General features: G+C 62.4%; 47 protein-coding genes and 4 pseudogenes (2 of these 51 only partly in view). 19 read left to right on the top strand and 32 right to left on the bottom strand.

What is annotated here, in order from left to right:
- The 3 genes in view from HYG81_RS41385 to HYG81_RS41395 are tightly spaced (at most 33 nt apart) and all read right to left on the bottom strand, a layout consistent with a single transcriptional unit that may run on beyond the window.
- Positions 1-101 carry the 5' portion of a branched-chain amino acid ABC transporter permease gene (locus HYG81_RS41385; protein WP_226778377.1) on the bottom strand. Its footprint begins 943 nt before the window's first position, so only the first 101 of its 1,044 coding nucleotides appear in the window; the start codon lies at positions 99-101; the stop codon falls past the left edge of the window.
- Positions 101-982, bottom strand: a complete 882-nt coding sequence (locus tag HYG81_RS41390) for a branched-chain amino acid ABC transporter permease (protein WP_226778378.1) — start codon at positions 980-982, stop codon at positions 101-103. Before HYG81_RS41390 ends, HYG81_RS41385 begins: the two co-directional genes overlap by 1 nt.
- A 33-nt stretch (positions 983-1,015) precedes the next feature.
- The gene (locus HYG81_RS41395) at positions 1,016-2,161 is read right to left on the bottom strand and encodes an ABC transporter substrate-binding protein (protein WP_226778389.1); all 1,146 of its coding nucleotides are present in this window, start codon (positions 2,159-2,161) and stop codon (positions 1,016-1,018) included.
- Between the two features lie 362 nt (positions 2,162-2,523).
- Between HYG81_RS41395 and HYG81_RS41405 the strand changes: the two genes are divergently transcribed.
- Entirely contained in the window at positions 2,524-4,008 is a 1,485-nt protein-coding gene (locus tag HYG81_RS41405; RefSeq protein ID WP_226778379.1) for an aldehyde dehydrogenase family protein, read from the top strand.
- A 194-nt stretch (positions 4,009-4,202) separates the two neighbouring features.
- Here HYG81_RS41405 and HYG81_RS41410 read toward each other — a convergent pair whose 3' ends face one another.
- Both HYG81_RS41410 and HYG81_RS41415 read right to left on the bottom strand, forming a co-directional pair.
- Positions 4,203-4,388, bottom strand: coding sequence for a hypothetical protein (locus HYG81_RS41410; RefSeq protein WP_226778380.1), 186 nt, complete (start codon positions 4,386-4,388; stop codon positions 4,203-4,205).
- Positions 4,389-4,506: 118 nt separating this feature from the next.
- Positions 4,507-5,586: a cupin domain-containing protein gene (locus tag HYG81_RS41415; protein WP_226778381.1), complete on the bottom strand. Its 1,080-nt coding sequence runs from the start codon at positions 5,584-5,586 to the stop codon at positions 4,507-4,509.
- Between the two features lie 144 nt (positions 5,587-5,730).
- Here HYG81_RS41415 and HYG81_RS41420 point away from each other — a divergent pair, with 144 nt between their 5' ends.
- Positions 5,731-6,609: a fumarylacetoacetate hydrolase family protein gene (locus HYG81_RS41420; protein WP_226777986.1), complete on the top strand. Its 879-nt coding sequence runs from the start codon at positions 5,731-5,733 to the stop codon at positions 6,607-6,609.
- Between the two features lie 81 nt (positions 6,610-6,690).
- Here HYG81_RS41420 and HYG81_RS41425 read toward each other — a convergent pair whose 3' ends face one another.
- The 3 genes from HYG81_RS41425 to HYG81_RS41435 all read right to left on the bottom strand — a co-directional run bounded on the left by HYG81_RS41425 (position 6,691) and on the right by HYG81_RS41435 (position 10,521).
- Positions 6,691-7,431: an acetate--CoA ligase family protein gene (locus HYG81_RS41425; RefSeq protein ID WP_226777987.1), complete on the bottom strand. Its 741-nt coding sequence runs from the start codon at positions 7,429-7,431 to the stop codon at positions 6,691-6,693.
- Positions 7,428-8,810: a CoA-binding protein gene (locus HYG81_RS41430; RefSeq protein WP_226777988.1), complete on the bottom strand. Its 1,383-nt coding sequence runs from the start codon at positions 8,808-8,810 to the stop codon at positions 7,428-7,430. Before HYG81_RS41430 ends, HYG81_RS41425 begins: the two co-directional genes overlap by 4 nt.
- A 163-nt stretch (positions 8,811-8,973) precedes the next feature.
- On the bottom strand, positions 8,974-10,521 hold the full coding sequence (locus tag HYG81_RS41435) for a class I adenylate-forming enzyme family protein (protein WP_226777989.1): 1,548 nt from the start codon (positions 10,519-10,521) through the stop codon (positions 8,974-8,976).
- A 162-nt stretch (positions 10,522-10,683) separates the two neighbouring features.
- Between HYG81_RS41435 and HYG81_RS41440 the strand changes: the two genes are divergently transcribed.
- On the top strand, positions 10,684-11,541 hold the full coding sequence (locus tag HYG81_RS41440) for a UbiA family prenyltransferase (RefSeq protein ID WP_226777990.1): 858 nt from the start codon (positions 10,684-10,686) through the stop codon (positions 11,539-11,541).
- Positions 11,542-11,571: 30 nt separating this feature from the next.
- On the opposite strand, the gene HYG81_RS41445 is transcribed toward HYG81_RS41440, so the two are convergent.
- Together HYG81_RS41445 and HYG81_RS41450 are read right to left on the bottom strand one after the other, a co-directional pair.
- Positions 11,572-12,339, bottom strand: coding sequence for an IclR family transcriptional regulator (locus HYG81_RS41445; RefSeq protein WP_226777991.1), 768 nt, complete (start codon positions 12,337-12,339; stop codon positions 11,572-11,574).
- Between the two features lie 878 nt (positions 12,340-13,217).
- Positions 13,218-13,435, bottom strand: a pseudogene (locus HYG81_RS41450) (type B DNA-directed DNA polymerase); the annotation flags it as partial.
- Positions 13,436-13,471: 36 nt separating this feature from the next.
- On the opposite strand from HYG81_RS41450, the pseudogene HYG81_RS41455 reads away from it, so the two are divergent.
- Positions 13,472-13,753, top strand: a pseudogene (locus HYG81_RS41455) (tyrosine-type recombinase/integrase); the annotation flags it as partial.
- A gap of 323 nt (positions 13,754-14,076) precedes the next feature.
- Here HYG81_RS41455 and HYG81_RS41460 read toward each other — a convergent pair.
- On the bottom strand, positions 14,077-14,841 hold the full coding sequence (locus tag HYG81_RS41460) for an IclR family transcriptional regulator (RefSeq protein WP_226777992.1): 765 nt from the start codon (positions 14,839-14,841) through the stop codon (positions 14,077-14,079).
- 258 nt (positions 14,842-15,099) lie between these two features.
- Here HYG81_RS41460 and HYG81_RS41465 point away from each other — a divergent pair, with 258 nt between their 5' ends.
- Positions 15,100-16,251 carry an XdhC family protein gene (locus HYG81_RS41465; RefSeq protein WP_226777993.1) on the top strand — a complete coding sequence of 384 codons (1,152 nt, stop codon included), beginning with the start codon at positions 15,100-15,102 and terminating at the stop codon, positions 16,249-16,251.
- Here the strand turns inward: HYG81_RS41465 and HYG81_RS41470 are convergent.
- Positions 16,233-16,829 (bottom strand): nucleotidyltransferase family protein, encoded by a 597-nt coding sequence (locus HYG81_RS41470; protein ID WP_226777995.1) that lies wholly within the window; start codon positions 16,827-16,829, stop codon positions 16,233-16,235. The two genes, HYG81_RS41465 and HYG81_RS41470, sit on opposite strands and share 19 nt — an antisense overlap.
- A gap of 3 nt (positions 16,830-16,832) precedes the next feature.
- Positions 16,833-18,263 carry a dihydroorotase gene (locus HYG81_RS41475; protein WP_226777996.1) on the bottom strand — a complete coding sequence of 477 codons (1,431 nt, stop codon included), beginning with the start codon at positions 18,261-18,263 and terminating at the stop codon, positions 16,833-16,835.
- A gap of 109 nt (positions 18,264-18,372) precedes the next feature.
- Here HYG81_RS41475 and HYG81_RS41480 point away from each other — a divergent pair, with 109 nt between their 5' ends.
- The gene (locus HYG81_RS41480) at positions 18,373-18,885 is read left to right on the top strand and encodes a (2Fe-2S)-binding protein (protein WP_226777998.1); all 513 of its coding nucleotides are present in this window, start codon (positions 18,373-18,375) and stop codon (positions 18,883-18,885) included.
- 2 nt (positions 18,886-18,887) lie between these two features.
- Positions 18,888-21,389, top strand: coding sequence for a xanthine dehydrogenase family protein molybdopterin-binding subunit (locus HYG81_RS41485; protein WP_226777999.1), 2,502 nt, complete (start codon positions 18,888-18,890; stop codon positions 21,387-21,389).
- A gap of 243 nt (positions 21,390-21,632) precedes the next feature.
- Here HYG81_RS41485 and HYG81_RS41490 read toward each other — a convergent pair whose 3' ends face one another.
- Both HYG81_RS41490 and HYG81_RS41495 read right to left on the bottom strand, forming a co-directional pair.
- Complete coding sequence (locus HYG81_RS41490) at positions 21,633-22,142, bottom strand: SRPBCC family protein (RefSeq protein WP_226778000.1); 510 nt, start codon at positions 22,140-22,142, stop codon at positions 21,633-21,635.
- A complete protein-coding gene (locus tag HYG81_RS41495) occupies positions 22,136-23,038 on the bottom strand; it encodes an FAD binding domain-containing protein (protein ID WP_226778001.1) in 903 nt (300 codons plus the stop codon). The genes HYG81_RS41490 and HYG81_RS41495 overlap by 7 nt, the downstream gene beginning before the upstream one ends.
- 260 nt (positions 23,039-23,298) lie before the next feature.
- On the opposite strand from HYG81_RS41495, the gene HYG81_RS41500 reads away from it, so the two are divergent.
- Complete coding sequence (locus tag HYG81_RS41500; protein ID WP_226778003.1) at positions 23,299-24,057, top strand: cyclase family protein; 759 nt, start codon at positions 23,299-23,301, stop codon at positions 24,055-24,057.
- Between the two features lie 302 nt (positions 24,058-24,359).
- Here the strand turns inward: HYG81_RS41500 and HYG81_RS41505 are convergent, their stop codons facing one another.
- The gene (locus tag HYG81_RS41505) at positions 24,360-24,785 is read right to left on the bottom strand and encodes a universal stress protein (protein WP_226778005.1); all 426 of its coding nucleotides are present in this window, start codon (positions 24,783-24,785) and stop codon (positions 24,360-24,362) included.
- A gap of 109 nt (positions 24,786-24,894) precedes the next feature.
- Between HYG81_RS41505 and HYG81_RS41510 the strand changes: the two genes are divergently transcribed.
- Positions 24,895-25,932: an alcohol dehydrogenase catalytic domain-containing protein gene (locus tag HYG81_RS41510; RefSeq protein ID WP_226778006.1), complete on the top strand. Its 1,038-nt coding sequence runs from the start codon at positions 24,895-24,897 to the stop codon at positions 25,930-25,932.
- A gap of 64 nt (positions 25,933-25,996) precedes the next feature.
- Here the strand turns inward: HYG81_RS41510 and HYG81_RS41515 are convergent, their stop codons facing one another.
- On the bottom strand, positions 25,997-27,364 hold the full coding sequence (locus HYG81_RS41515; RefSeq protein WP_226778007.1) for a uracil-xanthine permease family protein: 1,368 nt from the start codon (positions 27,362-27,364) through the stop codon (positions 25,997-25,999).
- Between the two features lie 169 nt (positions 27,365-27,533).
- Between HYG81_RS41515 and HYG81_RS41520 the strand changes: the two genes are divergently transcribed.
- On the top strand, positions 27,534-28,697 hold the full coding sequence (locus tag HYG81_RS41520; protein WP_226778009.1) for an MFS transporter: 1,164 nt from the start codon (positions 27,534-27,536) through the stop codon (positions 28,695-28,697).
- 129 nt (positions 28,698-28,826) lie between these two features.
- Here the strand turns inward: HYG81_RS41520 and HYG81_RS41525 are convergent, their stop codons facing one another.
- Entirely contained in the window at positions 28,827-30,716 is a 1,890-nt protein-coding gene (locus HYG81_RS41525; RefSeq protein WP_226778010.1) for a CocE/NonD family hydrolase, read from the bottom strand.
- A 346-nt stretch (positions 30,717-31,062) separates the two neighbouring features.
- Here HYG81_RS41525 and HYG81_RS41530 point away from each other — a divergent pair, with 346 nt between their 5' ends.
- From HYG81_RS41530 to HYG81_RS41555, 6 genes are all read left to right on the top strand, one after another.
- Positions 31,063-32,628: a uracil-xanthine permease family protein gene (locus HYG81_RS41530; RefSeq protein WP_226778012.1), complete on the top strand. Its 1,566-nt coding sequence runs from the start codon at positions 31,063-31,065 to the stop codon at positions 32,626-32,628.
- A gap of 85 nt (positions 32,629-32,713) precedes the next feature.
- Entirely contained in the window at positions 32,714-33,184 is a 471-nt protein-coding gene (locus HYG81_RS41535; protein ID WP_226778013.1) for a hypothetical protein, read from the top strand.
- A gap of 81 nt (positions 33,185-33,265) precedes the next feature.
- Positions 33,266-34,477, top strand: a complete 1,212-nt coding sequence (locus HYG81_RS41540; protein ID WP_226778014.1) for a molybdopterin molybdotransferase MoeA — start codon at positions 33,266-33,268, stop codon at positions 34,475-34,477.
- Positions 34,478-34,541: 64 nt separating this feature from the next.
- Positions 34,542-35,747, top strand: coding sequence for a CaiB/BaiF CoA transferase family protein (locus tag HYG81_RS41545; RefSeq protein ID WP_226778017.1), 1,206 nt, complete (start codon positions 34,542-34,544; stop codon positions 35,745-35,747).
- A gap of 16 nt (positions 35,748-35,763) precedes the next feature.
- On the top strand, positions 35,764-36,909 hold the full coding sequence (locus tag HYG81_RS41550) for a thiolase C-terminal domain-containing protein (protein ID WP_340674447.1): 1,146 nt from the start codon (positions 35,764-35,766) through the stop codon (positions 36,907-36,909).
- Entirely contained in the window at positions 36,906-37,247 is a 342-nt protein-coding gene (locus HYG81_RS41555) for a Zn-ribbon domain-containing OB-fold protein (protein WP_226778018.1), read from the top strand. Before HYG81_RS41550 ends, HYG81_RS41555 begins: the two co-directional genes overlap by 4 nt.
- Positions 37,248-37,272: 25 nt before the next feature.
- Here HYG81_RS41555 and HYG81_RS41560 read toward each other — a convergent pair whose 3' ends face one another.
- The 8 genes from HYG81_RS41560 to HYG81_RS41595 all read right to left on the bottom strand — a co-directional run bounded on the left by HYG81_RS41560 (position 37,273) and on the right by HYG81_RS41595 (position 44,124).
- Entirely contained in the window at positions 37,273-38,043 is a 771-nt protein-coding gene (locus HYG81_RS41560; protein WP_226778020.1) for an urease accessory protein UreF, read from the bottom strand.
- Positions 38,033-38,698: an urease accessory protein UreE gene (gene ureE / locus HYG81_RS41565; protein WP_226778021.1), complete on the bottom strand. Its 666-nt coding sequence runs from the start codon at positions 38,696-38,698 to the stop codon at positions 38,033-38,035. The genes HYG81_RS41560 and ureE overlap by 11 nt, the downstream gene beginning before the upstream one ends.
- Positions 38,698-39,669 (bottom strand): urease accessory protein UreD, encoded by a 972-nt coding sequence (locus tag HYG81_RS41570; RefSeq protein ID WP_226778022.1) that lies wholly within the window; start codon positions 39,667-39,669, stop codon positions 38,698-38,700. The genes ureE and HYG81_RS41570 overlap by 1 nt, the downstream gene beginning before the upstream one ends.
- Positions 39,666-40,286: an urease accessory protein UreG gene (gene ureG / locus HYG81_RS41575; RefSeq protein ID WP_226778023.1), complete on the bottom strand. Its 621-nt coding sequence runs from the start codon at positions 40,284-40,286 to the stop codon at positions 39,666-39,668. The genes HYG81_RS41570 and ureG overlap by 4 nt, the downstream gene beginning before the upstream one ends.
- Positions 40,286-40,726, bottom strand: a complete 441-nt coding sequence (locus tag HYG81_RS41580; protein ID WP_226778391.1) for an urease subunit gamma — start codon at positions 40,724-40,726, stop codon at positions 40,286-40,288. The genes ureG and HYG81_RS41580 overlap by 1 nt, the downstream gene beginning before the upstream one ends.
- Before the next feature lie 140 nt (positions 40,727-40,866).
- Complete coding sequence (gene ureC, locus HYG81_RS41585) at positions 40,867-42,573, bottom strand: urease subunit alpha (RefSeq protein ID WP_226778024.1); 1,707 nt, start codon at positions 42,571-42,573, stop codon at positions 40,867-40,869.
- Complete coding sequence (locus HYG81_RS41590; RefSeq protein ID WP_226778026.1) at positions 42,570-42,956, bottom strand: urease subunit beta; 387 nt, start codon at positions 42,954-42,956, stop codon at positions 42,570-42,572. The genes ureC and HYG81_RS41590 overlap by 4 nt, the downstream gene beginning before the upstream one ends.
- Positions 42,957-43,500: 544 nt before the next feature.
- Positions 43,501-44,124 (bottom strand): O-methyltransferase, encoded by a 624-nt coding sequence (locus HYG81_RS41595; protein ID WP_226778027.1) that lies wholly within the window; start codon positions 44,122-44,124, stop codon positions 43,501-43,503.
- A gap of 331 nt (positions 44,125-44,455) precedes the next feature.
- Here HYG81_RS41595 and HYG81_RS41600 point away from each other — a divergent pair.
- Positions 44,456-44,650: pseudogene (locus HYG81_RS41600) on the top strand (DUF6788 family protein); the annotation flags it as partial.
- A gap of 57 nt (positions 44,651-44,707) precedes the next feature.
- On the opposite strand, the gene HYG81_RS41605 reads toward HYG81_RS41600, so the two are convergent.
- Positions 44,708-45,958 (bottom strand): RNA-guided endonuclease InsQ/TnpB family protein, encoded by a 1,251-nt coding sequence (locus HYG81_RS41605; protein ID WP_226778028.1) that lies wholly within the window; start codon positions 45,956-45,958, stop codon positions 44,708-44,710.
- A 1,005-nt stretch (positions 45,959-46,963) separates the two neighbouring features.
- On the opposite strand from HYG81_RS41605, the gene HYG81_RS41610 reads away from it, so the two are divergent.
- Positions 46,964-48,391 carry an orc1/cdc6 family replication initiation protein gene (locus tag HYG81_RS41610; protein WP_226778030.1) on the top strand — a complete coding sequence of 476 codons (1,428 nt, stop codon included), beginning with the start codon at positions 46,964-46,966 and terminating at the stop codon, positions 48,389-48,391.
- 450 nt (positions 48,392-48,841) lie between these two features.
- On the opposite strand, the gene HYG81_RS41615 is transcribed toward HYG81_RS41610, so the two are convergent.
- Complete coding sequence (locus HYG81_RS41615; RefSeq protein WP_226778032.1) at positions 48,842-50,101, bottom strand: orc1/cdc6 family replication initiation protein; 1,260 nt, start codon at positions 50,099-50,101, stop codon at positions 48,842-48,844.
- Positions 50,102-51,115: 1,014 nt separating this feature from the next.
- On the opposite strand from HYG81_RS41615, the pseudogene HYG81_RS41620 reads away from it, so the two are divergent.
- Positions 51,116-51,712 (top strand): annotated as a pseudogene (locus HYG81_RS41620) (carbohydrate-binding family 9-like protein); the annotation flags it as partial.
- Positions 51,713-51,766: 54 nt separating this feature from the next.
- On the opposite strand, the gene HYG81_RS41625 reads toward HYG81_RS41620, so the two are convergent.
- From HYG81_RS41625 to rdfA, 4 genes are all read right to left on the bottom strand, one after another.
- The gene (locus HYG81_RS41625) at positions 51,767-52,795 is read right to left on the bottom strand and encodes a GDSL-type esterase/lipase family protein (protein ID WP_226778034.1); all 1,029 of its coding nucleotides are present in this window, start codon (positions 52,793-52,795) and stop codon (positions 51,767-51,769) included.
- Positions 52,796-53,200: 405 nt separating this feature from the next.
- Positions 53,201-54,895, bottom strand: a complete 1,695-nt coding sequence (locus HYG81_RS41630; RefSeq protein WP_226778036.1) for a thiamine pyrophosphate-binding protein — start codon at positions 54,893-54,895, stop codon at positions 53,201-53,203.
- Between the two features lie 264 nt (positions 54,896-55,159).
- Entirely contained in the window at positions 55,160-57,124 is a 1,965-nt protein-coding gene (locus tag HYG81_RS41635; RefSeq protein ID WP_226778038.1) for an archaea-specific SMC-related protein, read from the bottom strand.
- A gap of 86 nt (positions 57,125-57,210) precedes the next feature.
- Positions 57,211-57,671, bottom strand: the 3' portion of a protein-coding gene (gene rdfA, locus HYG81_RS41640) for a rod-determining factor RdfA (RefSeq protein WP_226778039.1). The gene runs 187 nt beyond the window's last position; only the last 461 of its 648 coding nucleotides appear in the window; the start codon falls outside the window, past its right edge; it ends in the stop codon at positions 57,211-57,213.

The following is a 57,671-nucleotide window of genomic DNA, read 5'->3' on the forward strand; positions in this document are numbered from 1 at the left end:
GTCGCGAACGCCAGCACGATGCCGACCGCGATCACTACTCGACGGCGGTTACCGAGCATCGCCCGGATGAAGCTCCCGCGGTCGCGTTCGGAGCCCACCATCACTCCCCACCTCCCGAGCTGCCGAACAGTCCCTGGGGTCGCACCAGGAGGACGAGGAGGAAGATGCTGTAGCTGATCAGGTCACGGTAGCCGCCGCCGACGAAGAGCACGCCGACGTTCTCCGAGACGCCGAGGAGTAACCCGCCGACGAGCGTCCCGATGACGCTCCCCACGCCTCCGAGGACGACCACTGCGAACGCTTTCAGCAGGTACGACCAGCCCGCGTACGGTGTGAAGGGGAAGAGGATCGACAGCAGCGCGCCGGCCGCGCCCGCCAGCGCCGTCCCGAGGCCGAGCGTGATGATGTAGATCTTCCCGGTATCGATGCCCATGTACTGGGCCGCGTCGGTGTTCTGGGCGGTCGCCCGGATCGCAAGGCCCGTCGTCGTGTACTTGAGGAACGCCCAGACCGCGACGATCAGGGCGACCGAGACGACGAACGTGACGACCCGCGGAAACGACAGGACGGCGGGTCCGACGGGAATACTCGAGCCCGGAATGCCGATGCTGGCTCGCTGTGGCTCGCTACCGAGGACGATCCGGCCGACGCTCTCGAGGACGAGCGCGAGCCCGAAGAGGACGATGATCGGCTGTTCCATCCCCTTGTCGACAACGCGCTCTAACAGTACCCGCTGGAGGAACACTCCGAATCCGAACAGCAGGGCGGCCGCGAGCAGCATGCCCAGGAGCGGGGTGATCCCGGTGGCGGCGAACAGGAGGATGCCGACGTACGCGCCGACCATGAGCATGTGCCCGTGGGCGAGGTTGACGACGTCCATGATGCCGAACACGAGCGAGAGGCCGAGCGCGGCGACGGCGTAGATCCCTCCGATGAGGAGTCCGTTTAACAGCGATTCGAACGCGAGTTCTGGTGAAACCATATATAGTGGTGAGCGTGAGTTGGAGACCGAGCGTTATCGCTCGCTCCAGGACGGAATCGGATATTGGAGGTTGGTGGCTCGATCGTCGTCGGTCTCCGGGTAGACGGTGTGCTGGTTGCCGTCCACCCACTGGCCGGTCGGGGCCGTCAACTCGCCTTCGGCGGGCAGGCCGTTCTCCTCGAAGCTGAACGAGCCGATGACCGTCTCGAAGGTCTCCGACTGGAGCGCCCCCTGGACGTCCGACGGATCGGGCGAGTCCGCGGCGTCGAGCGCTTGGGCGGTTACCTGCGCGACGTTGTACCCGCCGCCGACCGCCGTGCGGATGTACTCGCCCTCCTCGAGCTCGTGCTCGTCAACGTACGCCTCCCACATCTCTTCGTTCCCGTTACCGGTCAGGCCGGGCACCCAGCCCGGACACATGCAGACGTACTCGCCGCTGTCGCCGAGCGCGTTCCACCAGTCCTGGGGGTCGGCGGCGCGGACGAACTTTGTGAGGGTCGGCGAGAAGTCGCGTTCCTCCATCTGCTCGATCATCGTGATTCCGTCCGGCGGCGTCGGCACCGACAGGAGGACCTCGACGTTCCGGTTGTCCGACTGGGAGATCATCGTCGAGAAGTCACTCGCGCCGTACTCGTACTGCTCCCGGAGGACGATGTCGTAGCCCGCGTCGCTGAGGGTCTCTTCCCAGGAGTCCGACTGCTCTTCGCCCCAGTCGGAGTTTGGCTCCCAGATACCGACGTTGGTCGGCCGGTCGCCCTCGGGGATGGTCTCTAAGAGGCCCTGCGTCGACCGCGCGACGTCCCTCGACTTCGGGAACGCCGCGTAGGTCCACTCGTAGTTCTCGTTTCGGTGCGGCGCCTCCTGTGCGAAGTAAGCGGCGACGAACGGGATCCCTTCGTCCTCCGCGACGCTGCTGCCCGCGGTCACGAGTTCGCTCGAGAAGCTCCCCCAGATCACGTCGGCGTCATCGGCCATCTTCCGGAGGTTCTCGATGACGACGCTCGGGTCGCTCTCGTCGTTCTCGACCAGCAGCTCCACCTCCTGGTCGAGCGTCTCTTCGATGTGTGCGACGCCGAGGTTGTATCCCTGTTCTATCTCCTCGGCCATCGAAGAGAACGCGCCGTCCTGCGGGATCGTCGTCGCGATTGTAATGTCAGCACTGCTCTCGTCGCTACCCAACAATGTACAGCCGGCCAACGTAGCCGCCCCTGCAATCGCACCGGTCGTTTTTAAATACGAACGCCTACTTCGGCTACTGGTAAGATTCCCCATGGCGTGGTTTGTCAAATGAAACACGACCATATTAAATGGTATGGTTTATATCTGACACTTGTCGGCGGAGTGTCGAATTCGGCGGACGCGTAGACCGAGCGGGAACGACACTGACTCGGCCTATAACTCGAAGGTCCGTGGGAAGCGCACCTGAATCAGCGGTTCCGTGCCAGTTCGGTCGGCTCTCGCCGACTGCTCGTCCTCAACACGGTGGTGACACACATGTCACCATACGACTTTGTATGCAGAACACGAACGGTCAGGCGATCATGCCAGATATGATATCGCCGACGGCGGACTGGAACGCACTGTACATCGGTGGCGAATGGATTGACGGAGACGGCGACACGATCCCAATCACGGACCCGTCGACACGGGAGGTGTTCTCCGAGGTTCCCGCAGCCTCAGAGTCGGACGTTGACGACGCCTACGAGGCGGCGGCCGCCGCCCAGGCCGAGTGGAGGGACCAACCTCCCGCAGCCCGCCAGGAAGTTATCCAACAGTTCATCGAGGCACTGCATGAGTACGAGGAGGAGATCATCGAACTGCTCACGCACGAGGCCGGCGGGACGGCCGGCTACGGCCACACGTCCCACCATCTCGCCGCCGACCAGGCGGGCGAGGCGGCGACGCTGCCACGGCGGATGAAGGGCGAACACGCCCCGTCGAACATCCCCGGGAAGGAACACCTCGTAAAGCGAGAGCCGAAAGGCGTCGTCACGGTCATCTCGCCGTGGAACTTCCCGCTGAACCTCTCGGCGCGGGCGGTGCTGCCCGCCATCGCTGCCGGCAACGCCGTCGTGCTCAAGCCAGCGACAAACACGCCGATCAGCGGCGGCCTGCTGTTCGCGACGCTATTCGAGGAGACGGACCTCCCCGACGGCGTCCTCAACGTCGTCACCGGCCGCGGCTCCGAAATCGGCGACCGCGTGGCCGGCCACCCCGAGAGCGACGTGGTGGCGTTCACCGGCTCGACGGAAGTCGGTCGACGAGTCGCCGCCACGGCGGCCGAGAACCTCGCGACGCCCGCGATGGAACTAGGTGGTAACAACGCCCACGTCGTCACCGCCGACGCCGACCTCGAGCGCGCCGTCGACGGGGCGGTTTTCGGTTCGTTCATCCACCAGGGACAAGTCTGCATCTCGATCAACCGCCACGTCGTCCACGACGCTATCTACGACGACTACGTCACTCATCTCGTCGACCGGGCGGAGTCGCTCGTCGCGGGCAGCGCCCACGACGAGGTCCACCTCGGCCCCGTGATCGACGAGTCCCAGCGCGACCAGATGCTCGAATACGTCGAGGAGACGATCGACGCAGGTGCGACGCTCGAGACGGGCTGCGGAATCGTCGACCTCGACGGCGTTGAGGACTCGCTCGTCGTCGAGCCGACGGTGCTCTCCGACGTGACGAACGACATGGCCGCGGCGTGCAACGAGCACTTCGGTCCCATCGCGCCGGTGATCCCCTTCTCCGATATCGACGAGGCGATCGAGATCGCCAACGACACGGAGTTCGGCCTCTCCGGGTCGGTGCACGCGGGCGACCTCGAGATCGCGCGGTCAATCGCCGACCGCATGGAGACGGGGATGGTCCACATCGGCGACCAGCCCATCAACGACGAAGCTCACGTCCCGTTCAGCGGCACCGGTGCCTCCGGCATGGGTGGCTACAACACTGAAGAGTTCCTCCGCGAGGTGACCGAGACGAAGTGGATCTCGATCCAGCGCGAGCCGCGCGAGTACCCGCTCTGACCGCGCCGACCGGGTACCCGCGTCGAACCCCTTTTTCGAGGGCGCACTCGAGCAGGTGGACGCGGACGAGAGCGGAACGAGCGGTTCCCGTGCCGCTCCGCGGAAAACGCGTCCGGTACCGCGGTGGCGATAGCGTGGAAACGGTAGTGCGGTGACGACTGATGAAGACGGAGGTGCTCGGCGCGATCAGCGGCTCAGTCGGCGGCCGATTCGACGCTAGCTTCGAAGACCTCCTCCGAGGGGAAAACGTCGGAACAGTCCTCGCAGACCATCTGGCGTTGAATCGCGTACTCCCAGAGCTTCCCGCCGCAGTTCAGACAGTCGAAGTGCGCCCGGACGAACGGATCCTCGTCGACGTACGGGTTTTCGAACTCGGCCATACGAGAACGTTATGGCGACGACCTATAAGAGCATTACCCAGTCGACCGGTCCTCGAGGGAGCGCACACGCCGATACCGCTGCCGTCGGTGCTCCCAGCCGAGGCGAGCCGAACGATCCTCACTCCGAGACTTCAGCCTCGGCGTAGAAGTTCATCGACTCGAGGATCGGCCGGTCGGTCATGCCCAGCAGGATCGCTTCGTCGTCCGGTTCGTGGTGGTGCGGGCTGTCCGGCGGCACGACGAAGAGGTCCCACTTGCCCCATTCGAGGGCCTCGCCGTCGACGTGGGTCGCGCCCTCGCCCTCGATGACGAAGTAGATCTCTGTCGAGTTGTGGAAGTGGGCGTCCGTCGGGCCCTCGTTGAGCAGCTGGGCGCGGAAGGACATGGTCGGAAACAGCGGCGCCTCCGCGGTGGCCGGATTGACGTACTCGAGGCTGTACCCGTCGTAGGGGTCCGGGTCGTCGTTGTCGGCGCGCTGCCGGAGCGACTTGAGCATCTCGTCCCAGCCGAAGCGGTACGGCGGCGTCGGCTCCTTGTTCCCCTGAAACGGGCCGGGGATGGAACCGTCCGTTTGCTCGTTCGCGGGGCGGCTGCGGCCGTACTGGGAGTCCCAGTAGCCCTGGGTCTTCGTGACCGGCTGGCGCTCGAGTTCGTGGTTCTCGAAGACGTGGGAGTTGTTTAGCGTGTCGAGGAACAGCGGGAGATCGAGAACGTCGAGCCAGGCGGCGGTCTCGTCGGAGTCGTTGACGTGGTCGTGCCACTCCCACTGGGGCGTCGTGACGAGGTCGTTGTCCCGCATCGGGAACTCCTCACCCGCGACGACCGTCTTCATGTCCTCGTGACCGTCGATGGTGAACCGCAGGGCGCTGGCAGCGTGGCGGTGGGAGGGAGCGGTCTCCCCGGGCGAGACCGTCTGGACGCCGACGTAGATCGTATTCGAGATGGCGTGCTTCGCGTTGATCGGGACCGCGACCCGCCGCTGGAAGCCCGGCGGGAGGTCGGCAATCGGGACGTCCTCCTCGATGCCGTCGATGGCGGCTTTAATGTCCTCCCACTTCCAGATGTTCGGTTCGAGGTCGTCGAGGAGGCCACCCATATCGTCTTCCACTTCCCAGAGCGGGCGGAGGCCGTTCTTCTCGAGGATACTCCGCGTGTCAGAACTCAGTTCTAGGAGCTCCTCCGGATCCTGCTGTGCCATGTTCGCATTTTTGTCAAACGAGACCATAAGTGTGTTGGAGCCCTCAAGCGCCCCAACGAGCGAACGACGACGGCTCGATCGTTCCCGTTCGCATCGTCGATCGAGAAGGGATTATTTATGTGGGCGTGTGACAGTGGATCTACCATGCGATTCGTCAGGTTCAACGACGACCGACTGGGCTTGCTCACGGACGACGACCGCGTCGTCGACGTCACCGACCGACTCGGCCTCGAGACGAACGACCCCCTCAAGGAGTACGCGAAGGAGGACCTCGACGCCGGCGAGTACGCGGACGAAGAGGCTGACTACGACCTCGAGGAGGTGCGCGTCGAGTCGCCCGTCCGCCGGCCTGAGAAGGTGATCGCCGCACCGCTGAACTACGAAAACCACGTTGAGGAGGCCATCGCCGACAAGGACATCGTCACCGAGGAGTGGTTCACCATCGAGGACAAGGGCTACTTCCTCAAGGCACCCTCGAGCGTCGCCGGTCCCGAGGACGGTATCGAACTGCCGTTCAACGACCGCCGCGTCGACCACGAGATCGAACTCGCCTTCGTCATGGGCGAGGAAGTCAAGGACATCGACAGCGACGACGTCTGGGACGCAGTTCTGGGCTACACGATCCTTCTCGACGTCTCCGTCCGCGGCGACCAGGACCGCTCGAACCGCAAGTCCTACGACACGTTCACCATCGTCGGCCCGTGCGTCGCGACGCCCGACGAAGTCGGCGATCCGCACGACCTCGAGATGGAACTGCAGCTCAACGGCGAGACCCGCCAGCAGGAGAACACCGGCGACATGATCTACAGCTGCGCCGACGTCGTCGAGTACGCCTCGATCGGAATGACCATCGAAGCGGGCGACGTGATCACGACCGGGACCCCCGAAGGCGTCAGCTCGATTTCCGGTGGTGACACGATCGACGCCGAGATCGAGAACGTCGGCTCGATGACCGTCGACGTGACCGAGCGGGACCTCGTGTTCGAGGACGTCAGCGTCGAGAAGAGCCAACAGAACGACTGACCGCGTTCGAACGCGTCACAGTTTTCGCGTTTTCCCCACTGTCGACGAGCGGGCGCGAACGCCTGCGTCCGCGACGAGGTCCTACGCGTCCTTGAGCGTCACCAACGCGTCGAGCGCAACCGCGTCGTCCGACCGGGCTAACAACGGGTTGACCTCGACTTCCCTGACCCCCTCGCGTTCGACCAGCAGGTCGCCGACGGTGACGACCGCCTCGGCCACCGCGGTCCGGTCGACCGCCGGGGAGCCGCGGTAGCCGTCGAACAGCGGCGACGCCTCGAGTTCCCGGGTCATCTCGACGGCCTCAGCGGTCGATACCGGCGCGATTCGGTGGCTAACGTCCTGCAGCACTTCGACGGCGATGCCGCCGAGGCCGACGAGGACGGTCGGCCCGAACGACGGGTCGCGCGTGCCACCGACGATCACCTCGAGTCCCGCCTCGAGGTCGACCCCTTCCTCGACGAGGACCGACGCCTCGAGGTCCCGATCAGCGGCCGCGTCGAGGATCCGACTCGCGGCCGTTCGAACGGTCTCGGCGTCCTCGAGGCCGACGGCCACGCCGACACCGTCGGCCCACTCGCTCTTGTGCTGGACGGCCGGCGAGGCGACCTTCGCGACGACCGGGTAGCCGATCCGCTCTGCGGCCTCGACGGCTTCGTCCGGGGAGTCGACCGACTCGCCGTCGGGAACCGAGAGTCCGCGGTCGGCGACCAGCCGCTTGGCCTCGGGTTCGGTCAGGGCGGATCGGTCCTCCGCGAGCGCCGCCTCGATCGAATCGATCGCGTCAATCGTCTCGGACGCCTCGGCCGCGTCGGAATCGGTCATCGGCTCACCTCTTCGGCCTCGGCGGCGTCCGGATCGGCGTTTCGCAGCGCGTACTGCACGAGGGCCGCGACGGCGTCAGCACCCCGTTCGGGCGTCCAGAAGGTCGGGATCTCGAGCGACTCGAGCCCGGCGAGTTCGTCGGCCAGCACCGCGTCGGGGCCCCCGGTTGCGAAGACGATCGGCTTGTCGACCTCATCCACGAGCCCCTCGAGGGCCTCGGTCGGGTACCCAAGTCCCCGCTCGAACAGTTCGTAGACCATGACGACGTCTACGTTCTCGTCGCGCGCGACGGCCGCGACGACGTCGCCGAACTCGGGCATCGGTCGACCCGTGTCAATGGGGTTCGCCGAGTAGGTCATCCCCGGGAGGATCTCCTCGACGGCCTCCTGCGTCTCGTCGGTGAGCGTCGGAAACTCCGCTCCGGCGGCTTTCAGACGGTCGGTGATGGCGATCCCCGGCCCCGCTTGCGCGGTGACGACGCCGACGTTCGGGCCGTTGGGGCGCGGGCAGGTGGAGAGGGCCTTCCCCGCGTCGAGCAGTTCCTGGCTCGAGCGAACCGTCGGGACGCCGTACTGGGCGAAGCCGGCTTCGTACAGCTCGTATCGCCCGGTCAGCGCGCCCGTGTGGGATTCGGCGAAGTCGCCGACGTCCTGCTCGCCGACGTTGTAGGCGATGACCGGCGTCTCCGCCGCGCGGCAGGTCTCGAGGAGGCCGCGGGCGTCGTCCGTCCCCTCGACGTGCAGGAGGATCACGTTGGTCCGATCGTCCGCGTCGAAGTGCTCGATCGCCTCCTGGAAGCCGACGTTGGCGCGGTTGCCGAGGCCGACCATCGCGGAGACGCCGAGCCCCTCGTTCTCCGCGCGGAAAGCGAGGGCGTAGGCGAGACCGCCGCTCTGAGCGACGATCGCGATGTCTCCCGCCGGGATCGCTTCGACGTCGGTCGCGAACGTCGCGTACATGTGCTCGGCCGGGCGCAGAAAGCCGCTCGTGTTCGGCCCGAGCAAGTGGACGTCGCCGTCGGTCGCGGCCTCGAGCAGTCGCCGCTGCAACCGCTCGCCCGCTTCGCCCGCCTCGGCGAAGCCGCCCGCGAATACGACCGCGCCACCGATCCCCGCTTCGCCGCACTCCTCGACGACGTCCGGGACGACCGTCGCCGGCACGCACAGTAGCGCGAGGTCGACGGCGTCATCCTCGATATCGGTCACGGAGGACACGAACTCCCGGTCGAACGCGGTCCCCTCCGCCGACGGGTTGACCGGGTACACCGGACCGTCGAACTTGACGGCGTTTCGCATCGCTTCGTAACCGATCTTTCCGGGCGTCTCGGAGGCCCCCACCACAGCGATTCCGCTCGGGTCAAACAGGCTCATCACGGCCATACAGAGGCAGTCGAATCAGCGGCTGAAAACGTTTTCCCTAGGTCGGGTCTCGAGACGGCGGACGGCGCGTTCCGACCGATCATCGGCGCGCGGAACGGGGACGTCCGGCAGCCCCACCCGGAGCAAGCGACCAGCGTCGGAACGTCCGCGTGTCCTCGATCCCTTACGCGTCGAAGAATTCCTCGTAGATCGTCGCCCGTTCGATCGTTCCCGTGTCAGTCCGCGGGAGCGGTTCGCTCGCCACCGCGTACTCGCGCGGTCGCTTGAAGTTGGCCAGTTCGTCGTTGTCCTCACAGAACCGGTCGAGGGCCTCGACGTCGACGTCGTCGGGCCCGTTCGCGTAGACGACGCACGCGATGCGGTGACCCCACTGTTCGTCCTCGAGGCCGACCACGACCGCCTCCTCGACCACCTCGTGAGACTCGAGGACGTCCTCGACCTCCTCGGGGTAGACGTTCTCCCCGCCGCTGACGATCATGTTGTCGACGCGGCCGACGATGTAGAGGTAGCCGTCCTCGTCGAGTTCCGCGCAGTCGCCCGTCCGGAGCCAACCGTCGACGTACGTTCGCTCGCTCTCCTCGGGGTGGTCCAGGTAGCCGTCGCTCATGCCCGGCCCGCGGGCGATGATCTCGCCGATCTCGCCCGGTTCGACGGTCGCCGTCGGGTCGGGATCCTCGTCCGGGTCTGCAGCCTCGACGGCCCGAAGCTCCCACGTGAACGACTCCGTGCCGATCGTCCCGGTGTGGTCGTCCTGCAGCGACGGGTGGGCGAAGGTGAGGTTCGGGCCGCCCTCGGTCAGCCCGTAGGTGTTGTACACGCCCTCGGTCAGGTGCTCCGAGGCCTTCTCCATGAGCCGCTCGGTCACGATCGAGCCGCCTGTCCGGATGTACGAGAGGGTGTCGACATCGTACCCCTCGGCCGCCTGCGCGTCGGCCAGCACGTGGAGCTGCGTCGGGACGGCGAGCATCCCCGTCACGTCGTAGTCCCGGACGAGGCGGAGCGCCTCGTCCGGTTCGAAGTCGGACTGTACGACCATCGTCGCACCGGCCATAATGTGCGGGAGGATCCATGCGTCGGTCGTCACCATGTGGTACCATGGCGTCGTGACGAGCGCGGTGTCCGTCTCTACGATGGACATCTCCATGACGACCTGCATCGCACCGTACCACATCTGCTCCTGGTCGAACAGCACTCCCTTCGGCGTGCTCGTGGTTCCACTCGTGTAGAAGATGCCGTGTTCATACGCCGAATCGGGCTCGACCGGGTCCGTCGACGCGTTCGCGACCACGTCCTCGTAGTCCTCAACGTTCGCGTGGTCGATCACCTTCTCCCCCGCGTGGATCCCCGTCTGGATCGCCGTGCGGTCGAGCACCTCGAGGGCCTTCTCGGCGTTCGCGTCGTCGAACAGCAGAGTCGCCGCCCCCGTCGGCTCGAGTATCGACGCGAGGGTGCCGGGGCTGTCGCGGAACGGGAGCTGTACGTTCGCGAGTCCCCGCTTCTGGCTCGCGAGCATCGTCTCGATTGCGGTCATTCCTGTGCGGGCGAGCGTCGCGATGCGTCGATCCGGGACGCGTTCGTTCAACGCGTTCGCGAGTCGGGTCGTTCGGTCGTCTAGTTCGCCGTACGTCATCGACCGCCCGTCGTCAGTCACGAGCGCCGTCTTCGACGAGTGACACCGGACGGTTCGCTCGAACGTGTCAATGTACTTCATCAGTTTGGTCGCGTATGTGTGTGACGGGGTACCGAGGTATTAATTATTGTGATGATCCACGGTTTGACGGACGGTCACGGACGGCGATTCCCCAGTGTCGAATCTTCCTCGAGGTGCCGCCGAACAGGACCGATTATGACCCTCGGCAGCCTACGGGCGAGCGTGCACGAACGCTCGCGCCGAACACAGCTTCGCCGGACGACTCGAGGGCTCGCCGCGCACGTCCAGCCGGTGTTCCTCCTGCCAGGGATCGCGATGTCGCTGTTCGGCGCGTCCCTCGCCGGCGACACGGCGGTCACGACGGCGGTCGTCCACGCACTCGCGATCGGGCTAGCCGTCTACGTCGCCCACCTCAAGGATGGCTACGTCGACCACTACGTCAGGGGAGAGGACGCCGACAATCCCCTCGCGCCGACCGAGATCCAGGTCGCGATCTTCGCGGCGAGCACCGCCTTCGTCTGCTGCGTCGCATCCCTCTGGGCGGCCGCCGGTCCCGTTCCGGCCGCGCTCACCGCGCCGCTCGTCGTCCTCGGCCTGCTGCACGCGCCTCACCTCGACATCGCCCCCGCCACCGGAACCCTCGACTACCCGCTCGGAATCGCCCTCGCTACGGCTGGCGGCTACGCGACCCAGACCGGTTCGGTGTCGGCGTCGATCGTCGCGATCGCAACCGTCTTTCTGGTGTTACTCACAGGGATCAACGTCCTACTCGACCTGCTCGACTACGACCATGACCGGCGCGTTCCGAAACGGACGATTCCCGTCATCGTCGGTCCGGACGCCGCCCGCTCCGTCGCCTGGGTCTTCGTCGTCGCCGCGGTCGCACTGCTCGCCTGCTCGAGCGTCGTGGGTGTGCTCCCTCCTCGAGCGGCCCTCGCGGGCATCTTCCCCCTCGGCGCCGCGGTCGCCTGCGTCGTCGGCGGGTTCACGGCCGACCGCGCCGTCCCGCTGTTCATCGGCTCGACGTACCTCTTCGCCGCCACGCTGTTCCTGGCGGTTCGCCCCGAATTGCTCCCCTAATCCAACGGCGATTCGCGTTCGAACCGCGGGCTACCCGTACACCAGACGGAGTTCGATGTCGTCGACTGCCTCGAGCAGCGGTTCGGAGAGTTCCGCTTCGATGCGCTCCTCCGTGAGCCGGTTCGCGGCGCCGGCGATCGCGACCGCCGCGATCGGCCGCCCATCGCGGATCACCGGCGTCGCCAGGGCGTGCAGCCCGCGCAGGTCCTCCTGGTAGTTCACAGCGTACCCGCGCTCGCGGACGCGCTCGAGTTCCTCGAACAGCGCGTCCCGGTCGGTGATCGTGTTTTCGGTCCTGGCGGGCAGCCCGTGTCGATCGATGGTCTCCATAACCTCACGTTCCGGCAGGTGTGCCAGGATCGCTTTGCCTGCCGAGTTGGCGTGGAGCGGAACCCAGTTCCCGATCGTCGAATCGAACGAGAACGACTCGCTCCGCGGGACCCCGTAGATGAACATTCCCATGCCGTTCTCGGGAACGATGAGCCACACCGTCTCGTCGACGTTGAAGGCCAACTGATCGATCCGCTCCTTCGCCGCGTGGTAGACCTCGAATTGGTTCCGAACGGAGACGCCGACGTTGAAAAATTGCAGGCCGAGGCGGTAGTGGCCGTCCTCGTTGACGACGTACCCGTGTCGCTCGAGACCCACGAGGTGTTTGTGCACCGTGCTCTTGGCCAGGCCGAGTCTGTCCGCCAGTTCCGTCACTCCAGCGCCCTCGCTCTCCCGAAGTGATTCGACGATAGCGAACAGGGTTTCGTTCGATTTGATCGATCGTCCATCGCTTTCGTCTCCTTTCATACGCATCCGCTACGGACACCGGGCATATAATGTATTCCCTATAGTTCACCGTCGATCGGCGGCGAGAAAAGACTGCCGTTCGCTGAGATGAAACGACTCGTCGGCTAGGGAGATGTATCCGATACAATCGGTATGCCCGATAATATACACCAGTACGTCTGTAAACTTGTGCCGATATATGCGATTCTCTACCACGTTACTATCAACCGTTGTGAACGATATCGTTTCGTAACAGCGAACGCATCGTGCGTACGAATCTCAAGCGCATCGCGATTCGTATCGTCGTGAACAAGAATGCCGCGAAACGTTCGCACGCATCGATCCAGCGGCACGTCGCCTCCGCGGACCGTACTATTTTTGCTCCTTGCGAGTCATTCGTATGGTATCCACTTCGAGACCGGACGCCGAAGCGGAACTCCGGTCGCTCGTCGACGGTTTTCCTCGTTCGCGACGCCAGCGTACGCGTGCGGGCGCTGGAGCAGACATCGCGGAAATCGGCGACCGACGCGTCGTTCCCCATCTGATCAAGGTGCTGATGATCCACGAGATTGATCCCACTGGGACCGCTTCGGCTTCCCCGAAGTCCTGCGTAACCGCATCCGCTGCGGTACCTCAAGCTCCCCGAGGTTCACTGACCCGGCGCGCTGGTGCTCCCAGCGGGGGATCGAACCGCTCGAGGGGTTCGACGAGTGGAAGCTATAGCTCTACCGGTCGTTCCTGCCGCCCGTGGACCGTACTGTTTGGTTGCGATACTATCCCGACGCTCAGCCTCGTCGTGAATTCGTACGATAGTCGTAAATAGTATGTCATTAGCTGTGGGAACAACCCAATTCTACTCGTTTCGTATTGAACTTCGCTTTCCCTCTCATCTCGATTCCACCCTCAAGCGTCTTGGAGACGCGATTACGTTTGACGAGCCGCTCTATAGCAACGTCACCAGTATGGAGCGCTTCGCTCTCCCCTAATCTTGAACTCGTTGTCGCCAGCCACAGTACTTTGTTAACGCGCTGGCGTCACTCTCGCGTTGCGGAACGAACGCCACCCAGTCATAGTGGGCCTCGTGTTCGGGCCGGAGCTCGACATCTTTAGAGATTTCTTAGGCGAGGTCAGGAAATGCGTCTCGGTCTCCAAATACGAGCTGGCGCCTTCCTCGATCAATACGGACGGTGCTCGCCGAATCATGCGACGGCTATGCGAGGGTGCCGAAATCGGCCTCGAGGATACACACGGCTATCTCGCGCCACACGGTGGATGTCGCGGTGCCGGCGAGGTGATGGTTCGACAACGCGGCTTCACCGCCGCTGCACGGCTTTTAGATAACAGCGAAGAAGTAGTCCGAAAATCGTATTCACATATCGAAGCGAAGGAGATGGCCAAGGACGCCGGTGACGCGTTTGCCGAGCACGATACGTAAAGACCGGCCTCGTTCACGCCCTCATACTGGTTACTGAGAGCATTATTGAACGAGAAACCGAGGGTTACATTTGTACATTTGTAAATGAAGGAGCGGTCAGTGGCAGTACCTTCGGTATTGTAGCCGTAGTGTACTCCAGTTATCGGACACCCATCCGCACTGCCCGCCCCATTTTACATCCCTACGTACGTAAATGACCGATTCGGCAATTATGGTATATAATGGAGATTCTAGACTTCGGAGAAAGACAGGCGGAAATGGCAGCAGTAAAACGGCAGCAAATGGACGGTCGGCAGAGTCTGTTCTATATCGTGGAACGAAGATTACCTATGTTGGATATTAAGTTCTATTACGTTAGCAGTTCCCAGAACCGTCTTCGGGAGTTCTTCGTAGAAGTACTCACCCTGCATCCGATGCGTGGGTCCGGCAACGCTGATCGACCCGATGACCTGATCGGTCGCGTCGAAAATGGGCGCGGCTACGCTTCGGAGCCCGTTCAACCGCTCCTCGTCGTCGAATGCGATCTGCTGTTCGCGGATTTCATCGAGCTGCTCGCGGAGGACATCCCGATCCGTGATCGTATTTTCAGTGATCTGGGTCAGGCCATGTCGGTCGATGATAGCATCACGACGGTCATCAGAGAGATGTGCCAGAATGACTTTTCCGAGCGCCGTACAGTGGAGGGGAACGCGGTCACCAATGCCGGTATCGATATGAGCCGCCCCCGATCCGCTATCCCGGTAGATGAAGACGCCTCTGCCGTGCTCTTCAACCATCAACCCCGAAATCTCGTCGGTCTTTTCGGCGAGTTTTTCGACTTCGGGATGCGCGACCTGATACAGCGCGTGTTGCCCTCTCGTGCGTTCTCCGGCCTGGAGGAATTTCAATCCCGTCCGATACTCGTCGTTCTCTCGGACGACGTACCCCGCACGCTCTAGCGTCAACAGGTGATGGTGAACGGTGCTTTTCGGAAGGTCGACGTGATTTGCCAGTTCCGTTACACCTGCTCCCTCGAGTTCGATCATTGCTTCGATGATTCGGAACGTCCGATCGATCGCTTGTATGCCGGTTGTGCCTTTCTCTGCCATGGGTTGTGTATTGAGACCCACCCACATAGTTGTTCCGTATCGTAGAACGCTACGCAGTCTCGCGAACGATCGTCCGCTGTTTTGCCCGTGTCGTCGGTATTCGGGTTCTGACCCTCCTCACAGTATAACTATCTCAACTGGAGAAACGAGCCGTATGAGGCGAATGCCCGGGTTATCCGGTCTACACTCACGTCCCGTATCGTAGAACGGTCGTGGGATAGGATAACACATATACTATTCGAGCCACTGTATCCGAGTATGAATACGACGGGGAACGTGGATCCGTGGGGAATAACGACGCTCGACCTCTTCGAGTTGCTCGAGGACGCCGTTCAGACGGACCAGTCGTGGGCAGTAGCGACCGTCGTCGCCGTCGATGGCTCTGCGTACCGCCGGCCGGGTGCGAAGATGCTGTTCGGGCCCGACGGCTCGGCGTTCGGCGGTATCACGGCCGGCTGTCTCGAGGGGCCCCTCGCGGATGTCGCCAGCGAGGTCCGTCGAACGGACGAGTCGGAGCTCGTGACGTTCGATCTGACGTCCGACGACGATGGCTGGGGGCTCGGTCTCGGCTGTGAGGGAGTCGTCGATATATTGGTCGAACCGATAACCGGATCGTGGCACGCTCCAGTCCAAGCGTATCATCAGGGGGAATCGATCGCGCTCGTCACGGTGATCGACGACACGGCGTCGGTTCCGGTGGGAGCTCGTGCGAGTCTCACGGCCGATGAGGAACCGCTCGAAACCGACGATTCGTCACTCCCGTCGTCCGTTCTCGAAGCCGTTGCCGAGCGAGCCGGGGAACTGGCGGCTGCCGGTCGATCCGAGACGGTGACCGTCACGACGGAAGACGAATCGGTCGATCTCTTCGTCGACGGAATCGAGCCGATCGATCGGCTGCTGATCTTCGGTGGCCAGCCGGATAGCCGCCCGGTCGCACGGCTCGCACGTGAGGTCGGCCTCCAGGTGACGGTCGCGACCGCGCGAGGCGGACAGGCCGACCCGGACGCGTTTCCGAACGCGGACCGCGTCGTCGCGACACATCCGACCGAGCTCGAGGAGTTGGTCGACGACCGGACGTCGGTCGTGATCATGTCTCACAACTTCGTCGACGACCAACTCGCACTCGAAACGCTGCTCGAGACGGACGTGCCGTTCATCGGACTGATGGGGCCGCGCGAGCGCTTTCAGCAGCTCCGCGAGGGCCTCGAAGACGAGGGGGTAACGCTGTCACCGACCGACCGGGAACGCATCGCCACACCAGTCGGTCTCGATATCGGCGGTGGAGAGTCCGTGGAAATCGCGTTGAGTATCGTCGGGGAGGTCGTCGCAGCGAGTAACGGTCGCGATGGCGGACGGCTTCGCGATCGGGAGGGGCCGATTCACGACCGGGTTCAGTCGCATCCGGAGTGACGCAGGCGCCGGAGATCCGCCACCGTATCGACGTCAGTTGCGATCCCGGAATCGTCCACGGGGACGAGACGGACGTCGCCCGATTCGAACAGCGCTCGGCCGCCGGTATCACCCGAAACGGATGTCAGGGAGTCGAAGTGACGCACATCGAAGAGCACCGGATTCCCGCGACGATCGCCGTCGGTCGGCGCGACGATCCCTTCACTGCCGTCGCTGTAGCCGTCGACGACCGCTCGAACGGTCGCCGGATCGACGCAGGGCATGTCGCCGGGCAGAAAGAGGGCGGCGTCCGCGTCGGATTCGCGTGCGGCGCGAGCGCCGAGGCGAACCGATCGGCTCTGGCCGTGGCTGTAGTCGTCGTTATCGATCGTGTCGTCGACGAACTCCGACACCACGGGACGGACGCGATCGGCATCGTGGCCGACGATACCGATCGTGTGCTCGAGCGGTGCCGTCGCGAGCGTACGAGCCGCGTGACTGACGATCGCTTCGTCCTCGAATCGAGCCAGCAGCTTGTTTCCGTCCTCGAACCGCGAACCGGTACCGGCAGCCAGTAGCACGCCAACGACGGTACTCATGGCTTACTCGAGTGAGACGCCTTCGGGACCGCGAGGCAGGTAGTTCCGGTCGCCGGGTTCGGCGAGCAGTTCGCCGTCTTCGACGACGACCTCGCCGCCGACGATCGTGTGCGTCGGGAGGCCAGTCAGCTTGTCGCCGTGGAACGTGGAGTAACCCGGTTCCATCGTGTGGTAGAAGTCGTCGTCGACGACGGTGCTCTTCTCGAGGTCGACGATGACCATGTCGGCATCGGAGCCCTCGGCGAGCGCGCCTTTGCGCGGGTACAGACCCCAGCGCTTGGCGTTGTTCGTCGAGCAGACTTCGACGAGCCGCTCCATGCTGACGCGGTTCTTGTTGACGCCCTCGCTCATCATCACGGGCAGGAAGTACTCGATACCGTTGTTGTCGCCGGGGATCGCATCCCAGATGCCGCCGTGTTTCCCCGTGTCCTTCTCCTTGAACTCGAGCTTGTGCGGGCAGTGGTCGGTGCCGACGTAGTCGACGACGCCGTTGCGGATTCCCTCCCAGAGGCGCTTCTTGCTCTCCTCGCCGCGAAGCGGCGGCGAGATCTTCCCCCAGACGCCGAGGTCGTCCTGCTCGTAGGTGTGCGAGAGGAACGCCGGCAGCGTCTCTGCGTGGAGGTTAACGCCCTGCTCCTGGTATCGCTTACAGATGTCGACGCCCTCGGCCGTGCTCATGTGGACGATGTAGGCCCGGGAGTCGGTGTACTCGGTGAGCTGACCGATCTGTTCGATCTGCATCGATTCGCAGATGTTCGGCGCCGACTCGCTCCAGGCCTCGAGGTCGTTTCGACCCTCCGCCTGCAGTTCCTTGCGGCGTTCGATTGCGAGGTCCTCGTTCTCGGCGTGGAACATCACGACGCCGTCGGGGATCTCCGAGACCTTGTCCAGGACTTTGTAGACGCCGCCCGCGTCGGAGTGGTCGATCCCGAGTTCGGGCGAGGCGTTCTTGTACCAGTTGAAGAAGATCTTGTAGGATCGAATCCCCTCCTCGGCGAGCCCCTCGATCTCCTCGACGTGGTGGTCCTGATGGACGATCGCGTGGTAGGCGAAGTCGATGTAGGAGTTCTCCTCGCCCGCACGCTTGAAGAAGTCCATGTCGGGCAGGTACGGCTCCTTCTGCAGGAGGAAGTTGACGACCGTCGTCACGCCGCCGTGGATCGCGCCGCGCGTTTCGGTCTCGAAGTCGTGCTCGAGACCCTCGTGGTAGTCGAACTCGTATCGGGAGAGACCCCAGTGAACGTGCGGGTCGATGAACCCGGGGATCAGATAGTTGCCCTCGGCGTCGATCTCTCGGTCCGCCTCGGGGAGGTTCGATTCGGTGCCGACGCCGACGATGACGCCGTCTTTCGCCGCGACTCCGCCGCTGATAGTGCCACCAGGAGTGACCACTCTGGCGTTGACTACTCGAAGGTCTACAGTTGATTCGACCATACAGTGTGTACTCTTCCCACCCTACTTGAGTGTAATCGTTCGAACGAATCGGTGCCTGGATCGCAACACAACGTTTATGGCTCGGTCAACGGTATGGGTACCATATCTCATGAGTACAGATAGCACAGACGGAACCGCCGAACGACCGACCGAAGAGATCACCGTGATCGTCAACGGTGAACCAGTGACTGCAGAAGTCGAACCACGGCTCAAACTCTCGGATTTCCTCCGGTACGAGTGTGACCTGCACGGCGTCCGCGTTGGGTGTGAACACGGCGTCTGTGGCGCGTGTACCGTTCAACAAGACGGGCGGACCACGAAGAGCTGTCTCTCCTACGCCGTGCAGGCCGACGGTGCAGAGATCGAGACCGTCGAGGGACTCGCCGAGGAGGAGACGAACTCGCTGCACCCCATTCAGGAAGCGTTCCACGAGACTCACGCGCTCCAGTGTGGCTTTTGCACCAGCGGCTTCGTGATGGCGACCAAAGAGCTCCTCGAGGAGAACCCGGATCCGACGCGCGAGGAAATCGAGGAGGGGCTGGCGGACAACATCTGCCGCTGTACCGGCTACCAGAACATCTACGAGGCGGTCGAACGGGCCGCCGACGCGATGGAGGACTGACCATGTCTACGTCACACCCGGCCGAAACCGACGCTGACACCGAATCGGACTCGAGCCGCGAGTCGTTCACGGGGCAGGGACTCCCTCGAGTCGAGGACCACCGCATTCTGACGGGCGAAGCCGAGTACATTCACGACATCACGCCCGAAAACTGCCTGCATATGGTGCTGGTCCGCAGCATGCACGCCCACGCCGAAATCGCCTCCATCGACACTGAGGAGGCCGAGGCTCACCCAGACTGCGAACTCGTCCTCACCGCCGAGGACATCAAGGCCGAGTATAATCCGATGCCGACCGGCGTCGGCCGCATTGCGACGGGCGAAAAGGGCGAACCGGTCGCACTCCCCGAGTGGGCGCTGGCCGATGAGAAGGTCCGGTTCGTCGGGGAACCGGTCGTCGCCGTCGTCGCTTCCGACAGATACGCCGCGGAGGACATCGCCGACTTGGTGGACGTCACGTACGAGACCATGGACGCAGTCGCCGACGGGATGGCTGCCCGCGAGGACGAGGTCGTGCTCCACGAATCGGTCGGCTCGAACGTCGTCGACAACGAACATATCGAGTTCGGCGATCCCGACGCGGCGTTCGAGGACGCCGATCACGTCGTCGAGAGCGAGTACTCGTGGGGACGTATCTCGGGCGTCCCGCTCGAGACGGCCGGCGCCGTCGCCACCTACGACGAGGAGTCAGACTCCTTCGACATCGACTGTAACATCCAGTTACACACCCTCGTCGACAACATGATCTACGAGACGCTGGGCTACGAGGCCGATGACGTGCGGGTGAACGTCCCCGCCGACGTCGGCGGCAGCTACGGGACGAAGATCGGCATCCACCGCTACTGCTGTCTGACGTCGATGGCGAGCCAGCAACTCGAGCGCCCGGTGAAGTTCGAGGAAGACCGGCTCGAGAACCTCCAGGGCGGGGACATGCACTCCTCGGACCGGGAGTATCAGATGCGGATGGCCGTCGACGACGACGGAACGATGCGAGGACTCGACGTCTGGTTCGTCGACGACTTCGGCGCGTACCCGCGCTATCCGATCAACCAGGTGCTCAAGCCGCTGTCAGTACTGACGAACTCCTACGAGATCGACGACGTCAGCTACGAGTACGACCTCGTATTGACCAACAAGACCTCCCAGACCGCCTACCGGGGGTTCGGCGTCGATCCGCACATCTACGCCCTCGAGATGATCGTCGACGAGGCGGCTCGAACGCTCGACATGGACCCGACGGAGTTCCGCCGCCGGAATCTGATCCGGCCCGAGCAGATGCCGTACACGCTCCCGTCCAAGAACCTCTACGATTCGGGCGACTATCCCGCGACGCTCGACCGGATCGAGGAGATCATCGAGGACGAGCGCGACGGCGGCCTGCTGGATCCCGACGTCGTCGCCGCGAAACGCGAGGAGGGGAAGTACCGCGGCGTCCAGCCGAGCGTCATTATCGAACCCGGCGCCAGCGGCTCCGACTGGACCGACCGCCAGCGAACCGATCCGGACGATCTCGCGGAACGCTCGCGCGACGAGGTTGAAGAGTTACCCGAGCACCTCCGCGCCGAAATCCGCGAGGACGGGTCCGTCCACGCGTTCCTCGCGACCGACTCCTCCGGACAGGGCCACCAGACGCTGGTCTCCCAGCTGCTCGCGGACGAACTCGAGGTCCTGCCGAGCGACATCGAAGTCGGCTACCTCGACAGCGTCGACGCGCCGACCGAGTACGGGAGCGCGGCGTCCCGGATGGCCGTCATGCTGTCGGGCGCGACGATCGGCGTCGCCGAGCGACTCCTCGCCAACGTCGAGGAACTCGCGGCCGACCACTGGGACGTCTCGACCGACAACGTCTCCTACCACGACGGCACCGTCGATCGGCTCGGCGGCGACGACTCGCTCTCGCTGGCCGAGATCGCCGAACTCGATGCAGAGACGAACGCCGCTGGTGAGCGACGAACGCGCGTGAGCTACAACTACGACCATCCCGCGACGGATCTCGAAGAGTTCGACGAGGCGCTGACACAGAAGCTCCCGGTGTATCCAACGGCCGCGTTCGGTGCGAATGCACCCATCGTCGAGGTCGACGTCAAGACCGGTCAGGTCGAAATCCTCAAATTCCACACCGTCCGCGACTGCGGAACGATGCTCAATCCGATGATCGTCGAGGGACAGGCCCACGGCGGGATCGCACAGGGGATCGGTGCCGCCCTGCTCGAGGAGTTCGGCTACGAGGACGACGGCCAACCCCAGGCGATCACGCTGTTCGATTACCTGCTGCCATCGATCGAGAACGTTCCAGAGATCGAGATGGAACACACCGAGACGCCATCGCCGTTCACCGCATCGGGCGCGAAAGGAGTCGGCGAAGGCGGGATGATCGACGCTCCCGCGAGTATCGCGACGTCGATCAACGCGGCCCTCGATCCGCTCTCGGTCGAAGAACCCGCAAGTCAGATCCCGGTCGCCCCGGATCACCTCCGACGGAAGCTCCGCGACTCTGAGCAGTAGTCGACTCCGCTTCTCTTCTCCTGTTCGTTCGCTGTTCGGCTCAAACTATCCGCACGGAACGCCCTTGTACTATCCGCACGGAAACGGCGGTGCTACCCCGAGCAGTGAGTGTAATTTCTCTCTACAGCCCAGCGAACGGACAGCCCGAAGACGCGCTGTTGAACCGACAGTCGACACTCGAAGGGATTATCGTCGGAACGGATCAAAACGAAATCGTGACGCGGTCGGCCGGAAACTGCGCGCCTAGTCGTCCGTCTCGAGCGTGGCGTCTTTCTCGGGTGCGGCCTCAAGCTCGGACTCGGCTTCGACGCCCTCGTCGGCTTTCGCCTGCATCTTCGAGAAGAACTTCTTGACCAGCCGTTTGGTGACGCTCTTGAGCGCGCGGCCGCCGAGACTGGCGATCGTTCCCGAGACATCGGCGGTCGCCGACCAGACGACGGTCGTGCCACCGTTATCGTTCTCTTTCAGTTCCATCTCCGCGACCGTCTCGAACTCGTTTCGCGGCGCGTGGCCGACCGCTTTCATCTCGAGGACGTCCGGACGGTCAGCGCGGGTGACGACGACGTCGACGTCGAATTCGGGCTTGACGCTCCCGACGCCGACGGCCATGACCGCCTCGATCTCGTGCGGGGAAATGAGGGTCATCTCCTTGCAGCCGGGCGCACACTCCGCGAGGATATCGGTGTCCGTGAAGTACGGCCAGAGTTCCTCTTTCGACTGTTCCATCTCGTTTTCGCCGGTGAATTCTAACATTGGGTTTCGGTTGCTACTGCGCGTTCGTACGACGTTTCGAGCGAGCGTTTGGCGTACTCGCCGGCCACTTCTTCCTTGTAATCCCGATCGGCGTGCATCTCCGATTCGGGGGTGACCGCTGACGCGACGGTCTCGACGACTGCCTCGAGGGCCTCATCGGAGAGGGGGCCACCTTCGACGTGGGCCTCCGCGTCCTCGACTCGAAGCGGGATATCTGCGGCGTTCGCCATGGCGATCCGGGCGTCCTCGACGACCGGTTCGTCCGCGGTCGGATCGTCGACGCGGATCGAGGTCGCCGCGCTGACGGTCGGGAACGTCTGGGCCGCCCGTTTGAGTTCGAGAAACGTCATCCCGGTTCGCTCGGGCGGGAACGGCTCCGTCGGGATCGAGACGGACTCGATGAGCTCCTCCTCGCGGAGGTCCGTGAACATGTAGGCGATGAAGTACTCGTCGACGGGGACGTCGCGGGTTCCCTCGATCGAACGGAGGTGAATCGTTCCCTCGAGCGCGGCCAGCGCCGCGGGATAGTTCCCGGCGGGGTCGGCTTCACCGATACTTCCGCCCAGCGTCCCCTGATTTCGAACCGACGGGCCAGCGATCTGTCCGGCGGCCTCGGGGAGCATCGGCATGCACTCGGCGAGTCGGTCGGAGCGCTCGATCGTCCGGTGACGAGTCATCGCCCCGATTCGAACCGCGTCGTCGTCTACGTCGATGAACTCGAGTTCGTCGACACCGTTGAGATCGACGAGGTGGTCGGGCGTCGCCAGTCGGTTCGCCATCACGATGCCGAGCGACTGGTTCCCTGCGAGGAGTTCAGCGTCCTCGAGTTCCTCGAGGCGCTCGAGGACTTCGTCGACCGTCTCCGGTCGGTGGTGTGTGAATGGTGCTGGCTTCATACTCCCTCGGGGCGGGTGATCGTGGAGCCACCGGAGGCCCGTTGACAGTTGAAACTGGACCGATTCGTGTGGGTGGTAAGGGCAATCATGGGTCTGTCACACAGATACCAAACGACTTGATCAACTGCACTAATAAATGTTGTTACAACCCGTTGTGAGGAACCGACTCAGTCGGATCATGTTGTTTGAGCGACTCGTTCGACGGTACCCAGCTACCCTGTTCACGTAGGTTTAAGTGAGCTGCCCGGAATGTAGCATCTATGCTCGATGGCTACGAGATGTACGATTTGACGCAGCCGTGGTCAGTAGACACGCCAGCGTGGCCGACGTACGACAACCCGAAGGTCTGGTACGAAAAGAGTCTGGACACGGAGAAGGTGAACGGGCAGAAGATCGAGTTCATGAACCACACCGGGACGCACCTCGACGGTGAGAAACACTTCGTCGCTCACGGCCGGGACATCGAAGAAGTCGGTCTCGACGAGCTCGTCAGTGACGCGGTGGTCGCCGACATCTCCGACAAGGTCGACGACTACGACGTCTACACCAGCGAGATGATCGAGGACGTCTGTGACGTCCAGGAAGGCGACATCCTGTTCATCCACACGGGCTACCAGGATTACGCCTGGCACACCGAGGAGGCGGACCCTCACCGGTACTTCTGTAAGCACCCCGGTCCGAACGCGGAGTTCGCCGACTGGTGCAAGGAGATGAACCTCAACTACCTCATCCTGGACTGTGGCAGCGCCGATCACCCGATGAACACGGTCATCCAGGACATCCGTCCCGAACTCGCCGAGGAAGCCGCCGACCACTTCGGCGTCGACGATCTCGACGAGGTCTTCCCGCCCGAGGGCTACCAGCTCATGCACAACGAGCTCTTCCCCGAGGGGATCATCCACGTCGAGAACGCGCAGGTCCCCGAGGAACTGCTCAACGAGCGCGTCCAGATCGGGACCTTCCCGTGGCGCTTCCGCGGCGGGGAATCCAGCGTCTCCCGCGTCGTCGCGTTCAAGTAATCCGTTCGCCGCGGTTCGTTTTTCGTTCGTTCCTCGCACCCGATAGCGAGGCGCTTCCCGGTTCGGCGTATCACAGGAAAAGAACGGAAAGCGGGTGAGAGTGATGCCGAAAACGGAGTCGAACCGACTCGCAGTTATTGCTGGGGGTGGACGGGTGTGCTCGCGCACGTTGTCGGGTGTCTCGTCGGCTACTACGCCCTCGAGGAAACCGGTCTCCTCCCGTCGCACCGGGTACCCGAGGACGCCGACCGAGTCTGACCGCGTGAAAAACGAACGATTCCGGCATCGGTTCCGCGGTCGGCCTATCGAACGACGAGGACGGGGACGGACGACCGCCGGACGACTTTCTCCGCGACGCTTCCGAGGAGGACCCGGGCGACGCCGTCTCGGCCGTGACTGCCAATGACGATCATCTCGTAGTCGTCCTCCTCGGCTCGTTTGACGATCAGTCGGTCCGGTCGGCCCCGGCCGCGTTCCGTCTCGATTTCGGTGTCGCGTTCGGCTGCGACCCGACGGGCCGACTCGAGGATTTCCTCGGAGCGCTCCAGTTCCGGGCCGTCGTCGGGGATGTCACCGGTCATTCCGGAGAGCGTCCCGATGTCGCCGCGTCCGGACTCGAGTACGTGCAGGGCGGTGATCGACGCTCCCGGAAACGTTTCGATCGCGTACTCGAGTGCGTCGTCCGACCTGTTCGACCCGTCGACGGGGACGAGGATCCGATCTGGCATAGTCGTCAGTTGGTTCTCGAGTGACGTATTCCTTCCCCGAACTCCACCGAATCGGGAACGTCTGCCGCGAGAGGAACGTTATTACTGCCGTGGGGAATTCCTGGTAGGTATGAAAGCGTGTATCCTCGACGAGTGGGGCGGATCGCTGACGGTCGACACGGTTCCCGATCCGGAGCCCGAACCGGGTGAAGTCCGTATCGATGTCCGCGCCTGCGGCGTCACGCGAACGATCGAGAACGCGATTCAGGGCGGACTGGAGGACGATCCGGGACTCACGCCGCGGGTGCCGGGTCACGAGTTCGCGGGGATCGTCGACGCGGTCGGCGACGGCGTTTCGGGAATCGTGCCGGGCGATCGCGTGCTGGCGTACTTCTATCTCACCTGCGGCGAGTGTGAGGCGTGTCGACGCGGCGCGACGAACCAGTGTGCGAACTTCGAGGGCTGGTACGGCGCCACTCGAGACGGTGCGTACGCCGAGCGAGCGGTCATTCCCGCCTCGAACGTGCTTCCGCTCCCGGACGGGGCGAGCTTCGCCGACGGAGCGATCGCTGCAGACGGGCTCGCGACGCCGCTGCATATCTGTCGTCGGGCCGGGATCGACGACGCCGAGACGGTGCTCGTCATCGGCGCGGCCGGCCGCGTCGGCATTCACCTCTCGCAACTGGCCGCACTCAGGGGCGCTCGCGTGCTGGCTGCCGACGTCGCGGACGAGCGGCTCGCACACGTCGATTCAGTCACCGGCCCCGCGGTTCGCCCCATCGACATCCGCGGCGACGACGTCCCGACGCGGCTCCGCGAGGCGACACCGAACGGCGACGGACCGACGGTCGTCGTGGACACGGTCGGGGACACGGACACGCTCGCGGACGCCTGGCAGGCGCTCGCGATGGGCGGGCAGCTGATCTCGCTGACGACCCACCACGAGAGATCGTTCGCACCGCCGCTAAAGGAGTTCGTCGTGAAAGAGGCGTCCATCAGTGGGTCGCGGTACGCGACGAAAGACGAGGTCGCCGAGGCCGCGCGATTGCTGGCCAACGGCCGAATCGACCCCGTCGTCACCGAGCGAGTCGGCCTCGAGGACGTCCCCGCCGTTCACGAGCGGATTCGATCGGGCGAGAGCCACGGAATGGTCGTTCTCGAGCCGTAGAGACGGGTACAAGCGGATTGAAGCGAGGGTGTCAGATCGTAACGGACCGTAGCCGATTGCCGATTCAAGTGTCAGCATCGGCGTCGGCAGACGTGAGGCCGCCATCGCCGGGGATGATTGCGTTCAACACCAGCGCGGTGACGCCGCCGACGAGCAGGCCGGAGCCGAGAAGCACTTGGAGATCGTCGGGGAACTGTACGAGCGCGTCCGATTGCACTTCAACGCCGAGACCGAGCACGATCGAGGCGGCGATAATCGTCAGGTTCCGCTGTGTCAGCTCCACGTTCTGAGCGACGAGTCTGAGCCCGATCGAGAAGATCATCCCGAAGAGGACGATCGCCGCGCCGCCGAGGACGGGTTCGGGCATTGCCGAGATGATAGCGGCGACTTTCGGAATCAGGCCGAGAACGACGAGGAAGCCCCCGCAGATCGCGACGACGAACTTGCTCGCGACGCCGGTAAACCCGATCAGCCCGACGTTCTGGGAGAACGACGTGTTCGGGAAGGCGTTAAAGACGCCCGCGATCATGCTCATCACGCCGTCGGCCAGCAGGCCGCCCCGCATCTCCTCCGAGGTCGCACGTCGGCCGACCGTTCCGGTCGTCCCCTCAACGTCACCGATCGTCTCCATCGAGGTGACGACGTACGCGAACGCGGCGATGACGATCGCGCTCGGGTGGAACTCGACGCCGAACTCGAGGGGCATCGGGACGGCCACCCACCCGGCGTCGGCGACGCCGGAGAGATCGAGCAACCCGAGCGGCGCGGCCAGCAGGTAGCCGACGACGACCGCGATAAGCACGCTTGCGACCGAGAGGAAGTTATCGAAGTACTGGTTGAACAGGACCGCGATCAGGAACACGAGTCCGGCCACGCCCAGGTTCGCGAGGTCGCCGTAGGTTTCGGCGCCCGGTCCCCCGGCGGAGTACTGGATCGCCGTCGGAACGAGCGTCAGTCCGACGAGCATGACGACCACGCCCGTCACAAGCGGAGGAAACAGCGACCGGAGGTCATCGTAGAAGTAGCCGATGACGATCTCGACAGGGGCAGCAACGATGACGGCGCCGAAGATCGCGGCGATTCCGAACGAGTTCCCGATGTCGATCAGGGGCGTGACGAAGATCGCGCTCGTTCCCATGACGATGGGGAGACGGGAGCCGACCGGTCCGATCGAATACACCTGTACGATCGTGGCGATCCCGGCGACGAGCAACGCCATCTGCACGATGAAGGTGGTCTCACTCTGCCCGAGTCCGATCGCTCCAGCGATGACGAGCGGGAGAGCGACCGTCGAGAGGAACATCGCGAGCAGGTGTTGAATCCCGAGCGGGATGGCCTCCGAAAGGGGCAGTTCGTCGTCGATTCCGTATCGAACGATACCGTCGTCGGAACCCGAACCTGACGGCTGATCGTCAACATTTATGTCCGTCATTGCAACGGATACCACCACAGACACGGATAATATATATCTTTGGGAGATTTTCAGCGCAGTGGGGCACGATTTAGCTGAAAAGTGGCGCTCAACTGTCCGTTATCACGACGAAGCCATCGCAACTGCCGTGATACGACGCTTTTTGTAGATTCGATGTGTAGCCGGCTACGTGTTACGGCACTGGTCGGTCAGTGACGAGTCGCGGACCGTCCCCTGGACAGCTATCAGCGAGATCGGTCTGGGGCTGTTCGGTCTCGGACTCGCCGTCGGTGGCTACGGCGCGTACGTCTCCGCGCTCATCGCACGCGGCGTCTCGCCCGATGCGGCCGGATTCGGCATGTCGCTTTTTCTCCTCGGGCAGCTCCTCGTCGTCGTACCGGCGGATCGTCTGACGCGAACGGCCTCCGTCGAACACGTCGCGACACTCGGGTTCGCCGTCGCCGGCATCGGAATCGCCCTCGGCGGCGTGGTAACTCTCGAGACCACGTACGTCTCGCGGCTCCTGCTGGGCCTCGGGCAGGGAACGGCGTTCGTCGGCGGAATGAAATACGTCGGATTGCGGACGACCGGCGCCGATACCGCGACCGCCCAGGGGATGCTCGGCGCGCTGTTCACGCTCGGGCTGGCCTGTGGACTGGCGGTGGGTCCCGTCGCCGTGTCCACGTTTGGCCCGATGATCCCCGCCGTCATCGCGGCTGTCGTGACGCTTTCGGGAAGCGCCCTGACGAGTCGGCTGCCGTCCGTCAGCGCGAACGCGAAGACGGCGCTTCGAGCGTATCTGGACCCGTTCACGTCCGCGAGCGGCCTCGCGCTCGGGCTCGGCAACATGGCGACGTTCGGATTTCTCATGGTGGCCTCGACCTGGTATACGGAACTCCTTTCGGGGGTCGCGCTTCCCGCGATCGCGGTGCTCGTCGGATTCGCCCTGGCGACGGTCCTCGGTCGGGGACTCGGCGGCTGGCTATCGCGAGGCTACGGGGAACGAGCGACCGTCGCGGGCACGCTATTGGGACTGGCACTCGTCCTCGTCGGACTGTCGGCGGCAATCGCGACTGGTACTGAACTAGGGATCGGGATCGGACTCGTATTGACCGGATTCGGCTTCGGAATCCCGTTCGGGCCACTGTTCAGTCTCGCGTTCTCCGAGTTGGCCGACGATCCCGGCGTGACGCTGTCGGGAATGTTGCTCGTGGGCAACGGCGGCGCGCTGGCGTACCCGTGGCTCGTGGGCTGGCTGCTGGCTGCGACGGAGAGCTACGCCGCGGGATTCGGGGCAATGGGACTGACCGTCGCAGCAGTCTGGGTTCTCTGGGTAGCGACGATCAGTCGCTGAAACGAAGTCGATGCTCCGACGGCGAGGATTCCTCGATGACGAGAAGAGATCGCGTGCGCCTCGAGTGAGCGTTCGTGGTCCCACCGTCCGTCGGCGGTCACGCCGGTCGGTGAACCGACCGCGAACACGTTACCGCGGCTGAACTGGCAGTTCGACGTGCGTCGCGTACTCGGCGTCGTGGTGGACCGTGTTGGTCGCGATTTGGGACTCGCGGTCGCCGTACAGCGGCCCGCCGGTGTTGTGGTTCACGTCGAAGCGCGGGTAGTTCGACGAGGAGATATCCAGCCGAATGCGGTGGCCCGCCTCGAAGACGTTCGCCGTCGGGTACGGTTCCATCTCGAACTCGTAGACCTCGCCGGGCTCGAGCAGGTCGGGCTCGTCCCGGTAGCCCCGGTAGCGCCCGCGACAGATGGAGTCGGCGAGGTTCACCGCGAAGCCGTTCGGGAACTCCTCGCTGGGCGGGTACTCGTCGATGAGTTTCGCCGTGAAGTCGGTGTCCGGCGCGTCGGTCGAGCCGAAGACGCTCACGCGGATCGGACCCGTGATCTCGAGGTCCTCCTCGAGCGGCGGCGTCCGGTAGACGAGGACGTCGTTGCGCTCCTCAAGGGGGCCGTACGGCGATTCGGCGCCGAGGGTATCGGGGCGGGTGCGCTGGTCGAACCCGCCACGGCCGGTGATGTCCTGCAGGTTTCGATTGGCGAGCGGATACTCGATGAGGTTCTCGTCTCGCGGTTCGTAGGTGATGTACGACGAGCAGTTGCCACCGAGGGTGGGGACGGGATCGCTCGGGTCGAACTCGTAGCTCGTCGCGGCGTCCTCGACGATCGGTTCGTCCGTCGACAGCCGACCGCCCTCGTGGATATAGTAGGTCGTGAACTCGGTGTCCGGCAGGGGCCACTCCTCGCCGGAGCGCCACTCGCCGCTGTGGAAGAGCCGTCCGTCGCGCGTCTGCGAGCCGTCGCCGGTCCCCATCTGGAAGTACTGGACCGTCGGCTGGTCGTCCCAGGTGTCCTCGCCCTTGAGGTAGTGATCGAAAAAGCGCAGCCGCGTTTCCTGGTAGTCGCGCAGGGCCTGCTCGCCGAACTCGAGTTCGCCGGAGTAGGACTTGTTCCACGAGGGCAGGGGATAGGTGTTCCAGCCGTGAGTCCACGGCCCCATCAGGAGGTAGTGGTCGCTGTCCTTGCGCTCGGCGAGCGCCTCGAAGTTATCGCAGGTCGCCTTCGTGTACGAGTCGTACCACGCGCCCGAATAGACGGTCGGAACGTCCGCCGACTCGTCGTAGTACGCCTCGAAGTTGAGCCCGGGTTCCTGCCAGAGTTCGTCGCTCGCGGCCCCTTGCGTCATGATGTCGAACGTCCACTCCTCGTAGTCGGGGATGTGTCGCAGCGGCGACTGCCCCGGCTGGACCGGCCCGTTCTCGAGCACGTCTCGAACGTCGACGTTTGCGAGTCGGCGCTGGACGTCCGAATCCTCGAGCGCCCGCTTCGCGAACCCGCCGCCGAGGGTGTACGCCCAGCAAAGCCACCGAAGCTCGAAGGTCCCGTTGTGTCGGAAGGTCGCCTTCCGTCCGTTGGCGGCCCCCTGGTTGATGAACATGGCCTCGAGGTGCGGGGGGTCCTGCGTGGCGAGTGCGTTCTGCACCCACGCACCGTAGGAGGTGCCGATCGTTCCGACCTGATCGTCACAGTAGGCCTGGGCCGCGAGCCATTCGACCGTGTCGTGCCCGTCTTCGGGCTCGTTGACAAAGATGTAGTAGTCGCCGCCGCTGTTGAATCGGCCCCGACAGTCCTGGATCGCGACGACGTAGCCGCGCTTGGCGAACCACTCGCCGTGTCGTTCCATGCGTCCCCGCTTGCCGTAGGGGGTTCGATCGAGAAGCGCGGGCTTGGGATCGTCGATCGGTTCTCCCGTGTCGGGGTCGGCCGGACGGTAGATGTCGGTCGCGAGTTCGACACCGTCGCGCATCTCGACCATCACATCGAGTTCAGCAGTGACTGCGTACTCCGGATCAGATGCCATCACGTCTACTGATACGGTCGAAGTGTAATAGTTCATTCCCTCCAACCGTCTTTCAAACGCTGGCGGGATGTCAGGTCGTAACGGCCGGGGATAGGGTCTCAGCGAACGAGAATTGTCCGTAGCCGATCCCGTATAGATATTACCGAAGGTATCTTATCGAATATGCCATTCGGGATTGTTTGTCGATGAGTCTTTCATGTTTGTCTACCGCATTAGTGATTTAATTGATGAAATTTCACGTAGGGATTTCAACGGTATCTTTATGCGTATTCGCTCTGCTATTCATGCTATACCTGTGCAAGTGTGAACGCTCGGCACACATATCGCGGTACAGGTGGTGACATCCATGACGGATCACAACGACACATCGGACGAAATCGTGACGGATGGGGGTGAGGTCTCCCGTGAGGAGGCATCGTTCGTCGAATACGGTATCGAAGATCGGCCACCACTAGGCGAGTCGATACTGCTCGGGTTACAGCATTACCTGACGATGATCGGGGCGACGGTTGCGATCCCCTTGATTCTCGCGGGGGCGATGGAGATGCCCCCGGCAGAAACCGCCCGACTCATCGGGACGTTCTTCGTCGTATCGGGCGTTGCGACGCTGTTACAGACGACGGTCGGGAACCGGTATCCGATCGTTCAAGGCGGGACGTTCGCGCTGCTCGCACCGGCTCTGGCGATCATCGCTGCGATGGGTACCGGATGGGAAGCGACCATCCTCGAGTTACAGGGCGCGGTCATCGCGGCCGCTATAGTGCAGGTTCTGCTCGGCTACGTCGGAGCCCTGGGCAAACTCAAGTACTACCTTTCACCGGTCGTCATCGCACCGGTAATCGTACTGATCGGTCTCTCACTGGTTGGCACCGCTGACGTGACGAGAGCCGACCAGAACTGGTGGCTGCTCGGGTTCACCCTCTTCCTGATCGTGCTGTTCTCGCAGTACCTCGACAAGTACAGTCGCTACGCGAAACTGTTCCCGGTTCTACTGGGAGTGGTCGTCGCCTGGGTCATCGCTACGGTTCTCTCGATGACCGGCGTCTACGGTCCGGGGACGCTCGGCTACGTCGATACCGGAGCGATCGCAGACGCGTCCGCGATACAGCTAATCACGCCGCTGCAGTGGGGGATGCCGCAGTTTACCGCCGCCTTCGCGATCGGGATGTTCGCCGGTGTCATGGCCTCGATGATCGAAAGCATGGGTGACTATTACGCCGTCGCCCGGATCGCCGGCGTCGGTGCGCCGAGCGAAAAGCGCATCAACCACGGTATCGGGATGGAGGGAATCGGGAACGTGATCGCGGGGATCATGGGGACGGGCAACGGCTCGACCTCCTACGGTGAAAACATCGGTGCGATCGGAATCACCGGTGTTGCATCCCGATACGTCGTCCAGATCGGTGCGATCGTCATGCTGATTGCCGGATTCGTCGGCTACTTTGGCGCCCTGATCACGACGATCCCGGGACCGATCGTCGGCGCGCTGTACATCGCGATGTTCGGACAGATCGCCGCAGTCGGACTGTCGAACCTCAAGTACGTCGACCTCGACGCGTCGCGTAACGTCTTCATCATCGGAATCGCACTCTTCCTCGGACTCGCCATTCCGCAGTACATGGCGAACGTCGGGAGCGCCGAGGCGTTCCAGGAGATTACCTCCGGCGCAGCGGTGATCGGGCCGATCCTCGGTCAACAGATCGTCTCCGATACGATCTACGTGTTCGGGTCGACCACGATGGCCGTCGGCGGGGTCATCGCCTTCGTGCTCGACAACACGATTCGCGGCACCCGCAAAGAACGCGGCCTCGAGCACTGGGAACAGCTCGCCGAGGACGACGACGAGTTCGTCACGTTCTTCGAACGGATGGGCTCGTCGGGCGATCCGAAACCGGTCGACAAGGCCGACTAGTCGGACGGGATCGACCAATTCACAGCGGTTTTTTCGCGCCCGAACGGGGGAAAGTTTGATTACGACCGCTCGACGAGTGACGGTAATGCCGAGCCGAACAGGCCTCGATCTCGAGACCGGCGAACGACTCCACTATCGGGGCGGACTCCGCTCCGGCGACGAGATCGCGGTCACCGATCGTCGCGTCCTCGTCCGCGGCGCCGACGAGACGACGAGCGTCCCCTACACCAACGTCAGCGAGATCAGCAACGAATCGTTCGACTGGTTTCTCACGATACTGAGCCTCGCGCTCGTCGGATTCGGACTCTACTCGATTGGTGAAAACGCCTTCATCGGGATCGGAATGACCCTGTTCGGGCTCTGGAGCGTCTACCGAACCTACCGTCACCGAGATCGCGTGCGTATCCACACGCACAGTCAGGCGAAACCCGTCGAAGTGTTTCCCGAAGAGGTCGAGGCGCTGTACGACGAACTCGAGCCGGCGATCGAGGCAGTCCGAGCCGAACAGGAGCGGGCCGAGCGCGCTGACGATGAACGATCCCCGGACGAGGCGTAAATCCCCGAACGTGACGTAATCGACCGGCAGATCGAGAGAGAATGTCACAAGGACTTTTCTTCTTCGAACCGAACGGTCGGTATGTCCGACCACGACGATCTCATCCCGCTCGACGACGCGATCGACCGAGCGATTTCCTGTCGCAACGCGTTTTTCGAGGACCGACCGACGACGACTGTTCCGCTCGACGATCTCTCCGGCCGGATACTCGCCGAAGACGTGACCGCCGAGGCCAATCAGCCCTCGAGCGATCGCGCCACGATGGACGGCTACGCGTTCGCTGCGGCCGACGAGGGTTCCCTCGAGATCGTCGAGCAGCGCGTGTTCCCGGAGACGGAACCGCCGGCACTCGAGGCCGGTCAGGCGATCGAGATCGCGACGGGTGCGCCGCTGCCCGAGCGGGCAGACACCGTCTGCAAGCGCGAAGATGCGACGATCGAGGACGGCCGACTACTGCGACCCGCTCTCGAGAGCGGGACCTACGTCTACGAGCGCGGATCGAACGTCACGGCGGGCGAGGTGCTGTACGAGGCGGGGGAACGCCTCTCGGCGCTCGACGCGATCTTGCTCCGGGACCTCGGCCGCGAGACCGTCGAGACGTACGAGCCGCTCTCCGTCGGCGTCCTCGCGACCGGGACGGAAATCCACGAGGGACGGCACACCGACCTCGACTCGCCGATGCTCTGTAGTCTGCTCCGGTCGTGGGGCCACGACCCGACGTACGAGGGGTCGGTGCCCGACGAGGGGGATCGAGTCGAGGAGCGAATCGGCAAACTCGCGGACCGACACGACGTGGTCGTCACGACCGGCGGGACGAGCGTCGGAAAGAAAGACTACGTTCTCGACGCACTGGACGCCCTCGGCGAGATCCTCTTCCACCGCGTTCGCGTCCGGCCGGGAAAACCGATCGCCCTCGCACGGTTGCCCGATCACGACGCCGTCGCCGTCGCCATTCCCGGGAAACCGATCGGGGCCTACGTTATCGCCGCGCTCGTCGCCCGGCCCCTGTTCACGGGCAATCGAACGACGGCGACACTCGAGCGAACGGTCACGCACGACGTCGGACTCGGACCCGAGGGCTTCACGTACGCGATTCCAGTCACGCTCGAGGGCGGCGACGCCACGCCGCTCGGACACGTGGATTCCCCGCTCGAGGTGTACGAGGAGACGTTCGATCCGAGCGTTCTCTCCTCGAGTACGCGCGCGGCGACCGCCGACGGCTTCGTACTCACCACGGAGCCCCTCGATGCCGGAGCGCGGATAGACGTGATTCCGACGGATAGCCTCGAATGAGACGGGGCTGCGGCCGCCGATAGGAAGGTTTTTTGTCGACTGCAGTAATCAGTCATGGTATCACATGACTACCGGTGATCGAATTCTCGACGGCGTGAGAGTCGTCGATCTGACCACGTTCGTTACTGGCGGCTTTTGCTCGCTGATGCTCGCCAATCAGGGAGCAGAGGTAATCAAAGTCGAACGGCCCGGCGTCGGCGACGACAATCGTCACTCGGGGCCGCCGTTCATCGACGGCGAGTCGCCGTACTTCTGGACGGTTAACTACGGCAAGAAGAGCGTCGAGATCGACCTCAAGAGCGATGCCGGACGGGAGGCGCTGTACGATCTCGTCGGTGAGGCCGACGTCTTCCTGCAGAACTACCGCCCGGGGACGGCCGAGCGCCTCGACGTCGACGAAGAGACGATCCGTTCGCACAACGACGACATCGTGTACTGCGCGATTTCGGCGTTCGGGCAGACGGGGCCCTGGCGCGAACGGCCCGGCTACGATCTGATGATCCAAGGGATGAGCGGGATCATGAGCGTCACCGGCGAAGCGGACGGACAGCCGGTGAAAGTCGGGCTCCCGATGACGGACCTCATCACCGCGATGTGGGCTTCGTTCGGCATCTCGAACGCTCTCTACCGCCGCGAACGGACCGGCGAAGGCGAGTACATCGATCTCGGAATGCTCGACGCCGCGCTTCCGTGGCTGACGAAACAGGCCGGCAAGGTGTTCGCGGGTGAGTCTCCCTCGCGTATGGGAACGAAAGATCCGGTGCTCGCTCCCTACCAGACGTTCGAGACCGCCGACGGCTACCTCAACGTCGCCTGTCTCAATCAGAAGCTCTGGAAGGGGCTGTGCGAGGCGATCGATCGCCCCGAACTGGCCGACGACGACCGCTTCGAGACGAACGCCGACCGTGTCGAACACATGTCCGAACTCGAGACCGAACTCGAACGGACGTTCCGTGAACTGACGACCGACGAGTGGATGACTCTCCTCGTCGACGAGGCGGGGATTCCGGCAGGCCCGGTACACGATGTCGAGGACGCGCTATACAACGAGCAGACGGAGGCCCGTGAGTCGGTAACGTCGATGGATCACCCCGAACACGGCGAGATACCCGTGATCGAGCACCCGCTGAAGTACGATCGCTCGAGCAGCGGCTTCGAGTCGCCGCCCCCGAAACTGGGCGAAAACACACGGAGCGTCTTTCGGGAGCTCGGCTACGACGAGGAGAAACTGGACGAGTTCACCGACCGCGGCGCGTTCGGAGCGGAGTGATGGGAGGCCGATCGAAGTGACCGACGCGTTCGTCACCGGCGTCGGGATGACGCGATTCGAATCCGAGAATTCCGGATCTGCGCTCGAGTTGGCCGAGCGGGCGGCGTGGCGGGCCCTCTCCGACGCCACCGTCGAGCCGGCGGACGTGGCGTCCGTTCACGTCGGCAACATGGCGGCCGAGGCGTTCGAGAGCCGAACGGGGCTCGAGAACGCTCTCTGTGGCGCTCTCGGCGTCGAGGGTGCGATCGCGGATCGGATCGAGAACACCAGTGCAAGCGGTGCGAGTGCCGTCCTTCGCGCCGTCCACGCGCTCGAGGCAGGTGCGTCGTCGTGCGCACTCGTCGTCGGTGTCGAGACGATGACGTCCGCCGAGACGGAAGCGGCGACGGAGCTCATCAGCCGCCTCGTCCACGACCGGGAGTACGCGCAGGGCATCACCCTCCCATCGTTTGCGGGACTCGCGGCCGATCACTACCTGCGGACGTACGACGTCGATCCGTCGGCGCTCGCGCAGGTAGCCGTCAAGAACCACCGTAACGCCGCAGCGAATCCGTACGCGCAGTTCCAGGAGCCGATCACGCTCGAGGAGGCACGAACCTCGCCGCCCGTCGCGGAACCCCTTCGACTGTACGACTGCTGTCCGATGAGCGACGGCGCCGCCGCGGTCGTCCTCGAGACGTCAGAAGGGGCGGACGGGATCCGAGTCGCGAGCGCCACCGGCGCGACCGGAACCCACGCGGTCGCCGAACGACCGAATCCGCTCGAAATCGAGAGCGTCGAGCGGGCCGGTCGGCAGGCGCTCGCCGACGCGAACGTCACGCAGGACGACGTCGACGTTGCCTGCATTCACGACGCGTTCACGATTCTCGAGTTGCTCGAACTCGAGGAACTCGGGTTTTACGACCCCGGCGACGCCTGGCGAGCGACGGCGGACGGTGAAACAGCCCTCGGCGGACGGCTGCCGGTCAATCCCGGCGGCGGACTCAAGGCCCGGGGGCATCCCCTCGGCGCAACCGGCGTTGCCCAGATAATCGAACTGGTCTGGCAGTTACGCGGCGATGCCCCCGAAGAACGACGCGTCGAGAATCCGCGGACGGGGCTCGCGCTCAACGTCGCCGGATTCGGAAACAATGCGGTCTGTACGATCCTTCAGGTGCCATGACTCGAGACGTTCCAATCGACCACGCGTTCGTCTGTGAATCGTGCGGAAACCGCTGGTATTACACGCGCGAACGGTGCCCGGAGTGTCGCTCGACGTCGGTCGACTCGTACCGGCTTCGGGAGGGAGCGGTCGTCACCGCGACGACCGTCCACGCGACGCCGCCCGGCGTTCGCTCGCCGAACCGGCTCGGGATGGTACGGTTCGACGGCGACGTGACGATCGTCGCTCAACTCGGAGACGACAGTTCGGCCGGCGATACCGTGCAGTTCGGAGCGGTGGAGGTCCTTCGAGACGGTGATCGACCCGTTTCCGGTCCCCGGCTCGTCGGTCTCGAGTGAGCCACCGTGCTCGGCTCAGCAGCGTTCAGCTCATGAACAGCCGTCTCCCGGCGCGTTCGTGGTTCATCCCCATGATTTCGGCCAGCGGAGCGAACGATGCCATCGCCGTCGGTTCGTCGTCGACGTGGCGCTCGCAGACCTCGGTTATCGTCGGCTCCAGCCGCTCGAGGACGGACTGAATCTCTGTGTGCCCGAACCGACCGAGCCGCTGCGCTGCGCCGAGCAGCCCCGTCACGAACGAGTAGGCGTGTGCGAGACAGGCCTCGAGTCGCGAGAGGCCGCGCGCCGCGGTGACGACCGCGAAGACGACCGGATAGTGCCCCGGCGTCGAACCGGTATCGATTGCATCGGCGACGGTGGCCTCGAAATCCCTCCCGTCGGTCGCTGGTGCTGTCGTTTCGGGACGCGCTCCAGCCACATTGTCACGCCCCGCATCCGTGTGTGAGCCCGTCCCGTCCGGACCGAACAGTTCGGAGAGCTTCGCACCCGCCTTCGTCGAGCTCTCGCGGAATTCTCGGGGCAGCGTTACCGCGTGGAGTCGCTCGTCGACGGCCAGGAGGCGCTCGAGATTGTCGCTTTCGCTCGCGATGTGAGCGTTCGCCAGCGCGACGGTCTCGCAGGGGCCGACCACGCGGCGGAGGTAGGCCGCGAGCAGGTCCCGCAGATCGTCGCCGGTCGTAATCCGACCCTCGTTGATGTACTGCTCGAGGCCGTAGGAGGCCGTGTAGCCGCCGACGGGGAGAAACGAATCCGAGAGCCGGAGCGCCGTCAGGAACGAACTCGGGTCAGTGGTCATGGTGGGATTCGTGGGTGTGGTCGTGCTCGTGGGGATGACCGTTTTCGTGCTCGTGGAGATGACCGTTCTTGTGCCCGTGCTCGTGACCGTTCTCGTGCTCGTGCCCATGTCCAGGCCCGTGCTCCGAGCCGAGATCGACGCCGTGTGCGCCACCGGGATCCGCATCCTCGATATCAGTCACGAACAGGTCGGCCTCGACGGTCGTCTCGCCGATCTCCGAACCGGGGACGACATCGGCGACGACCCGCTCGACGATGTGGCGGTCGGCCTCGAGCGGGACGTAGACGGCCCCGTCGTCGATCGCGAGGTCCCAGTGCTGATTGCCGATTCGGTGGCCGAGTTTAACCGCCGCCTCGAGCGCCTCGGCCGTCGCGTCGGGCAGCGACACGACAAGCGCGTCGCGGGGTTCGAACGCGACGACGATCAACCGGTCGTCCTCGACCAGTAACACGTCACCCGCCGAGACGGCGGCCCTGTCCACGATGACGCCGACGTCGGTGCCTCCGTCCGTCGTCGCCCGGAACCGCGACCGCCGACGGTCGTCCGCGTCGATGACGACGCGCTCGAGCGTACCGGCCGACTCGTGGTCGTCATACAGCGCCGCGAGGTCGTCGTCAGCGTGGACGTTGCCGACGATACCGTCGATTCGTTCCATCAGTATCGCCGGTCGGCAGGGACGCCGACCCCCAGTAGTTGCCGTCTCGTCGCGTCCCACGCGGCGCGCAGCGTCTCGGTCACGTCCGCCTCCCGGTGGCCGAGGAGGCGAACGACGGCACCGGCATCGCGGGGAAGCCGTGAGACGCCGGCCTCGACGCCGTCGCGGTCCGCGAGCTCGCCGTGGATTTCGTCGATCAACGCCTCGAAGTCGGTCTCGTCCGGCGAATCCGCGTCGTCGGTATCGGCACCGTACGGTGCGAAGACGTACAGCGAGCCGACGACGCCGTACTCGCCGACGCTGGCCGGGTCGCGCGGATCGCGCTCGTTCGGTCGCAGGTCGACCGCGTCGGAACAGACCAATCGTCCGTCGTGTTCGGCCTCGATGCGCGCCTGGTAGTGATCGAATCCGAACGGTTCGTGGTCGCTCAACCCGTCCGGGACGAGAACGTCAGCCACCACGACGACCGCGTCGTCGGCGAGTTCGACGTCGACGGTCTGGAGACAGCGCGCGTCCTCGTTGATGATCGTCGGCCCCGGCATGTACTCGAGGTAGCTCCCCTCGGCCGCCCGGAGTACCGTGTCGAGATGCGCGTAGTTCGCGTCCATGCTGTGGACCTTCGTCGCGCTCTGCGTCGTCACGTGCGCTCGCGCCCCCGCTCGAGCGTCGATCCGCATCCGGTGACGGTCACCCTGTGCCACGCCGCCGGTGGGCTCCTGTGCGACGAGCGTCGCGAGATTGGGCGACGGATCGGTGTCGAGCGTTCCCGTCAGGTGGTAGGGGACCTTTACATGGTCGCGGACCAGCCGGGTCGGTCCGTCACCCTGCCGGGCGAACGTCGCCTCGAGCAGTCCGTTCTTCCCCGGACCGCCCGCAGGCGCTTGCGCGAGCGGTTCGTCGGCGTATGTCTCGAACGACGGCGGAAGGGGGATGCCGTCGTCTGCAGTCGCCCTCGAGTAGTCTGTACTCATTCGAACAGCACCTCCCGCTCGACGTGCTCGAGGATCGCGTCGATCCCCTCGCCGTCCTTGCAGTTGGTGAAGACGAACGGATCGTCGCCCCGCACCTCGTTCGTATCGTCCTCGATCACCGCGAGGTCAGCGTCGACGTGGGGTGCGAGATCGATCTTGTTGACCACCAGCAGGTCAGCCTGCGTCACACCGGGACCGCGCTTGCGGGGGATGTCCTCGCCCTCCGCGACGCTGATAACGAACAGGAAGTAGTCGGCCAGTTCGGGATTGAAGGTCGCGGCGAGGTTGTCGCCGCCGCTCTCGACGAGGACCACGTCCAGATCGGGGTGACGCTCGGTGAACTCGTCGATTGCCGCGAGGTTCATGGAAGGATCCTCGCGAATGCCCGTGTGCGGACAGGCACCCGTTTCGACCCCCTCGACGAGGTCCGCTGGCAGCAGATCGGCGAACGACTCCCGGAAGACGTCGGCGTCCTCCTGCGTCATGATGTCGTTGGCGATGACGCCGACCTCGTAGCCCCGGTCGACGAGTTCGGGGACGAGTCGCTGGACCATCGCCGTCTTCCCGGAGCCGACGGGACCGCCGAGACCGACTTTCGCGACGTCACGGTATCCCATCAGTCGCCCTCCGTGGGTTCGGGGCCGCCGCCCGTAGTATGTGCCTCGCTCGAGTCGTCGCTTCCCGGTGCGTCGGGATCGGTCACGACGTCCTCGCCCGGGTCCGGATCGACTGTCTCGAGTTGATCGCGACTGTCGGCACGAATCGGTTCGTGGATCGTCACGAGCTTGGTTCCGTCGGGAAAGACGGGTTCGATCTGGATCATGTCGACCATTTCGGGGACGCCGTCCATCACGTCCTCGCGGGTGAGTAACTGGGTCGCCTCCGAGCGGATCTGCGCGACGGACTTGCCCTCGCGGGCGGCTTCGCAGGCCCAGTCGGAGATGTACGCGACCGTCTCGGGGTGGTTGAGCTTCACGCCGCGGTCCTTTCGTCGGCGGGCGAGTTCGGCGGCCATGAACACCGTCAGCCGCTCCATCTCCTTGGGCGAGAGGTTCATCGGTCCACCTCCGTTCGGACGGGGCGTCGTTTCGAGCGACTCGAGCACGGCTTCCTCAAGGCGGTCGAACTCGAGTGAGCTGTTCGTTTCCTCGATACCGTCGCGATCGGTGGGGGAGCTATCGTGTGGGTGACCATGATTCAAAGCAGGTATCGCTGTGCCAGCGGAACTTCGTCGGCTGGATCACAGGTGACGTGTTCGCCGTCGACCTCAACCTCGAACGTCTGGGCGTCGATCTCGATATCGTCCGGACAGTAATCGTTGTGTAACATATCTGATTTTCGGACCGATCGCGTGCCGCTGACGGGCCGGACGGGCGTTTTCAGGTCGTAGGCATCGCCGACCTCGTTCTCGGAGGCAGCCTCGCTGACGAACGTCACCGAGAGGCCGTGTTTCGCTCGCCCCTGTGCGCCGGCGCGTTCGCGGCCGATCACGGGCTCACAGGTCATCAGCGAGCCGTTGGCCTCGCCCATCTGGGACCAGACCGGGAACCCGCCCTTGATAACGACTTCCGGCTTGATGCCGAAGAAGGCCGGATCCCACAGCGCGATGTCCGCGAGCTTTCCGGGCTCGAGCGAGCCGACGTAGTCGTCGATTCCCGCCGTGATCGCGGGGTTGATCGTGTACTTGGCGACGTAGCGCTCGATCCGCGCGTTGTCGGCCTCGGTGCCCTCGTCCGCCTCGAGCGGACCGCGCTGGGCCTTCATCTTGTGGGCGGTCTGCCACGTTCGACACACCATCTCGGCCATCCGGCCCATCGCCTGCGAGTCGGTGGTCATCATCGAGATGGCGCCGGCGTCGTGGAGGACGTCCTCCGCGCCGAGCGTCTCCGCGCGGATGCGCGACTCGGCGAAGGCGACGTCCTCGGGGACGTCCGGATTGAGGTGGTGACAGACCATCACCATGTCCAGGTGCTCGTCGAACGTGTTCTCGGTGTAGGGCATCGACGGGTTCGTCGACGACGGCAGCATGTGCTCGTGGCCGATCAGTTCGAGCACGTCGGGTGCGTGGCCGCCGCCGGCACCCTCGATGTGGAACGTGTGGATCGCGCGGCCGTCGATGGCGTCGAAAGTGTCCTCCACGAATCCCGACTCGTTCAGCGTGTCCGTGTGGATACAGACCTGAACGTCCTCCTCGTCCGCGACCTCGAGGCAGGTGTCGATCGCCGCCGGCGTGGAACCCCAGTCCTCGTGGAGCTTCATCCCGCAAGCGCCGGCCTCGACCTGCTCGCGCAGCGACTCCGGTCGACTGCTATTGCCCTTCGCGTAGAAGCCGACGTTGACGGGCCAGTCCTCGGCGGCCTGCAGGAACCGCTGGATGTTCCGCGGGCCGGGCGTACACGTCGTGGCACCGCCGCCGAACCCGCCCCCGAGCATCGTCGTCACGCCCGAAGCGAGCGCGTGGTCGACCAGCTGCGGGCTGTTGAAGTGGACGTGGATGTCCAGCGCACCGGGCGTCGCGATCAGCCCGTCGGCGGGGATGGTATCGGTACTCTGTCCGATCACCATGTCGACGCCGTCCATCGTGTCCGGGTTGCCCGCCTTTCCGACGCCGACGATCTTCCCGTTCCGAACGCCGATATCGCCTTTGCAGACGCCCAGCACGGGATCGATGATCACGACGTTCGTAAAGACCCAGTCGAGGGTCCCTTCGGCCTGAGTCGTGCCGGATTGCATTCCCATGCCGTCGCGCATCGTCTTCCCGCCGCCGAAGACAGCCTCCTCGCCGGGGACGCCGTAGTCGGTCTCGATCTTCGCGAACAGGTTCGTATCGCCCAACCGAAGCCGGTCGCCCTCGGTCGCGCCGAACAGTTCCGTATACTCCCTGCGCGGGAGTTCTCGGCTCATTCGTCGGCCCCCGTGATGTAGCCCTGCTCTCGAGCGCGTTCGATCGCTTGAGCCTTCACGTCCTCGTCGTCAAGTTCACCACCGACCAGTCCGCCCATGCCGTGGATGATCCGATTGCCACCGATCGCAACGAGGTCAACCTCGCGCTCGCAGCCGGGTTCGAACCTGATAGCCGTCCCCGCCGGAATATCCAGCCGCATCCCGTACGCCGACTCGCGATCGAACTCGAGCCCGGGATTCACCTCGAAGAAGTGAAAGTGTGAACCGACCTGTGCGGGCCGATCGCCGGTGTTCTCGACCGTGACCATCGCCGTCGGTCGTCCCTCGTTTATCGTCACCGGCTCGTCCGCTGGGAGCAACTCGCCCGGAACGAACTCGCTCATTCTTCGATCACTCCGGATGCAGTACCGGAGACCGTGATACCATGTGTACTTGTCATTGGTCGCGGTCAGTTGTTAGCGGTGTCTCGCTGCGGACGGATCCAGTCCCGCAGACGATCCGAGATCGAGCCGAGTCCGAGTCCCGCAACGAATGCGAAGAAACTCGGAACGAGTATCCAGAGGAGATCGGGATGCTGTGCACCAGTGTGTAACGGAGTTTCAAGCATACGTCTTCCCCATAACGGATTACAGCAGTTAATATCGCGATGACGGCCATACTTGCCAGTCCGTTCACTATTTTTTGTCTTCTCTAAAGATAGAGCTGAATGTCGAGAGCGAAAAGAATCATTTGAATATGAATTAGGCATATTTATCCCCATCTTGGAAGAGACGTGCAGGGCACTACTGGCTGTCAGCGACCACTGGCGGAACAACGAGTTCATCGAACGATGATTTGGATCGTCCTCGAACGGACGTGTTCGTCCGTCATACACCGACCAAACGTCCTATTTGGCTGTAAGAACGGACGGGAATTCCGCCGCTTCCGTCAGCGAGTACGCGTCGTTACCGTCACTCCATCGCCGAGCGGCAGGAGCGTCGATTCGAACGCCGAACTCTCACGGACGTGTGTGAGATACTCGAGAATCCCTGCAGTGTGTTTCTTCGTCTCTTCGGGCAGCTCGGTCTCCTGGATATCGACTATCTCGCCGGTGAGTGCAGCGAGGAGCACCTCGAAATCCACGGTATCGTCCGGGGCGTCACGGCCTGCGGACATCGTGTTATCCGCGATAACCATCCCACCCGGTGGGATTGACTCGCGAATCGCCTCGAACGCATTCACGTACTGGTATTTTTCGATGTCGAGGAGCGCGATCTCAAACGGACCGTCGTATTGCGACGCGGTTTCGACGGCATCTCCGACCTCGAACGTTGCGAGATCGGCCGCATCGAGACGCTCGAGATACGTCCGTGCACGCTCGAGGTTTTCCGATGACCCTTCGGTGAGAACGATCTCACCGTCATCGGGAAGCGCTCGCGCGAACCAACACGCCGAATACCCGTATCCCGATCCGAACTCGAAGACTCGAGTCGCGTCTGTAATTCGTGCGAGTTGGCACAACCAGGCCCCGATGTCCGGGCCAATACTAGCGGAGGTTCTATACAGACCCAATACACACTTCCTATCAGATTGGTTAAATGTAAAGCGATATGATCACGACCCTCTGAATGAACACGTTCGATTAAACGAGAAACATCATTCTGGACCACTTCGGCAAGGATCCTAAATATGAAATTAGCCATCCTATTCGGTTAGGCCAACTAGTTAGCCTAATCAAGCGCGGATCGAGATAGTACACGGCGACCGAGTCAGATACAGTCATCATGATGGTTTCAACGGGCTGAATCACTCGAGTAGGGTTCAATCTCAGTGTTGCATCCGCAATTCGGAAAAGATGACTGGAATGTGATTTATGAAAGTGTCATAGTTCACAGGAAGGGATGAACGCGAAGCTCGGCTTGGAGAGGAAACCGACGAGGAGGCGATCGAGGAACAGTCGGAAGAACGCCCCGACGATGTCCCGACCAAAGCGACGATCACGATCAAGGAAATCAACGACAACCGGTACTACTACTGGCAGTGGCGAGACGGTGACCAGATCAAGTCTCAGTACAAAAGCCCAGTTAATCCAGGTGACATCCTCCCCGCCGTAAACGGCGGGGCTTCCCGTACCGCAGGTGGGATATTTGCCGGTCTACGATACGACCTGTTCTCTCATCTTGAACGTCCCGCTCTCGCGGTCGAACAGGTGTACCGAGGGCTGTGCCACACAGCCGTTACCCCTATCCTCGCCGTGAGGACTCGGAGTTATCTTCTGGCGCATATTCTCCGCCCCGTTACAATCCGCGTTACCCACCAACTTACACGACGAGCAGACATGCAAGCCACGTTCGACACGATTCGATCTCGTGTCGTCGCCACATCGTGAACACGTCTTCGAGGTGTCCCACTCGTTCTCTTTCAGTACCTCTACCCCACGTATCTCGCCCTTGTATTCGAGGTACTGGCAGATGCGGTCGAACGCCCACGAGTGCAACTTCTTGTTGCCGGTCTTGCCCCAGTCTGACTCTCGCACGTCTTCGGGCCAACTCACCGCGAGTGTGCCAACACCGCGTTCGATACACTCCGTGATGATGGCGTCCGTGAGAACGTGGTAGAAGTGTGTCTCACGGTCAGCGAGTTTCTGACGTGCCCACATCGACTTTTCCGACGGGCCGTTCTCACCCTCAGTATCGTACTCTGCCCGCGTGAAGTAGTGCTTGTCCTGTTTGAGTGAGTTGCCGGGATACAGGACATATTCGTCAGGGAACGCGACCGTGGCGATATTCTTGATGCCGAGGTCGATACCCGCAACTTCGTCGCCTGCGGAGTCGTTGGTTTCGAGTTCGACTTTGCAGACGAAGTGTATTTCCCACTCGTCGCCGTTCCAGACGGCCCGAACGTTCTGCACCTTGTTGACTTCCGAGAGGTCAACGTCGGGGCGGGTCTGGTAATCGCAGAGGATGAAGTCCGACCACGACTCTTTGAGGTTCAACCCCTTGCTGAGTCGGACGCGGTTGTTCTCGGGGTCGTGCTTGAACCCGTCTGCTTTGAACGTGACCGTGCTCTTGGGCCGTTCGTCGCCGTGTTTGCGGTAGCCGGGCGGATTCGCCTCCTCGTCCTTGTGTCGCAGGTCGAACCACGACTGGAAAGCGTCAGAAAGTTCTTCGATGACTTTCTGACTAGATTGCGCGTTCAAGTCTTTCCAGCACGGTTGGTTCTTCATATACGCTTTCAGCACACCTTCGTCTGGGATTTTTCCGGTTGCGTCCCAGATGCGGTCAGCTGTCCAGCGTGCAACGTTCCAGATGTTCGAGGCGGAATCACCGAGCGAATCGAGGCCATCGCAGACCTGCCGGTGGTTCTGGATGGCACCAACATAGGTGCGTGTGACCTCAATCGCCATGCATAGAATATGTAAGTAAATCTACTTAATAGTGTGGATTAGCGTGGAATATCCGGCCTACTATCGACGGTGGTTAGTGCTGGGGTTGTTGGATTCACTCCCGCCGTAAACGGCGGGATTCTCTCCTCGTAGACAGATAGACGATAACCGAACTACTGCCCCCTTTTCGGTTATCTTTCGAGCTACGTCGTTTCCAGAGACCCCTCTATCGATGTGTTTGTGTGAGTAGGTCACTTGCATATCAAACGACGAGACGAGCCGGTACTGATAGATCACCGAGTTCTGCGGACGGACACACCTCTATCGATGTGTGTCTGCATCATCAGTTTCCGTACCGACGAGAGTTCTGTTCGACTCGAGACCGTCTCTCCTGAGAGGGACTATCTGGCCTGACGGTGTTCGAAAGAAGCGGAGTGTTGGAGGAACAGAGACACCCCTCTATCGATGTGTTCTCCACAGAGATAGCAGAAGGAAAGAGACGAGCGGATGAAGGAATCCACAGGATGTACTGGGATTCCGTACAGCTATCCCCTGAAAGCAGCTATTTCGAGACTGTAATCTGATGAGAGAGACGAGAGAACATGACGATCGATAGGTGATAAGAGACGAACGGTCCAGAACACATCGAACACATCGATAGAGGTGTGTGTGAGTGTGTATTCTAGAAAGCTAGAAGAAGAGAAGAGAAAAGACCGAATTTGCTTCCCGAAACCATGCTTCCAAGCGGCTGTATACCGTAAAACCTCGAGTCACTGCGACTCTACTCCGACTCCCGTTCAATCGCACTTGGAGATTACACCCCTCCCTTCGAGCGTTCGAACACATCGATAGAGGGGTGTCTGTCTCCGTGGAACGGTCGACCGCTACACATCGTCATCCGTTCGTACTAACTCGTTACTTCTTTTTCTCTGTCTAGCAGAATCAGGGCTGTTTGTCCCTCAATAGCAGAAATACAGATCGATAGAGGTGGGGAACACTTTTGTTCCCGCCCTGTCTGGACACCGTATGGACGACTTCGAGGCTCCTCGAGATGAGGCGGGGACATCGAGGGATGAAACGTCACGGCAGGCCCCTTCCTCATCGGATTCCACTGAGTCCGAGCAGTCTCCCTCCTCGACTGAATCGGATGCGAACAGCGACGTACAATCGATCGAGGATATGTTGCTCGAGTTCGATCAACAGGAAGGACTCATTCGTGATCGATCACTTCTCGATCCGAATCATATCGTCGAAGAGGATCGAATCGTCGGTCGCGACGAGCAACTCCAGGAAGTCACCAAGATGCTCCGTGTTGCCCTCGGCGACAACCGCCCCCCAAACCTCTTTCTCTACGGGCCCTCGGGGACCGGTAAATCGCTTATCACCAAGGCCGTCTGCAAGAACATTAGTGCGATCTGTGACACGCGAGATATCCGGTTCGGGACAATTGAGGTCAACTGCCAGGATCTCGACACGCTCGGCGTCGCAGTCTACGAACTGGCGAGTCGGGCTGCAGACGAAGCTGACGTTGAGGTCGAAGTCCCGAAACACGGCGTCGCGACGAAGGAAAAGTGGGACGAACTCTATCGGATCGTCAACGAGAACTTCGATTCGGCAGTATTCGTCCTCGACGAACTCGATATGCTCGTCGGTCGACGAGACAAACAAGAGCCGGCGTTCTCCCGACTCCTCTACCAACTGTCTCGAGCCGGCGCAAATAACGAACTCACTGCACATGTCTCCGTCGTCGCGATCTCTAACGACACGAAGATGATGGAATCCGTGGGCAGTCGAGCCCTGAGTTCCTTCACACCGGAGGACGTCCACTTCGACGACTACGATGCAAACCAGCTGCAGTCAATTCTTCGTCGCCGTCAGGATGCCTTCTACGAAGACGTTCTCGACGAGGACGTTATTCCGTTGGCGGCGGCCTTCGCGGCCCAGACCCACGGCGATGCTCGCAAGGCGATCGATCTCATGCGAGTCGCCGGCGAACTCGCAGAACGTGAAGGAGACGGAGGTGTCGGTGAAGCACACGTACGCGAAGCGCAGGACAAAGTCGAAAAGAATCGTGTCCTCGAGGTTGTCCGCGGCATCAGCACGCAGAAGAAACTCTGCCTCTACGCGACGGCGGCTGTCGCTGCTGAGACGAACGACGAATCCGCGCGCAGTACGACCGGATACCGGGTCTATCAGTTCCTCACGGACGTGATCGATGCCGATCAGTACCACCAGGAGACCTACGTCAACAAGATGAAGGAGATGACGACGTATTCGCTCGTTGACTTCGAACGCCGGAGCCACGGCCCGAGCTCGGGAATGTTCCTCGAGTTCCAGTTCGGCGAGCGCCCCGAGACGATTCTCGAAACGCTTCGTGAAGATTCGCGTATCGATATGGTTTCCGCTGACGAGGTGAAGAGCGTCGTCAAAGCACAGATCCGAAACGAAACGTAGCCGCTCTCTGCCCGTCGGTCCCCTCTATCGATGTGTATCTTTACTTTGCTATACAGCTGCGGATTTGGCTGGAGAGATTCTCCAGTCTTCCCCTCTACCACACACCTCTATCGATGTGTGATATGGTCCAAGAGCTGCTGAAAAGCGGAAAGACAGACTTGTATGATTACATGTGGTGCGAAAATAATATCCTTATTTCACCTAACAAGCGGAGTCTATCGTCCATCGCTGTCTTTTCAATTATTGAGAGAGCAGACACACCTCTATCGATGTGTTTTCGCTCTGTGCAGGAGTGAATTCGTTAGACACCTCGAAATTGGAGTCACTGCTATCAAGAGCAAAATGCAACCAGAACAACGGACACAGTGGTGTCGGTCAGAAACAGAACGCGGCAAGGGAGAAGCTGAGAAGACTGTCAGTAACTACTATAGAGAAGAATCGGGAGGGAAATTACTGGAATTTAGCTAACGACGTGTTCTCATCGGTCGTGTCCTCATCAATCAGATGACCCTGAATAGAATCGTGGACACCAACGTCGCGAAGGATATCATCGAGTGCCGAAAGGATGAGCTCGAGGTCCGTATCGAGTGTATATTCGCGGTATGTGCCGCCGCGTCGACCCTCATTCCGCTCAGTGACCGAGACGAGTCCGAGCATAGCGAGCTCTGACAGGTGATCGCGCATTCGACGCGGAACGAGCGGATCTCGTCCGGCCCGTTGTGCAAAGTTCGTATAACGGGGACGGACATCCCGTGATCGAATAGGGGTTTCGTCCTGGAGGTGGAGTGTGAGCAACGAGTACAGTACCAGATGACCGTGCTGAGTGAGGCCGCTGATTCCCTCTTCAATACGGCCACGTTCCAGATCATGGCGGCCTGCTTCCACGTGGCTTTCAGTGACGGTCGTCATCTCTGCTTCTTCTCGAGCGAGATCGCCGGCTTTCATGAGGAGATCGATCGACTGACGGGCGTCGCCAGCGTCTTTTGCGCCGTAGGCCGCACACAGTGGAATTACCGCATCATCGAGGACGTCTTCGTGAAACGCGACGTCCGCACGCTGTCGGAGAATTTTCTGGAGATCACCTGCATCGTACGCAGGGAAGTGAATTTCCTGTTCGCAGAGCGAACTCTTCACCTTCGGGGAAAGGTCGTCACGGAACGAAAAGTCGTTCGAAATGCCGATGATCCCGATCTTTGCTGCAGAGAGATCATTGTTCGCTCGAGCACGGGGAAGTTGATAGAGAATCGAATCGTCTTCGACGTGGTCGACTTCGTCGAGGACGATCAGATTAGTGCCGCCGATCTCGTCGAGTTCGTCCCAAAGCATTTCGTATACTGTCGCCCGCGGATAGCCAGTGGTACTGATCTGGTTCGTCTCGTCTCTGAGTTCATTGACCAGACGTGTCGCGATTTGGTACGAGGACGTAAGGCCGTCACAGTTGAGAAACGTGAGATAGAGATCGATATCGTCGTACTGAGTGGCGTCTCGCTCGAGATGCGAAAGAAGATATCTGGTGGCAGCGGTTTTTCCGACACCGGTTTTCCCGTAGAGGAAGACGTTGTTCGGTTGTTCACCGTTGATCACAGGCTGTAGTGCAGCCTGGTACATCTGTATTTCTTCGTCACGCCCAATGAGTTGCTCGGGCTGGTAATCTTCCCGTAGCGCGTCTCGGTTTCTGTATATATCAGTGTCACGTTCGAACAGACTCATTCGAGCTCACTCCGTGACAATATAGACGCATAGTTTATAAAACCACCTTGTCCGGAGTGTCCGCTGTTCTCTATCTTTAAATAAAACACCGAAACACACCCCCTCCACTATGTCCGCAGTAGTCCCGATGATGGAAAGAGTAGTGGAGGAGAGTTTTGAATAGCGGAATCTTTAATACAGTAAGATGAGAGCTAGTCCAAATGGCAACTCCAGCTGTTTTATATTCTGCAAATCATGATGAAGAATACATCAGTGAGTAGCTCACTAGCTCTTCAGAGAAGAACAGCGGACATAGTGGGGTGGGTGTGTCTTCTCTCAGAAAATATTACTAGGCAGGGTCGCTAATTCATCTCGATCTTTCAATGCGATCTACCCTATAGTTGCCACTGAAATGATTTACACGCTGATTGCACTCGCTGTCGTGCGATCAGATGCGTATTGCCTTCCCGTGGTCACTATAGTCCATGTATTCCATATCTGACTATCATTTTCACGCAGTAACTACTTCGACTAGTAGCACTCACACCACCATGTCCGCTGTTCGAGGATAGAATTACTACCACAGATACACCACTGTGTCCGCTGTTCTGTGAGGTACTCACCCTCTGGGAGATTGCTCGTTAGAAAGTAGGGTGTTCACGAAGAGAACGACGGATGCGGTAGCGTATCGAATCTCGATGCTATTTCCTAACCAATAGTAACCCAGAACCATTAATCGAATCACCGCTGCGGCTGCCGTTCTTCCTATATTCACACCACCGTGTCCGCTGTTTTCAACTGAAAGGGAGAATAGCACTGGACGCAGTGGAATGGTTTCCTCACGTTCCTGATTCGACGTGCTCGGAACAGAGTAGGATTCGATGCGACACTCGCTGTCATCGGTCGCCAGTCCCGGCAGAAATCGGTATGTTATAGCTCATCGAGGGTCGAACGTATCGCGTGAAGCAGTATACGATCGCCCGTGCATGAAGCGACGTTCCTCTCGGTGACGCAGTTGACGGAACGCCGTGGGAGGAGGCAACGGAGTTCCGCATCGACGAGTTTTCGTGGTACGAGGGTGGTCCGAAACCGCTCACGACCGGTCGCGTCTGCTACGATGACGAGTCGATATACCTGCAGTTCTTCGTCGAGGATCCCGATATCACCGCTTCGGTGACGGAACTCAACGGCCCGACCTTCGAGGACAGTTCCGTCGAGTTCTTCGCCGATCCGACTCCCGACGAGGACTCGATGTACGTCAACTTCGAGCCGAACTGCTGCGGTCAGTTCAAGATCGCCTGGCAGGAGGCTGGCTGGCAGGAGCGAGGGATCGATCGCGACCTCGTCTCGCCCGAACTCGCATCGCGAGTTTCGGTTCGGACGTCGGTTCCCGGCCCGACAACGGCGGGTAACTCTGCCGACGGCTGGTGGCTCGCCGCTGCGATTCCGTTCGACGTCCTCTCGAGACTGACCGGCCGCGAAATCGCGCCGACTGCGGGGACGGAGTGGCGGGGCAACTTCTACCGGAGCGGCGTCGCTTCCGACTCTCAGAAGGCGACCTGGAACCCCATCGAGAAACCCAACCCCGACTACCATTCACCGGAGTACTTCGGTCGGCTCCGGTTCGAGTGACCCTTCGTTGGTACTGAAATAAATGAACCGACGAAATCAAGCGAACTGACGCTGTCAGTCCTCGAGCAGCGACTCGAGTTCGGCAGCGAGATTCTCGCCTATCGTAATCATGGCGTCGTCACCGGGGTGGACCAGATCGGGGGTGAGACCGCTGATGGTGGGCAGCAGTTCGGGCCCCTCGAGGAGGTGGACGTTCTCGTGGGGCGTCTCGGCGACGACCTTGCGGAGTTCCTCGCGGAATCGCTCGCACGTTCCGTCGGGGTCAGCACTTCGACAGACGTCTCGAGCGTTGCGAAAGATGGTGATAGCGACGACCGGTTTGTCGGGATGGGCGCTCGCGACCCGGTCGATCAGCTGCGCAGCGCGTTCGCGGAACTCCTCGGGGGCGAAGGTTCCGACCATGTTCACCGAAATCGAGAGTGTCGCGATATCCCAATCGTCGCGCTCGGCGATGTGATCGGCCATCGCGGTGTCGCAGTAGGCGGTACCACAGGAACCGAGGTTGATCGGGTCGGCATCGAGCCGACGGGCTGTCTGGCTGACGTAGTTCAGGTGCTCGCCCAGCGGCGCTTCGCCCTCGGTGATCGAGGTGCCGTAGGCGAGGTAGCGCCGGTCGGGTAGTTCCTCCTCACGGGGCGGACGGACGTCGCCCTTGAGGCCGTGATAGACCATCGGCCCGCCGCGGTGCTCACCGGGTAACTGGATCCGACAGACCCGCGGATCGAACGCGAGAGCTTCGCGGGCCGACGGCTCGAGGTCGGTTAGCTTCTCCGGAAGCGAGACTGCAATCGTCGTCGGATCGTCGCCGACGACGATCTCGGTCGCACTCTGGATCGGTCCCCAGAAGACCCGGACGGTCCCGTCCTCGGAACTCCCACCGGGAACTGTCGAGAGCGTCACCCTCACAGGACCGTCGGGAACGAATCGGAGTTCGACGCCCGCGGGGTGGCGCATCCGCGACTGCGCGCCGTCGTTGAGTTCGGTTTTGACCGCTTCCGGAACCCGTTGTAGCAACTTCCCGTCTTGACCCTCGATCGGTCGCATGTCGCCGACGTTGTGAAATTGAATACCGTCGTAGTGCATACGGACACGTTCTCCCACTCCGCTATCAACTGTTTGGTGGGTCCGGTCGAGAGCGTTCCTCCACTCGAGCTCGTGCCATCACCCCGTCGGTTGCTGCGTCCGCGATTTCGAAAAGTCACTCGTTACTGAATTCGCGACGCGGTAGGTGACCGTTGTGATCGGGTCTCACTATTTCAAAAGCACTGTGGGCTATCTCGACAAGCTAGTCCAGTAGATTAGGCTGATAGGTTATCCCAATAAGTTAGGCTATTCCACGATACCAGACAACGTTCCTGCAGAACAAGATACCAAGCCCGATGAGAGCATCTCGAACCGGCCATTGAGCTTCTGGCTCGAGCGAAAGCGGAAGGATGGAGCGGAAGGCGAGAGGATAGAGCGGTAGTTGGGGTAGCACTTCGTCGAGGTTCAGAACTCCACAGTAGAGTCGTAGTCAGCGACGGATGCGGCCGTCGGCTCGTCCGGATCGACGTGGACGTCGATGAGTTCCGGCCCGTCATCACGCGCCAGTGCGGCGTCGACAGCATTCTCGAGTCCCGAAAGCGTCTGCACCGTTTCTCCTCGGCAACCGAATCCCTCCGCGATAGCGACGAAATCTGGGGACGACCAGTCGAACCGGTGACCCTCGGCGTACTGGTCGATCTGCGGAGACTTGCTGATGATCCCGTAGTCCTGATTGTTGAAGAGGATCGTGATCACGTTCAGTTCGTACGACGCTGCCGTGTGCAGTTCCTGCAAACACATCATCGCGCCTCCATCGCCCGTCAGTGCGACGACCGGCCGATCCGGTGCGGCGAGTTTCGCGCCGATCGCTGCCGGAAGTCCGACGCCCATCCCCGCCCACGAGCCGGCAGTGACGTACGTCTCCGGTTCGTACGTCTCGAAGGTCTGCTTGGCCCAGAGCCGGAACCCGCCGATGTCGGTCGTCGCGACGGTCTCTCGCGGGAGGACATCGCGGAGCGTCCGGAGCGCGCCCGCCGTCGCAATCGGCGCCCCGTCCTCGAGCAGGCCGTGAGCGCGAAGTCGGTCATCGTATTCCGCGCGGACCCGTTCGCCGACGGACGTTCCGTCCCAGGCGGTGTCGGGACGGGACTCGGTCCGGAGACCGTCTCGCAGCCGAGTGACCGCGCTCGCGACGTCCTCGATGATCGCGACGTCGGACTCGTAGGCGACGTCGATGCGGCTCGCGTCGAGGGTCACGTGGATGAGCGCGTCGCCGACGGGAAGCGACCAGTCGTCGGTGGTGACGCCGTCGAACCGGGTGCCGAGCGCGAGAACGACGTCAGCCGCCTCGAGGGCTCGCCTCGCTCCCGCTGGGAGGTGACTGCCAGTGACGCCGAGCCAGCGCGGGTCGTCCTCGGGAAAGATGCCTTTTCCCTTGTAGGACGTGACCACGGGAGCATTCAGCGTCTCGACGAGGGCCCGAATCGCTTCCGGATCACACGATCTGCGGGCGCCGACGCCGAGATAGACGACCGGCCGCTCGGCGTCGGCCAGCATGCGCGTCGCGGTCCGATACTCCTCGTCACCGTCGAACCGGCTCGTCGGTGGATCGATCGTCAGTGGCGGCGAGCGAAACTCGGCGTTGAGGAGGGACTTGGGAACGCCGAGGCGGACCGGTCCGTACGGGGGCGAGAGCGCGGTTTCGATTCCCGATCGGATCGCCTGGTGGAACTCGACCGGTCGCTTGATCGAGACGTTCTCTTTGACGACGTTGTCGTACGTATCCGGTTCGATCTCGTGGATAGGCCCCTTCCCCCGGTCGTCGGGGTCGGCGTCCGCGGCGATGTGGACCAGCGGGACGCGGTCGTCGAGTGCGTTCTTCAGTCCGTGCATCGCGTTCGTATCGCCGGGGCCCGGGACGGTGAGCGTCGCGGCGACGTCACCTCCGGCCTCGTAGTACCCCCACGCGATGTGCGGGATCGCGGTCTCGTGACGCGCCATCACGTATCGGATATCGTCTCGGCGTTCGACGGTACGATCTAGCGGGAGCGTTTGCGTACCAGGGAGTCCGACGAGGAGGTCGATTCCGGCATCGACGAGGGCATCGTAAAGCTGCTCGCTGCCGGCGCGCACCGTCGGTCCGCCGTCTGTAGAATTCATGGCCTCTATCCCGATTAGGGCGGCGCAGAACAATAAATACCGTCGGTCGTTCTGGGTCGTGTCGCCACCTTCCACTTATGAGAAATACCGCTGTCACTGAGGTAGTGATCGGAGTGAGATGGGGCTCTTACGGATTACGTCGACGGGAATGCGAGCCGCTTCCACCAAATAGATTCCCCTGTCGGGAACGGATGTGCGCTGCCAGCTGAAGAGCGATTACGAGTTTCCATCGTGAGAACAAGGAAACGAGCAGTCGGTTGTCGGCTAGATCTCCGTGACTACTCCGTGGTCCCCTTCGATTGCCTGTGCGTCCTCGTCCAGCAGTGCCACGACGAGGTACGGCACGTAGGATTCGAAGTATTCGACGAGGTCGGCGATTCGCTCCGAATCAATCGCCTCGAGCGAGTCGAGCAGCATGAACGGAACCGTCTCGTAAACGTCGTGAACGAGATAGCCGGCCAGCGCAAACACGAGGCCGGTCACTTCCCGTTCGCTCTCACTCAGGTGATCGATCGAATCCTCGTAGGCCGCGTCATCGTCGGTACTTCGAACGATCGTGAGATCGAACGACGACTTCGTAACTTTCCGGCGGCCCTCGCGGACCTCGCGGCTGGTTCGATCGATCCAGATCCGATCTAAATTGGTATATCCGAGCGTCTCGAGCAGGTTCTCCATGTGCTCGTTGAACGCTTCGACTGCATTCTGTTCGATCTGGTCGATCCGTGTGCGGAGGCTCGTCAGTTCGTCGGTAACATCCTCGCGACGCGCTTCGAGTCCGTCGCGCCCCTCGAGTCGATCCTCGATCGTTGCGATCTCCTCCTCGACTTCGTCCCGCTCGCGCTCTTTTCGCTCGAGTTCGAACTCGAGTTGATTGACCTCCTTGTGCTGGTCGAGGACGTCGCTGTAGTCCTCCGTCTCCAACTCGTTGATCTCTCCTTCGAGTTTATCGACCGCATCGGTCAGCTTCTCGCGCTCGGCCGTCAGCTCCTCGAGTCGATCGCTCCGCCGGTCGATTTCGTCGTCAGTCGACTCGAGGCGGCGACGCGTCTGCTCGTACTCCGTCCGATTTTCCTCGATACTGGCGACTGCTTTCCGCCGGTCGTCGAGTTCGGCGCTGATCTCGGAGCGCTCCTCGAGGCGGTCCTCTCTCGCGGTCCGGAGCTGGTCGATGGTCATCTCGATCTGTTCTCGAGCGACTGCGGACCCACAGGTCCAACACGTGACCGTCTCTTCGTCCGCAAGCAACTGATCCGTCACGGGTCCATCGTCCTCCTCATCGTGGCCCGCGTTCGGCTCGAACGAATTCGGCGCTTCGAGGAATTGCTCGTTGAACTGGATCGTGCTCTGAAGCTGCGAAATCTCCTCCGAGAGGTCGTCTTTCTCCTCCTGAAGCGTTTCTATTTCCGCCCGGAGTCGACTGATTTCCGACTCGTCGCCCGTCGACAGCGAATCGAGTTGCTCCTGGATCTCCGTTCGTTCGGTCTCGAGCGCATCGATGCTCTCGCGTTCGGTGTCGATACGATCTCGGACTCGTTCGAGCTCGGATCGCGTATCGCGCAGCTCCGCCAGCTTCGTTTCGAGTTCCGACTCCTCCTCTCGTCGCTCCTCGACGTCTACGTTGGTCTCCTCGAGTTGCGCTTGCGCCGTCTGGAGGTCGTCTCTGAGTTCGCTGATTTCGTCTGTCAACTGCGTCCGCTTCTCCTCGAGGGTGGGGAGTCGCTGCTCGAACTGGTCCAGTTCCTCCAGTTGCTCGTCGATCTCTCGCTTTCGTCGCTCACAGCGATCGATCTCGGCCTGAATCTCGTCAGTGTCGACCGGCCGCATGATCAGTTCCTGCAAATTGTCGCCCCGTGCGACGGCCCGTCTCGCCTCGTTCGATTCGAGCAGGAAGGCGAACAGATCGGCGAGTTCCGGATCCTCGAGGTAGGGATCGCCGTCGGTGGCGATCGCTCCGTTGCGACGGTGAAGTGTCCGCTGATAGCGTTCGTCGCCGAACTCGAGTGTAGCATGTCCCTCGTCAGCGTCGGCTTTGAGACTCACCTGTTCGCTTCCGAGCGCGGCCATGATCGCCTGTAACAGCGACGTCCGGTTCGTCGCGTTTCGACCGGAGAGAACCGTTATACCCCGCTGAAAGCTGACCTCGGTTTCGTCGATCCCTCCGATATTACTGACGGAAAGCTTCGCTTCCTTCGGAATTGATTGCTTCGCCGAATTCAGAGTAGTTCCCATACGGGGACGTACTAACTCCTCACAGATAGGTATTACCACTGCCTCTGGCGGCCATCTATGAGAGCAGATAGTGACGTCAGCTGGTATTAGTCCTGACCCGTACTCGACTCGTGGCACTGGCAGGTGCCCCGCTCGAGGAGTTCCCTGACGGTATACTCCTGGAGGCAGTCCTCGCAGGTCACCGTCACGGAGACGACGACGTCGAAGTCTCCGATCTCGAGGATATCGTTGCGCTCGAGTTGTTCGACCGTACTCGTCGTCACCGCCGAGGTTCGATTCTGGAGCGCACCGAGTTTATCCGCACTCCGGTCGAGACGATCCTCGTCGCTGGGTTCCTCGAGGGACGTCTCTAGACAGTCAGTCAGATGGTTATAGACCGTCTGGTGAGAGGTGAAGTCCGACTCTACCTGCTCGATTGGGACGCCGTCGCGTTGTAGTTCGTTTCGAGTCTGTACTCGCGTTCCGCTACTGACATCGTCATCAGTGAGCAACCGGTACGTGTTCTCGACTTCTCCGTCCTTAATCGGAACGGCTGCCGTCTCGAGGG

The sequence above is a fragment of the Natrinema zhouii genome (assembly GCF_013456555.2).
Taxonomy (GTDB): Archaea; Halobacteriota; Halobacteria; order Halobacteriales; family Natrialbaceae; genus Natrinema; species Natrinema zhouii.

Coding starts and splice junctions, on each gene's coding strand:
- HYG81_RS41390 (WP_226778378.1), bottom strand. CDS start 982: ATGGTTTCACCAGAACTCGCGTTCGAATCGCTGTTAAACGGACTCCTC.
- HYG81_RS41405 (WP_226778379.1), top strand. CDS start 2,524: ATGCCAGATATGATATCGCCGACGGCGGACTGGAACGCACTGTACATC.
- HYG81_RS41410 (WP_226778380.1), bottom strand. CDS start 4,388: ATGGCCGAGTTCGAAAACCCGTACGTCGACGAGGATCCGTTCGTCCGG.
- HYG81_RS41415 (WP_226778381.1), bottom strand. CDS start 5,586: ATGGCACAGCAGGATCCGGAGGAGCTCCTAGAACTGAGTTCTGACACG.
- HYG81_RS41420 (WP_226777986.1), top strand. CDS start 5,731: ATGCGATTCGTCAGGTTCAACGACGACCGACTGGGCTTGCTCACGGAC.
- HYG81_RS41425 (WP_226777987.1), bottom strand. CDS start 7,431: ATGACCGATTCCGACGCGGCCGAGGCGTCCGAGACGATTGACGCGATC.
- HYG81_RS41430 (WP_226777988.1), bottom strand. CDS start 8,810: ATGGCCGTGATGAGCCTGTTTGACCCGAGCGGAATCGCTGTGGTGGGG.
- HYG81_RS41435 (WP_226777989.1), bottom strand. CDS start 10,521: ATGAAGTACATTGACACGTTCGAGCGAACCGTCCGGTGTCACTCGTCG.
- HYG81_RS41445 (WP_226777991.1), bottom strand. CDS start 12,339: ATGAAAGGAGACGAAAGCGATGGACGATCGATCAAATCGAACGAAACC.
- HYG81_RS41460 (WP_226777992.1), bottom strand. CDS start 14,841: ATGGCAGAGAAAGGCACAACCGGCATACAAGCGATCGATCGGACGTTC.
- HYG81_RS41465 (WP_226777993.1), top strand. CDS start 15,100: ATGAATACGACGGGGAACGTGGATCCGTGGGGAATAACGACGCTCGAC.
- HYG81_RS41470 (WP_226777995.1), bottom strand. CDS start 16,829: ATGAGTACCGTCGTTGGCGTGCTACTGGCTGCCGGTACCGGTTCGCGG.
- HYG81_RS41475 (WP_226777996.1), bottom strand. CDS start 18,263: ATGGTCGAATCAACTGTAGACCTTCGAGTAGTCAACGCCAGAGTGGTC.
- HYG81_RS41480 (WP_226777998.1), top strand. CDS start 18,373: ATGAGTACAGATAGCACAGACGGAACCGCCGAACGACCGACCGAAGAG.
- HYG81_RS41485 (WP_226777999.1), top strand. CDS start 18,888: ATGTCTACGTCACACCCGGCCGAAACCGACGCTGACACCGAATCGGAC.
- HYG81_RS41490 (WP_226778000.1), bottom strand. CDS start 22,142: ATGTTAGAATTCACCGGCGAAAACGAGATGGAACAGTCGAAAGAGGAA.
- HYG81_RS41495 (WP_226778001.1), bottom strand. CDS start 23,038: ATGAAGCCAGCACCATTCACACACCACCGACCGGAGACGGTCGACGAA.
- HYG81_RS41500 (WP_226778003.1), top strand. CDS start 23,299: ATGCTCGATGGCTACGAGATGTACGATTTGACGCAGCCGTGGTCAGTA.
- HYG81_RS41505 (WP_226778005.1), bottom strand. CDS start 24,785: ATGCCAGATCGGATCCTCGTCCCCGTCGACGGGTCGAACAGGTCGGAC.
- HYG81_RS41510 (WP_226778006.1), top strand. CDS start 24,895: ATGAAAGCGTGTATCCTCGACGAGTGGGGCGGATCGCTGACGGTCGAC.
- HYG81_RS41515 (WP_226778007.1), bottom strand. CDS start 27,364: ATGACGGACATAAATGTTGACGATCAGCCGTCAGGTTCGGGTTCCGAC.
- HYG81_RS41525 (WP_226778010.1), bottom strand. CDS start 30,716: ATGGCATCTGATCCGGAGTACGCAGTCACTGCTGAACTCGATGTGATG.
- HYG81_RS41530 (WP_226778012.1), top strand. CDS start 31,063: ATGACGGATCACAACGACACATCGGACGAAATCGTGACGGATGGGGGT.
- HYG81_RS41535 (WP_226778013.1), top strand. CDS start 32,714: ATGCCGAGCCGAACAGGCCTCGATCTCGAGACCGGCGAACGACTCCAC.
- HYG81_RS41540 (WP_226778014.1), top strand. CDS start 33,266: ATGTCCGACCACGACGATCTCATCCCGCTCGACGACGCGATCGACCGA.
- HYG81_RS41545 (WP_226778017.1), top strand. CDS start 34,542: ATGACTACCGGTGATCGAATTCTCGACGGCGTGAGAGTCGTCGATCTG.
- HYG81_RS41555 (WP_226778018.1), top strand. CDS start 36,906: ATGACTCGAGACGTTCCAATCGACCACGCGTTCGTCTGTGAATCGTGC.
- HYG81_RS41560 (WP_226778020.1), bottom strand. CDS start 38,043: ATGACCACTGACCCGAGTTCGTTCCTGACGGCGCTCCGGCTCTCGGAT.
- ureE (WP_226778021.1), bottom strand. CDS start 38,698: ATGGAACGAATCGACGGTATCGTCGGCAACGTCCACGCTGACGACGAC.
- HYG81_RS41570 (WP_226778022.1), bottom strand. CDS start 39,669: ATGAGTACAGACTACTCGAGGGCGACTGCAGACGACGGCATCCCCCTT.
- ureG (WP_226778023.1), bottom strand. CDS start 40,286: ATGGGATACCGTGACGTCGCGAAAGTCGGTCTCGGCGGTCCCGTCGGC.
- HYG81_RS41580 (WP_226778391.1), bottom strand. CDS start 40,726: ATGAACCTCTCGCCCAAGGAGATGGAGCGGCTGACGGTGTTCATGGCC.
- ureC (WP_226778024.1), bottom strand. CDS start 42,573: ATGAGCCGAGAACTCCCGCGCAGGGAGTATACGGAACTGTTCGGCGCG.
- HYG81_RS41590 (WP_226778026.1), bottom strand. CDS start 42,956: ATGAGCGAGTTCGTTCCGGGCGAGTTGCTCCCAGCGGACGAGCCGGTG.
- HYG81_RS41605 (WP_226778028.1), bottom strand. CDS start 45,958: ATGGCGATTGAGGTCACACGCACCTATGTTGGTGCCATCCAGAACCAC.
- HYG81_RS41610 (WP_226778030.1), top strand. CDS start 46,964: ATGGACGACTTCGAGGCTCCTCGAGATGAGGCGGGGACATCGAGGGAT.
- HYG81_RS41615 (WP_226778032.1), bottom strand. CDS start 50,101: ATGAGTCTGTTCGAACGTGACACTGATATATACAGAAACCGAGACGCG.
- HYG81_RS41625 (WP_226778034.1), bottom strand. CDS start 52,795: ATGCACTACGACGGTATTCAATTTCACAACGTCGGCGACATGCGACCG.
- HYG81_RS41630 (WP_226778036.1), bottom strand. CDS start 54,895: ATGAATTCTACAGACGGCGGACCGACGGTGCGCGCCGGCAGCGAGCAG.
- HYG81_RS41635 (WP_226778038.1), bottom strand. CDS start 57,124: ATGGGAACTACTCTGAATTCGGCGAAGCAATCAATTCCGAAGGAAGCG.